The sequence below is a fragment of the Rhodonellum sp. genome (assembly GCF_030656585.1).
In the GTDB taxonomy this organism is placed as follows: Bacteria; Bacteroidota; Bacteroidia; order Cytophagales; family Cyclobacteriaceae; genus Rhodonellum; species Rhodonellum psychrophilum.
Genome location: NZ_JAUSPP010000023.1, coordinates 1 through 57,563, shown reverse-complemented (window position 1 = coordinate 57,563; position 57,563 = coordinate 1). Strand labels below are relative to the sequence as shown.

At 41.0% G+C, this 57,563-nt stretch carries 51 protein-coding genes and 1 rRNA gene; 24 read left to right on the top strand and 28 right to left on the bottom strand.

Going from position 1 to position 57,563, the window contains the following annotated elements:
* A 5S ribosomal RNA gene (gene rrf, locus Q7J63_RS05130) occupies positions 1–92 on the top strand; the annotation flags it as partial.
* A 751-nt stretch (positions 93–843) separates the two neighbouring features.
* On the opposite strand, the gene Q7J63_RS05125 is transcribed toward rrf, so the two are convergent.
* Together Q7J63_RS05125 and Q7J63_RS05120 are read right to left on the bottom strand one after the other, a co-directional pair.
* Positions 844–2,136 carry an amidohydrolase gene (locus tag Q7J63_RS05125; RefSeq protein WP_304884489.1) on the bottom strand — a complete coding sequence of 431 codons (1,293 nt, stop codon included), beginning with the start codon at positions 2,134–2,136 and terminating at the stop codon, positions 844–846.
* 217 nt (positions 2,137–2,353) lie between these two features.
* The gene (locus tag Q7J63_RS05120) at positions 2,354–4,627 is read right to left on the bottom strand and encodes a helix-turn-helix domain-containing protein (RefSeq protein WP_304884487.1); all 2,274 of its coding nucleotides are present in this window, start codon (positions 4,625–4,627) and stop codon (positions 2,354–2,356) included.
* A gap of 129 nt (positions 4,628–4,756) precedes the next feature.
* Between Q7J63_RS05120 and Q7J63_RS05115 the strand changes: the two genes are divergently transcribed.
* The 5 genes from Q7J63_RS05115 (at position 4,757) to Q7J63_RS05095 (ending at position 9,074) form a co-directional block, all read left to right on the top strand.
* Positions 4,757–5,461, top strand: a complete 705-nt coding sequence (locus tag Q7J63_RS05115) for an SDR family oxidoreductase (RefSeq protein WP_019599167.1) — start codon at positions 4,757–4,759, stop codon at positions 5,459–5,461.
* Positions 5,462–5,468: 7 nt separating this feature from the next.
* Positions 5,469–7,448 carry a (E)-4-hydroxy-3-methylbut-2-enyl-diphosphate synthase gene (gene ispG, locus Q7J63_RS05110; protein WP_304884485.1) on the top strand — a complete coding sequence of 660 codons (1,980 nt, stop codon included), beginning with the start codon at positions 5,469–5,471 and terminating at the stop codon, positions 7,446–7,448.
* 35 nt (positions 7,449–7,483) lie between these two features.
* Positions 7,484–7,675 (top strand): DUF6728 family protein, encoded by a 192-nt coding sequence (locus Q7J63_RS05105; RefSeq protein ID WP_019599169.1) that lies wholly within the window; start codon positions 7,484–7,486, stop codon positions 7,673–7,675.
* A 95-nt stretch (positions 7,676–7,770) separates the two neighbouring features.
* Entirely contained in the window at positions 7,771–8,121 is a 351-nt protein-coding gene (locus Q7J63_RS05100; protein WP_019599170.1) for an MmcQ/YjbR family DNA-binding protein, read from the top strand.
* Positions 8,118–9,074 carry an ABC transporter ATP-binding protein gene (locus tag Q7J63_RS05095; RefSeq protein ID WP_304884482.1) on the top strand — a complete coding sequence of 319 codons (957 nt, stop codon included), beginning with the start codon at positions 8,118–8,120 and terminating at the stop codon, positions 9,072–9,074. Before Q7J63_RS05100 ends, Q7J63_RS05095 begins: the two co-directional genes overlap by 4 nt.
* A gap of 156 nt (positions 9,075–9,230) precedes the next feature.
* Here Q7J63_RS05095 and Q7J63_RS05090 read toward each other — a convergent pair whose 3' ends face one another.
* From Q7J63_RS05090 to Q7J63_RS05075, 4 genes are all read right to left on the bottom strand, one after another.
* Positions 9,231–9,764 (bottom strand): peptidylprolyl isomerase, encoded by a 534-nt coding sequence (locus Q7J63_RS05090; protein WP_304884480.1) that lies wholly within the window; start codon positions 9,762–9,764, stop codon positions 9,231–9,233.
* 454 nt (positions 9,765–10,218) lie between these two features.
* A complete protein-coding gene (leuS, locus tag Q7J63_RS05085) occupies positions 10,219–12,993 on the bottom strand; it encodes a leucine--tRNA ligase (protein ID WP_304884478.1) in 2,775 nt (924 codons plus the stop codon).
* Positions 12,994–13,154: 161 nt separating this feature from the next.
* On the bottom strand, positions 13,155–14,090 hold the full coding sequence (locus tag Q7J63_RS05080; protein WP_304884476.1) for a hypothetical protein: 936 nt from the start codon (positions 14,088–14,090) through the stop codon (positions 13,155–13,157).
* A gap of 69 nt (positions 14,091–14,159) precedes the next feature.
* On the bottom strand, positions 14,160–15,062 hold the full coding sequence (locus tag Q7J63_RS05075; RefSeq protein WP_304884474.1) for a mechanosensitive ion channel family protein: 903 nt from the start codon (positions 15,060–15,062) through the stop codon (positions 14,160–14,162).
* 163 nt (positions 15,063–15,225) lie between these two features.
* Between Q7J63_RS05075 and Q7J63_RS05070 the strand changes: the two genes are divergently transcribed.
* The 4 genes from Q7J63_RS05070 to Q7J63_RS05055 all read left to right on the top strand — a co-directional run bounded on the left by Q7J63_RS05070 (position 15,226) and on the right by Q7J63_RS05055 (position 20,001).
* A complete protein-coding gene (locus Q7J63_RS05070; RefSeq protein WP_022582146.1) occupies positions 15,226–16,767 on the top strand; it encodes a bifunctional GNAT family N-acetyltransferase/carbon-nitrogen hydrolase family protein in 1,542 nt (513 codons plus the stop codon).
* A gap of 1 nt (position 16,768) precedes the next feature.
* Positions 16,769–17,329 (top strand): HAD family hydrolase, encoded by a 561-nt coding sequence (locus Q7J63_RS05065; RefSeq protein WP_019599179.1) that lies wholly within the window; start codon positions 16,769–16,771, stop codon positions 17,327–17,329.
* A complete protein-coding gene (gene kdsA, locus Q7J63_RS05060; RefSeq protein ID WP_019599180.1) occupies positions 17,322–18,170 on the top strand; it encodes a 3-deoxy-8-phosphooctulonate synthase in 849 nt (282 codons plus the stop codon). The genes Q7J63_RS05065 and kdsA overlap by 8 nt, the downstream gene beginning before the upstream one ends.
* 259 nt (positions 18,171–18,429) lie before the next feature.
* Positions 18,430–20,001, top strand: coding sequence for a WG repeat-containing protein (locus Q7J63_RS05055; protein WP_304884470.1), 1,572 nt, complete (start codon positions 18,430–18,432; stop codon positions 19,999–20,001).
* Positions 20,002–20,018: 17 nt separating this feature from the next.
* On the opposite strand, the gene floA is transcribed toward Q7J63_RS05055, so the two are convergent.
* The 3 genes from floA to proS all read right to left on the bottom strand — a co-directional run bounded on the left by floA (position 20,019) and on the right by proS (position 23,174).
* Positions 20,019–21,035: a flotillin-like protein FloA gene (gene floA / locus Q7J63_RS05050; RefSeq protein ID WP_019599182.1), complete on the bottom strand. Its 1,017-nt coding sequence runs from the start codon at positions 21,033–21,035 to the stop codon at positions 20,019–20,021.
* 3 nt (positions 21,036–21,038) lie between these two features.
* Positions 21,039–21,500, bottom strand: coding sequence for an NfeD family protein (locus Q7J63_RS05045; RefSeq protein WP_019599183.1), 462 nt, complete (start codon positions 21,498–21,500; stop codon positions 21,039–21,041).
* A 192-nt stretch (positions 21,501–21,692) separates the two neighbouring features.
* Positions 21,693–23,174 (bottom strand): proline--tRNA ligase, encoded by a 1,482-nt coding sequence (gene proS, locus Q7J63_RS05040; protein ID WP_304884467.1) that lies wholly within the window; start codon positions 23,172–23,174, stop codon positions 21,693–21,695.
* A 132-nt stretch (positions 23,175–23,306) separates the two neighbouring features.
* Here proS and Q7J63_RS05035 point away from each other — a divergent pair, with 132 nt between their 5' ends.
* Together Q7J63_RS05035 and Q7J63_RS05030 are read left to right on the top strand one after the other, a co-directional pair.
* A complete protein-coding gene (locus tag Q7J63_RS05035; protein ID WP_304884465.1) occupies positions 23,307–24,686 on the top strand; it encodes a hypothetical protein in 1,380 nt (459 codons plus the stop codon).
* Between the two features lie 119 nt (positions 24,687–24,805).
* Positions 24,806–26,326, top strand: coding sequence for an OmpP1/FadL family transporter (locus tag Q7J63_RS05030; protein WP_304884463.1), 1,521 nt, complete (start codon positions 24,806–24,808; stop codon positions 26,324–26,326).
* On the opposite strand, the gene Q7J63_RS05025 is transcribed toward Q7J63_RS05030, so the two are convergent.
* The 3 genes from Q7J63_RS05025 to Q7J63_RS05015 are packed head-to-tail and all read right to left on the bottom strand — an operon-like array spanning position 26,316 to position 28,481.
* Positions 26,316–26,846 (bottom strand): shikimate kinase, encoded by a 531-nt coding sequence (locus Q7J63_RS05025; protein WP_304884461.1) that lies wholly within the window; start codon positions 26,844–26,846, stop codon positions 26,316–26,318. The two genes, Q7J63_RS05030 and Q7J63_RS05025, sit on opposite strands and share 11 nt — an antisense overlap.
* Positions 26,843–27,943, bottom strand: a complete 1,101-nt coding sequence (locus Q7J63_RS05020; RefSeq protein ID WP_304884459.1) for a BT_3928 family protein — start codon at positions 27,941–27,943, stop codon at positions 26,843–26,845. Before Q7J63_RS05020 ends, Q7J63_RS05025 begins: the two co-directional genes overlap by 4 nt.
* Entirely contained in the window at positions 27,936–28,481 is a 546-nt protein-coding gene (locus tag Q7J63_RS05015; RefSeq protein ID WP_304884457.1) for a DUF1599 domain-containing protein, read from the bottom strand. The genes Q7J63_RS05020 and Q7J63_RS05015 overlap by 8 nt, the downstream gene beginning before the upstream one ends.
* 14 nt (positions 28,482–28,495) lie before the next feature.
* Here Q7J63_RS05015 and folP point away from each other — a divergent pair, with 14 nt between their 5' ends.
* Together folP and cdaA are read left to right on the top strand one after the other, a co-directional pair.
* Positions 28,496–29,380, top strand: coding sequence for a dihydropteroate synthase (gene folP / locus Q7J63_RS05010; protein WP_304884455.1), 885 nt, complete (start codon positions 28,496–28,498; stop codon positions 29,378–29,380).
* Positions 29,377–30,243, top strand: coding sequence for a diadenylate cyclase CdaA (gene cdaA, locus Q7J63_RS05005; protein WP_304884453.1), 867 nt, complete (start codon positions 29,377–29,379; stop codon positions 30,241–30,243). Before folP ends, cdaA begins: the two co-directional genes overlap by 4 nt.
* Positions 30,244–30,248: 5 nt before the next feature.
* Here cdaA and kbl read toward each other — a convergent pair whose 3' ends face one another.
* Positions 30,249–31,445, bottom strand: a complete 1,197-nt coding sequence (gene kbl, locus Q7J63_RS05000; RefSeq protein WP_304884451.1) for a glycine C-acetyltransferase — start codon at positions 31,443–31,445, stop codon at positions 30,249–30,251.
* Between the two features lie 149 nt (positions 31,446–31,594).
* Between kbl and Q7J63_RS04995 the strand changes: the two genes are divergently transcribed.
* On the top strand, positions 31,595–32,551 hold the full coding sequence (locus Q7J63_RS04995) for an NAD-dependent epimerase/dehydratase family protein (RefSeq protein ID WP_304884449.1): 957 nt from the start codon (positions 31,595–31,597) through the stop codon (positions 32,549–32,551).
* Positions 32,552–32,621: 70 nt separating this feature from the next.
* Here Q7J63_RS04995 and Q7J63_RS04990 read toward each other — a convergent pair whose 3' ends face one another.
* The 12 genes from Q7J63_RS04990 to Q7J63_RS04935 all read right to left on the bottom strand — a co-directional run bounded on the left by Q7J63_RS04990 (position 32,622) and on the right by Q7J63_RS04935 (position 43,281).
* On the bottom strand, positions 32,622–32,975 hold the full coding sequence (locus tag Q7J63_RS04990) for a Spx/MgsR family RNA polymerase-binding regulatory protein (RefSeq protein WP_304884448.1): 354 nt from the start codon (positions 32,973–32,975) through the stop codon (positions 32,622–32,624).
* A 30-nt stretch (positions 32,976–33,005) separates the two neighbouring features.
* Positions 33,006–34,298, bottom strand: coding sequence for a glutamate-1-semialdehyde 2,1-aminomutase (gene hemL, locus Q7J63_RS04985; RefSeq protein ID WP_304884446.1), 1,293 nt, complete (start codon positions 34,296–34,298; stop codon positions 33,006–33,008).
* Positions 34,299–34,310: 12 nt separating this feature from the next.
* Complete coding sequence (locus tag Q7J63_RS04980) at positions 34,311–35,972, bottom strand: ABC transporter substrate-binding protein (protein ID WP_304884444.1); 1,662 nt, start codon at positions 35,970–35,972, stop codon at positions 34,311–34,313.
* A 174-nt stretch (positions 35,973–36,146) separates the two neighbouring features.
* A complete protein-coding gene (gene guaA / locus Q7J63_RS04975) occupies positions 36,147–37,676 on the bottom strand; it encodes a glutamine-hydrolyzing GMP synthase (RefSeq protein WP_019599197.1) in 1,530 nt (509 codons plus the stop codon).
* A 102-nt stretch (positions 37,677–37,778) separates the two neighbouring features.
* Entirely contained in the window at positions 37,779–38,795 is a 1,017-nt protein-coding gene (locus Q7J63_RS04970) for a phosphotriesterase (RefSeq protein ID WP_304884441.1), read from the bottom strand.
* 111 nt (positions 38,796–38,906) lie between these two features.
* Complete coding sequence (locus Q7J63_RS04965; RefSeq protein WP_304884440.1) at positions 38,907–39,914, bottom strand: ligase-associated DNA damage response exonuclease; 1,008 nt, start codon at positions 39,912–39,914, stop codon at positions 38,907–38,909.
* Between the two features lie 97 nt (positions 39,915–40,011).
* Positions 40,012–40,641, bottom strand: coding sequence for a flavin reductase family protein (locus Q7J63_RS04960; RefSeq protein ID WP_304884438.1), 630 nt, complete (start codon positions 40,639–40,641; stop codon positions 40,012–40,014).
* On the bottom strand, positions 40,638–41,081 hold the full coding sequence (locus tag Q7J63_RS04955; RefSeq protein ID WP_019599202.1) for a hypothetical protein: 444 nt from the start codon (positions 41,079–41,081) through the stop codon (positions 40,638–40,640). The genes Q7J63_RS04960 and Q7J63_RS04955 overlap by 4 nt, the downstream gene beginning before the upstream one ends.
* 20 nt (positions 41,082–41,101) lie before the next feature.
* Positions 41,102–41,365 carry a hypothetical protein gene (locus tag Q7J63_RS04950; RefSeq protein WP_019599203.1) on the bottom strand — a complete coding sequence of 88 codons (264 nt, stop codon included), beginning with the start codon at positions 41,363–41,365 and terminating at the stop codon, positions 41,102–41,104.
* A gap of 69 nt (positions 41,366–41,434) precedes the next feature.
* Entirely contained in the window at positions 41,435–42,115 is a 681-nt protein-coding gene (locus tag Q7J63_RS04945) for an SDR family NAD(P)-dependent oxidoreductase (protein ID WP_019599204.1), read from the bottom strand.
* Between the two features lie 100 nt (positions 42,116–42,215).
* Entirely contained in the window at positions 42,216–42,911 is a 696-nt protein-coding gene (gene folE / locus Q7J63_RS04940; protein ID WP_019599205.1) for a GTP cyclohydrolase I FolE, read from the bottom strand.
* Positions 42,871–43,281: a 6-carboxytetrahydropterin synthase gene (locus tag Q7J63_RS04935; protein WP_304884434.1), complete on the bottom strand. Its 411-nt coding sequence runs from the start codon at positions 43,279–43,281 to the stop codon at positions 42,871–42,873. The genes folE and Q7J63_RS04935 overlap by 41 nt, the downstream gene beginning before the upstream one ends.
* A gap of 363 nt (positions 43,282–43,644) precedes the next feature.
* Between Q7J63_RS04935 and Q7J63_RS04930 the strand changes: the two genes are divergently transcribed.
* The gene (locus tag Q7J63_RS04930) at positions 43,645–44,361 is read left to right on the top strand and encodes a murein L,D-transpeptidase catalytic domain family protein (RefSeq protein WP_304884432.1); all 717 of its coding nucleotides are present in this window, start codon (positions 43,645–43,647) and stop codon (positions 44,359–44,361) included.
* Here Q7J63_RS04930 and Q7J63_RS04925 read toward each other — a convergent pair whose 3' ends face one another.
* Positions 44,362–46,044: a murein L,D-transpeptidase gene (locus Q7J63_RS04925; protein WP_304884430.1), complete on the bottom strand. Its 1,683-nt coding sequence runs from the start codon at positions 46,042–46,044 to the stop codon at positions 44,362–44,364.
* A gap of 178 nt (positions 46,045–46,222) precedes the next feature.
* On the bottom strand, positions 46,223–47,503 hold the full coding sequence (hemA, locus tag Q7J63_RS04920) for a glutamyl-tRNA reductase (protein ID WP_019599210.1): 1,281 nt from the start codon (positions 47,501–47,503) through the stop codon (positions 46,223–46,225).
* A 228-nt stretch (positions 47,504–47,731) separates the two neighbouring features.
* Here hemA and Q7J63_RS04915 point away from each other — a divergent pair, with 228 nt between their 5' ends.
* Positions 47,732–48,433, top strand: coding sequence for a ComEA family DNA-binding protein (locus Q7J63_RS04915; protein WP_304884428.1), 702 nt, complete (start codon positions 47,732–47,734; stop codon positions 48,431–48,433).
* Positions 48,434–48,679: 246 nt separating this feature from the next.
* On the opposite strand, the gene Q7J63_RS04910 is transcribed toward Q7J63_RS04915, so the two are convergent.
* Positions 48,680–50,320, bottom strand: a complete 1,641-nt coding sequence (locus tag Q7J63_RS04910; RefSeq protein WP_304884426.1) for an amidohydrolase — start codon at positions 50,318–50,320, stop codon at positions 48,680–48,682.
* A gap of 49 nt (positions 50,321–50,369) precedes the next feature.
* Between Q7J63_RS04910 and Q7J63_RS04905 the strand changes: the two genes are divergently transcribed.
* The 7 genes from Q7J63_RS04905 (at position 50,370) to Q7J63_RS04875 (ending at position 57,394) form a co-directional block, all read left to right on the top strand.
* The gene (locus Q7J63_RS04905) at positions 50,370–50,840 is read left to right on the top strand and encodes a type I restriction enzyme HsdR N-terminal domain-containing protein (protein WP_304884424.1); all 471 of its coding nucleotides are present in this window, start codon (positions 50,370–50,372) and stop codon (positions 50,838–50,840) included.
* A gap of 86 nt (positions 50,841–50,926) precedes the next feature.
* Entirely contained in the window at positions 50,927–51,643 is a 717-nt protein-coding gene (locus Q7J63_RS04900; RefSeq protein WP_026333779.1) for a Crp/Fnr family transcriptional regulator, read from the top strand.
* The gene (locus Q7J63_RS04895) at positions 51,640–52,137 is read left to right on the top strand and encodes a rhodanese-like domain-containing protein (RefSeq protein ID WP_304884421.1); all 498 of its coding nucleotides are present in this window, start codon (positions 51,640–51,642) and stop codon (positions 52,135–52,137) included. The genes Q7J63_RS04900 and Q7J63_RS04895 overlap by 4 nt, the downstream gene beginning before the upstream one ends.
* A gap of 134 nt (positions 52,138–52,271) precedes the next feature.
* Positions 52,272–53,027 (top strand): DUF547 domain-containing protein, encoded by a 756-nt coding sequence (locus tag Q7J63_RS04890; RefSeq protein ID WP_304884419.1) that lies wholly within the window; start codon positions 52,272–52,274, stop codon positions 53,025–53,027.
* Positions 53,020–54,387: an NAD(P)/FAD-dependent oxidoreductase gene (locus Q7J63_RS04885; protein ID WP_304884417.1), complete on the top strand. Its 1,368-nt coding sequence runs from the start codon at positions 53,020–53,022 to the stop codon at positions 54,385–54,387. Before Q7J63_RS04890 ends, Q7J63_RS04885 begins: the two co-directional genes overlap by 8 nt.
* A complete protein-coding gene (locus Q7J63_RS04880; protein ID WP_019599218.1) occupies positions 54,384–55,928 on the top strand; it encodes a 4Fe-4S binding protein in 1,545 nt (514 codons plus the stop codon). Before Q7J63_RS04885 ends, Q7J63_RS04880 begins: the two co-directional genes overlap by 4 nt.
* Complete coding sequence (locus tag Q7J63_RS04875) at positions 55,928–57,394, top strand: cellulose synthase family protein (RefSeq protein WP_304884414.1); 1,467 nt, start codon at positions 55,928–55,930, stop codon at positions 57,392–57,394. The genes Q7J63_RS04880 and Q7J63_RS04875 overlap by 1 nt, the downstream gene beginning before the upstream one ends.
* The last annotated feature ends 169 nt before the right edge of the window (positions 57,395–57,563 follow it).

Here is a 57,563-nt window from a genome sequence, read left to right as displayed (position 1 = left end):
GTCCCACCTCTTCCCATCCCGAACAGAGAAGTTAAGCCCTGCAGCGCCGATGGTACTGGGGTTACTCCCGGGAGAGTAGGCCGCCGCCTTATTGTCATTCAGCTCCCACCCTAAACAGGTGGGAGCTTTTTGCGTTTTGAGGCTTTGGGTTTTTAGATTTTGGAGAGAGAATAGGTTTACAAACAAAGAAGTTTTTGATGGAATGGAACTGGATTAGATTTCTATATCCAAAGTTTCTAGGGTATTGATATTACGGACGTTTCATAGAACCTCCGTTGAATTTACCATCATTAATATCTTTACCATTCAGGTCTATTTATCCCGTGTTAACCAGTACCATTTCTATCCCTGTCTTAATTCAATTGATAGTCAGTTATTTACTTTTTTTAACTTTACCATATTGGCAATACAATTTACTCTTTCATTGATCTGATTTTCTTGAAGTTTCAACCCCTATTGGAAACCGTCATGCATATTTCTGGTTCAATGATCTCTAAGCCAAACCAAATCATCAAAATTGTTGATCTCGCAATTTGATATTTATTTTAAACAGTTTTTGATCATACATTCAAGCTTTGTCTAAGATTGACTTAAGGTTCTCACTCTTTATTCTGATCAATAATTTTTAAGGGATAAATCTTTCTTCGCTCCCACTTTACTTCTTCAATATTATCCAATCAATTAAATGTTTTACGCCTTTTTCGCTATAGCATTCATAATGAAAATAGCGGCTATCGATAGTTGCTGTTTTTTAATAAGTCTGAATATTGGTTTTTGGGTTTTTCCTGAATGATGTTTTTGGGATTTAGATTGATGGATGAGAGTTCATTCCAGTATATCCTCTTATTTTTTCAAATCCAGATAATCTACTGCCAAATAACTCATGACCTTAACACCAAGCAAAAAACCACTCTCATCGATCATGAAATCAGGAGTATGATGGGAGGGGGCCGTCACGGGGTTGCCACCTTTTGGCATGCCACCTAGAAAAATAAATAGTCCTGGTGCCTCTTTTTGAAAAAAACTGAAATCTTCGGCTCCTGTAATCGGTTCATGGTAGATTACATTCTCCTTACCGGCAGCATCATATAAGCTTGAAACCATTTTTAATGTCAGATCAGCATCATTTACCGTTGCAGGATAAAGTTCATCAATGCTTACCTTGGCACTAGCACCTGCACTTTGTGCGATTCCCACAGAAATTTCTTTAATCCTTTTATGGATCAATTCCTGTTGCTCGTCGGAATAGGTTCGGATCGTTCCGATCATATCCACTTTTTCAGGAATGATATTGTGACGGATCCCACCATGGATCGCTCCTATGGTCACTATCGCTGGGTGTTGGGTGATGTTGACATTTCTGCTCAAAATCGTCTGAAGACCCATTACAATCTGTGAAGCGGTCACAATTGGATCAACGGATGACCAAGGCGACGCTCCATGTGCCTGTCTTCCGTTCACCTCAATATTTAAATTGTCTACAGCGGCCATCGCTGGACCTGACCTGTATTTTATTGAACCCACTTCAGTTTGCGAATTGATGTGTAGGCCAAATATTGCATCCACGTCCTTCATTACACCTTCTTCCACCATTTGTTTGGCACCCCAACTGGTTACTCCCGGCTCTGTAATTCCTTCTTCTGCTGGCTGAAAAATAAATTTGACAGTTCCGGAAATTTCAGACTTCATGTCGGACAAGACTTCTGCCACGCCCATCAAAATGGCCACATGGGTGTCATGGCCACATGCGTGCATTACTCCTGTTTTCTGTCCGTTATATTCGGCAACTACCTGGGATCTGAAAGGAAGGTCATTCCTTTCAGGAACGGGTAAGGCATCCATGTCCGCTCTCAAAGCAACTGTTGGACCTGCTTTCCCACCTCTTAAAATCCCGACTACACCTGTCACGGCAATCCCTTCCTCTACTTCCATTCCCAAAGACCTTAAGTGGTCTGCTACGATTTTGGCTGTCCTGACTTCTTGGTTTCCCAATTCAGGATACTGGTGAAAATCCCTTCTCCAATCAATCACTTTGGCTTCAATGGAGCTTGCCTTTTTATCTATTTCTGGTTTCAATTTGGATTGACCAAATGAGAAACCAGTGGAAAGCAATAATAATATCAGTGTTTTTTTCATGGAAATAAGGTAAGATGGAAATGAGTGCCTTCTAAATTACACAAATAGCAGGATTAAAAAAATCCTGAATTAAAAGAAAAAGCTGTTACTAAATCACGAGTGTTGGCCTAAACCAGTTTTATTCCCATTAAATGGGCCTTTCAAAAATAGGCAGGTTGATTCTGGTAATATTCTTTTTTGTTTGGTCAATAAATCAAAATAGCCTTCATTTGACCGATCATTTGGCCGATTTCTCCATAAATACTGTCACCATTCTTAAAGTTCCGTAATCGTATTTCCCTGGATTTTCCTGACGGATTGCCCCAATATCTCCGGCATTTGATTTTAAGAGGTCCGATACTTCTTTGATGGTTTCCGGACTTAAATGAGCATGAATAGAAACCTTTCCCGCCGCTATTCCCTTCACCAAATGTCCTTTGATGGTCGATTCGGCTAATCCTCTGGCTTCTGCGATTTCCATGCTTGATTTACCATGTTGGCTCATATTGTAGGTGATTTCATAGGTTTCTCCTTTTTCCAATTTGATTTTTGGTGAGCCTTTTTCTTTTTTCTTTCGCCCAGTTTTGTTCTTTGAAAATTTAGGATTTGCTTTGGCTGCTTGTTTTGCCTGTTGGGCAAGGCTGATACGGAAATGAACCAATTCCCTGCTGATGGAATCCATCCTACCGATCTCCTCACCTTTCATGATGGCAGACACCAAAAAAGTAACTTTTTGAACGGCATTTATTTTCTTGAAGAGAATGACCTCAATCTCCGAAAGCCCCTCCAGATAATTCTTGGTTTTTGAAAATTGTTCCACCTCTCCAGCATGTGTTAAGAGCTTACTCAAACATTCCATTAGAATATTGGAATAGTATCCACTTCCTTTATTCAGGCGATCCATCAATTGGTTTTCTTCATTTTTCTGAAGAAGAAAAAATAGTTGGTTTTGAAATTTTTGAGAATTAGTTTCTTCCTTGATCAGGTCTTCCTGCAACAGTTTCATTGCATTTTTCATCTCTTGGTCTTCAAACTCCATACTGCTTTCAAACATTTTTGAAAAAGCGCTGATGGCTTGAATAATCTCCTGAAAATCAAATGTGCCTTGAAGGAGTTTTTCAACGTATTTCTTTTGGTGGATAACCAATAATCTATCAAGAGACTCTTGTTTATCGGTGTTTTTAGTGAAATTGACGACTTCTTGATCACTATAGATGGCGTTGGATTGAATACGGGTTTTTAATGTCAAACCTTCCAGTCCCCTTAGGCGACTGAGTGCGACATAAACTTGGCCCGACGCAAAAGCTTCTCCCACATCGATGATAGCCTTGTCAAAAGTCAGACCCTGACTTTTGTGCACGGTCACTGACCAAGCCAGTTTAACCGGATATTGCTCAAAAGTTCCAATTACCTGCTCTTCCAATTCTTTGGTAGCATCGTTGACCGCGTATTTTTTATTTTCCCAAACCTCTCTTTTGAGGGTGTATTCCAAATTGTTGTCAGCCATGAGTACTGTTATTTTCTCACCATTTATGGTTTTTACAAAAGCCATTTTGCCATTAAAAAAATCAGATAAACCACTTGTGTCGTTTTTAATAAACATTATTTGGGACCCTTCCTTCAATTCCAATGATTTTGGCAAAGGAAATAAGCTTTCCGGAAAATCCTTTTCAACAATTGCTTCAAAAAAATGGGATTTTGTTTTTAAGGATTCCAATTCTTTGCGATTGTGTTCCTCCGCTTTGTAATTGTGGGTGGTAATGACAATTGTATCCTTTAATGTTTTGATTTCTTCGGGAGTTTTGTAAAATTTATTGAGGAAGGAAATGTCTTCTTGTGTGGTTTTGTTGTTTCGGAGGTTATTGAGAATATGGATGAATTTCTCATCCTTTTGTCTAAAAATCTGATCCAATTCGACATATACCATTCCGGATACTTTAAGCGCAAGTGCTTCATAAAAGTGCATGCTTTTGTAAAATTTACCCAAAAGCTGCCATTCATGCTCCTTTACAATCGGCGGAAGCTGAAAAAGGTCTCCAATCATCAAAACTTGTGCCCCTCCAAAAGGCTCGTTGAAATTTCTCTTAACACTCTTCATCCGGTAGTCAATTGCATCTAAAACATCGGCTCTAAGCATACTCACCTCATCTATGATTAATAAATCAACAGATTTGAGGACGTTTTTTCTTGCGGAATTTAGGTTGTGCCTTTTCCCCAAGGTGTATTGGGTGTAGAAATTGGCATTGGTGCCAAAATTACCTTCGGGTTCTCGGGTAGGTAAAAAGCTTCCCAAGGGCAAAAGAAACTGAGAATGAATTGTCACGCCTTTGGCATGAAGGGCAGCGATACCCGTTGGCGCCAAGACAACATGGGTTTTATGTGTCAATTCGATCAGATTTCTCAGGAAGGTTGTTTTTCCAGTACCGGCCTTCCCCGTCAAAAATACAGGGCTGTTTGTACTGTTGATAAAATGTGCCGCAATTTCCAGCCTATCCGTTTTTAGAATTTCCATATGCTTAAAAATAAAACAAATTCCCAAAGCTCATGGTGGAATAAGCGTTTAAGTTCGTAAAGTTTTCAAAAAAACGTAACTTTGTCATTGATGGATAGTTGTCATACTAATTATTAAAACACGAACGAAATGTCCAAGAGCATATTGGTAACAGGTGGAACAAAAGGGATTGGAAGGGCAATCATAGAACGATTTGCCAAAGAAGGTTTTGATATCTATACCTGTTCAAGAAATGAATCCGAATTGTTGACGCTCAAGCAGGATATTGAAAGCCGTTTTCCGGATCAAAAGGTTTGGGTCAAAAAAGCTGATCTTTCCAAAAAAGAAGAAGTATTGGGTTTTGCAACTGCAGTAAAGGCTCAAGGTATTCCGGATGTCCTGATCAACAATACTGGCGTCTTTTTGCCTGGGGCAATCCACAGCGAGCAAGAAGGTAATTTTGAACTCATGATGGAAACCAATCTATATTCGGCCTATTACTTGACTCGGGCATTTACAGATGAATGGATCAAAAGGAAAAGTGGTCATATTTACTCTATTGGGTCCATAGCAGGACTTACCGCCTATGCCAATGGAGGGAGTTATGCCATTTCCAAATGGGCCATGCTGGGTTTTACCAAATGCTTGAGACAAGAATTGATGCCTTATAATATCAAGGTAACATCGATCCTTCCGGGAGCTACTTACACCGCAAGCTGGGAGGGGGTTGATTTGCCGATTGAAAGGTTCATAAAAGCAGAAGACGTTGCAGAAACTGTTTGGGCATCTTATAACCTTTCCCCGTTCTCAGTTGTTGAAGAAATAGTAATCAGACCCCAATTAGGGGATTTATAAGATCAGGATGGAAACCAAAGCGCTTTTTGACCCAATGAATTACTGCAATAGCCTTACGACTTACTCCAGGAGGAAGACTATCCCCGTGAAAGTTGGTGATGTATTCATCGGAGGAAATCACCCCATCGTAGTACAATCCATGACAACGGTGGATACCATGGATACTTTGGGGTCTGTGGAACAATGCATCCGAATGATCGAAAGTGGTTGTCAATTGATCAGGTTGACTGCACCTAGTATAAAAGAAGCAGAAAATCTCCAAAACATCAAGGATGAATTGAGGAAAAGAGGGTACAATACGCCTTTGGTGGCGGATATCCATTTCACCCCAAATGCCGCCGAAGTAGCCGCTAGGATTGTTGAAAAAGTGCGGATCAATCCTGGTAATTATGCAGACAAAAAGAAATTCGAAGTCATCGAATATACAGATGAAAGTTATCAAGAAGAACTGGATAGGATAAGGGAACGATTCCTTCCGTTGGTGAATATTTGCAAACAAAATGGCACTGCCATGAGAATAGGAACCAACCATGGTTCTCTTTCAGACAGGATCATGAGCAGATATGGGGATACGCCTCTGGGTATGGTTGAATCAGCCTTGGAGTTTTTAAGGATCTGCGAAGATGAAAATTATTTCGATATCGTCATTTCCATGAAATCCTCCAATACCCAGGTCATGGTACAGGCCTATAGATTGTTGGTCCAAAAGCTGGATGAAGGTGGCTTTAAACCCTATCCACTGCATTTGGGCGTGACGGAAGCGGGTGATGGAGAAGATGGCAGGATTAAATCTGCAGTTGGAATCGGTACTTTGCTGGAAGATGGCTTGGGTGATACCGTAAGGGTGTCCTTGACCGAGGATCCGGAATTAGAGGCTCCGGTAGGAAGGGAATTGGTGGATAGATACGAACATAGGGCTGGTCATCACCAGATAAAAGAAATTCAACATTACCCAATTTCTCCTTTTGAATACAACAAACGACAGACCTTGGAAATCTATAATTTCGGAGGAACAAATGTGCCAAGGGTAATTACCGATATTTCTTCCATTTCCCAGATTTCTGAAAGGGAAATGAAAAATCTTGGACACCATTATCTACCTGAATTGGACAAGTGGAAAATGAACGACCAAGGTTGTGATTATGTTTTTTCGGGAAGCAATCCCATCCCATTTATGTTGCCAAATGGAATGAAGGAAATCCAACATTTTCCCATTTGGTTGAAATCAGAAGATAAAATCAATAAGTTTCCAGCATTGAGTGCAAAGGAATTTAAGGAAGAAAAACATTTCCATACTGGATTGAATTTCCTTGTCTTGAATGACCAAGAAGTAGAAGGAATCATTCCCTATCTTGAGGAAAGAAAGGATGTAGTGATCATCCTGAAGAGTGAAAATGCACACAATATGCCTGCTCTGCGGAGGGCCTTTGTGGAATTGATCGAAGGAAATAATCAAATACCAGTGGTGGTACAGGTGAATTATCCTTTTGCAGATCCAGATAAGATCATGCTGTATGCGGCAACGGATGTAGGAGGTTTATTGGTGGATGGACTCGGGGAAGGGATCATGATTGCTTTGAATCATGATGAACAATATGAGAGGGTGAATATCCTGCAACAGGTAAAACTCCACAATTCAGTCAGTTTTGGGGTCTTGCAAGCTGCCAGAACAAGGATGTCAAAAACTGAATATATCAGCTGTCCTTCCTGTGGGAGAACTTTGTTTGACCTTCAGGAAACAACGGCTATGATCAGAAAACGTACAGACCATCTGAAAGGAATTAAAATCGGGATTATGGGTTGTATTGTCAATGGACCTGGGGAAATGGCAGATGCTGACTTTGGTTATGTAGGTTCCGGGAAGGGGAAAATAACCCTTTACAAAGGAAAGGAAGTGATCAAAAAGTCGGTTCCTTCTGAACGTGCCGTAGATGAATTGATCGAAATCATCCGGAAGGATGGAAGATGGATAGAACCAGAAGTATAAGTAAAATCAAATAATAGGGCTAAGACAAAGGGAAAATGGCAAATAGCAAAATCAAGGAGTTTTTCCAATTGGGAGAATTGGGTAATTATTTCTTCAGGGTTTTTCAAAAACCCGATCCAAACAAAAAAAACAACATCAATCTTCGCATGATGCATGGAATCAATAAGATATCCATTGTCATGTTCTTGGCGGCGATTATCATCTGGATAATCAAAAGACTCGCCTAATAAGAGCATTCGAAATTATTGTTCACCAATCCTTCTTACATCCAATTGAACAACTTGAAATGCTTCACGCATTTTGATAGATATGGGTTGAAAAAATGACCATCACTTTTTTTAGAGAATATTGTTTGTCCAAAAAAGGGGTGACGGAAGACACACCCTTTGATAAAAACACACTTTGTTTTAAGGTGGGAGGGAAGATATTCGCCATTATCGATATAGAACTTTTTGAAAGTGTGAATCTCAAGTGCGACCCGGAATGGGCAATTGAACTTAGGGAAAGGTACGATGGAATCGTTTCCGGTTTCCACATGAACAAGAAACACTGGAATACGGTGTTTTTTGGAAGGGATGTCGCAGATAAAATGATTTTGGAATTGGTGGATCATTCCTATGCGCTTATCTTTGACAACCTGCCCAAAAATACGCGGGAATCTTTACGCCCATGAGTTTTTTAATTGCCCGAAATATTTCAAAACAGTACGAAAACGAGCATTTAGCGCTAGATAATGTTTCCATTTCTTTGGAAAAAGGGAAGGTCATTTCCTTGATAGGAGAGAGTGGGTCTGGAAAAAGTACCTTGCTAAGGATATTGGCAGGTTTGGAAAACCAAGATTCGGGAGAAGTTTATTTGGGTGAAAAAGTGATCCAAAAACCGTCCGAAAGACTGGTCCCCGATTATGACGAGGTGAAATTGATCCATCAGGATTTCAGCTTGTATCCAAATTCTACCGTAAAGGAGAATATTGCTAGACCCTTGTTGAAATACGAAAAAGACTATGCTGAGCAAAGAATCGAGGAAATACTTGGTTTACTCAACTTGGATGCCCACAAGGACAAATTCCCAAGGCAGCTCTCTGGCGGTCAACAGCAAAAAGTCGCCATCGGAAGGGCATTGGGTCCAGAGCCGGAGCTTCTTCTACTGGACGAGCCGTTTAGTAATTTGGACATCATCCAAAAGCGTGAATTGATTTATGAACTTCGGGAGATTTTCGAAGTCCTCCAGATGACAGTTGTCTTTGTTACGCATGATTTGGATGATGCCTTACAGCTCAGTGATACATTGATTGTGATGGGCAAAGGAAAGATCCTACAGGAAGGGAATGCCGCGGAACTCAACACCCGTCCCAATAATTTGTATGTGGCAAAGTTGTTCAGTCCACTCAACCCTATTCCCGGAATGGAAAACACCTTTGTTCGCCCTTCAGATTTGACGCTTTTGAAATCCAATGGGATCAAATGCAGAGTGTTGGTGAGTCAATACTTGGCGCAGTTTAATTTATTGACTGTCAGACTTGAAACATCCGGTGAAATATGGAAGGTCCAAGACAACCAGCGAAGATTTGAAGTGGGCAAAATCCTTTGGCTAAGATATGATGAAGACAAATTGTTGCGTTTTTGAATTCCGTTCCTGCCCAAATCCAAAAAAAATTAGATTATAATTTTTCCCTGGATTTTTTTGGAGTCGGAATAGTGTATTTGGGATAGTCCAAGAATAAAAAAACCCTTCTCCTTGGCGTTTGGACCAAAAAAAAGGGCTCTTCAAAATCAAGACCGTTTAGTCATTGTCATGGTCAACGCCATGCTCACCATGGATATGACCGTGTTCGATTTCTTCGGGACTTGCTTCCCGAACTTCAAATATCTCTCCCTCAAAATGCAGATCAAATCCCACAAGTGGATGGTTGAAATCCAGTAAAACCTCTTCGCCAAGGTCTTTTAAGACTTTTGCTTGCATCGGATATCCATTTTCATCCATCAAGGGAAGGAAATTACCTTCTTCCAGCATCTCAGGCTCAAATCCATTTTCATTTGAAAATTGGTTTTTGGGCATTGACATGATCAAGTCCTCTTGCGCTTCACCATATGCTTCGGTGACAAGTAGGACAAAACTGAAAGTCTCCCCAACTTTTTTTCCGGCAATTTCTGCTTCGAATTTTTCCGGCAAGCCACTATTGCCAAACAAAAAATAAAAAGGATCTTCTTGGTCCCTGACTTCCACGCTAAATGGAACAGATTCTATTGCCTCCTCGTCCTTACTGACCTTTAATTCAAAAGTTATTCCGACTACTGTGTTTGTTGCTATTTCCATTTTTTATCGATTTGTCCCAAAGTTAGGGATTTTGATTTTATTTGTGCCAAAGAGACCTGGGATTCAAGCTATTTTATGGCTCCATTTATCATGATTGCCATGATGGAGAGCATTGTTAAAACAAAACATAAATATATCCAAACCCATCTTTTTTGAACCGTAAAAAAAACAGATAACAGAAACAGCGTAAAAAAGAGCAATCCAGAAATCAGGGTGACACTAAGATAGAGGGCCTCAGATTCGTGAAAGTAGGGGTATTCCGATTCAATGGAGGGTTTTAAAAGCAACTCCTTCTTTAGCAATGCAAAATTGACCCATTCCTTTAAGTAGGAAAAAGCAAAAATGCCAGAGGTTAAAATGGCTGCAAAGGAAATAAAAAATTTATTCATGACATATCCAAAAGGCTATCTTGATAGAGAAGAATTTCATATCAAGATAGCCCTGAATTTTAGGGTTAAAGGACAATATTGATGATTTTTCCAACCACAACAATCACCTTTTTTGGAGATTTCCCTTCCATCCACTTAAGGACTGTTTCGTTTTCCAAGGCAATTTTTTCAATTTGCTCTTTGGAGAGGTTCAGAGGGAGTGGAAGTTTAGCTCTCATTTTCCCATTGATAGACACTGGATATTCGTGGTTGTTTTCAACCAAGAATTCTTTTTGAAAAACAGGGAAGGAGGCATGTGTAATTGAGTTTTCTTGACCTAACAATGACCAAAGTTCTTCCGCGATATGAGGAGCATAGGGTGAAAGCAAGATTACCAAAGGTGTCAAAATCTCTCTTTTGTTGCATTTAAGGGCAGAAAGCTCATTCACACAGATCATAAATGAAGACACAGAAGTGTTGAACGAATAATTATCCAAATCCTCTTGGGTCTTTTTAATGGTTTTGTGAAGTGTTTTCAATTCTTCTTGAGTCGCTGGTTCTTCGGAAACCCCAAAATCGCCTTGCTTGTCTTGAAAAAGTCTCCATAATTTTTTCAGGAATTTGGAAACGCCATCAATGCCATTGGTGTTCCAGGGCTTAAATTGCTCCAAAGGACCCAAGAACATTTCGTAAAGCCTCAAAGTATCTGCCCCATATCTCTCGATGATGTCATCGGGGTTTACAACGTTGTACTTGGATTTGGACATTTTTTCCACTTCCGCTCCGCAGAAGTATTTTCCGTCTTCCAAGATAAATGTTGCGCCTGCAAGATCGGGTCTCCAAGTTTTGAATTTTTCAATATCCAATTGATCATTGTGGACGATATTTACATCTACATGGATGGCAGAAGTTTCATACTGATCGATCAATCCCAAACTTACATAGGTGTTGGATCCTTTTATTCTGTAGACAAAGTTGGATCTTCCCTGAATCATCCCCTGGTTGATCATTTTTTGGAAGGGCTCTTCGATGCCTACTGCTCCAATGTCAAACAGGAATTTGGTCCAAAATCTGGAATAGAGCAAATGGCCTGTAGCATGTTCCGCTCCTCCGATATAGAGATCAACAGCCCCCCAATATTTTGAAATCTCGGGATCCACGAATTTATTTTCATTCTTGGCATCCATGTATCTGAAGAAATACCAGCTTGATCCTGCCCAGCCGGGCATGGTGCTTTTTTCCAATGGGAATTCGCCCTCAGCTGTTTTGTAGGTCCAATGTGCAGCTCTGGCCAAAGGTGGTTCCCCATCTTCCGTTGGTAAATATTTATCCACCTCTGGCAATACCAAAGGCAAGTCTTTTTCTTCTATCAAATAAGGCAATCCCTCTTTGAAATAAACAGGAAGGGGTTCTCCCCAATAGCGCTGACGCGTGAAAATGGCATCGCGCATCCTGTATTGGATTTTTCCCTTGCCGATTTTCTTTTCCTCGAGAAATTCGATGGCCTTGACCATGGCATCCTTCATCCACAATCCGGAAAGAATGCCTGAATTGATGATGAGCCCACCTTTTCCTGGAAAAGAACCGTTTTCCATGCTTCCGTCTATCACCTGTCTGATTTCCAGACCAAAATGTTTGGCGAAATTGAAATCCCTTTCGTCATGTGCAGGCACGGCCATGACAGCGCCTGTCCCATAGCCAGCCAGTACATAATCGGCTATCCAAATCTGGATTTCCTCCCCATTGAACGGATTGATGGCATAAGAACCGGTAAATGCACCGGATATTGTTTTCACGTCGCTCATTCGATCCCTTTCGGATCTGTTTTTTGCGCCTTCTATGTAGGCCGAGGCATTTTCTTTTTCCGCGGGGGTCAATAGTTCGTTTACCAATTCATGCTCTGGAGCCAAAGCCAAATAAGTAACACCAAAAATAGTATCGACTCTTGTCGTAAAAACTTTTATTTCTTTGTCATGTCCCTTGATCTGGAATACCATTTCTGCACCAATGGATTTCCCAATCCAATTGCGCTGCATTTCTTTTATGGGATCTGTCCAGTCAAGCGTATCCAGCCCAACCAAAAGACGTTCTGCATATGCCGTGATTCTCATGCTCCACTGCATCATCTTCTTTCGTTCCACTGGGTGGCCTCCTCTTTCGGAAAAACCATCTTTCACCTCATCATTGGAAAGCACGGTGCCCAGTGCAGCACACCAATTGACGGTCGTCTCTGCCAAAAATGTCAATCGATATTGCAAGAGGATTTCCTGTTGAATCCTTTCAGGAAAAGTTTTCCACTCGTCTGCAGAAAATAGAGTTGGGTTTTCATCACAAACGGCATGAACCTTTGAATTTCCACTTTCTTCGAATTTTTCAATCAGAGCGTGTATGCTTTTTGCTTTGTCCTCGGATTTGTCATAATAGCTGTTGAAAAGCTGCATGAAGATCCATTGGGTCCACCGGTAATAGGAGGGGTCGGAAGTCCTTACCTCTTTGCTCCAATCAAATGAAAAACCTATATTCTTAAGTTGCTCAGTGTATCTTTTGATATTTTCTTCAGTGGTGATGGCAGGATGCTGCCCAGTCTGTATGGCATATTGCTCGGCAGGAAGACCAAAAGAATCATACCCCATTGGATGAAGGACATTGTAGCCTTGTAGTCTTTTGAACCTACTGACAATGTCAGAAGCAATGTAACCCAGTGGGTGACCTACATGGAGTCCTGCCCCTGAAGGATAGGGGAACATGTCAAGGGAATAGAACTTGGGCTTTTTGGGATCAACCTTAGCATTGAAAATCTGGTTTTGTTCCCAGTATGCCTGCCACTTTTTTTCTATTTCCTGAAAATTATACTCAGACATTTTTGGTAAATGGTTTAGTTTTTTAACGATTGTTTGCAAAAATAGAAAAAAAGATGGGAAATGGTTGAGGATTTGAGAGAATAGAGGGAAATGAAATATCATTCTGGCGCATATAATAAACCTAATACCAGCAATATTCCTTTCCTAAAAACACTCCGATTTTACCACCACCTGAAGCGTTTTTCATAGATTCGATCCCTGAAGATCCAGTTGTCCCAAATGTCAGGAGAAAGGTAGATTTCTAGGCCGATATTGAATCCCAGATAGCCATCAAACTTTTCAGTCAAACCGGAACCTCGTCTCACACGGCCGTTGTTCCGAAGAATTTTATCAATATCAGGTTCCCCGTTTTCTTTGACAAAATCGGGGTTTCTAATGGCCAAACGGAGTCTGTCCGGGTTAGTTCCATTTCCATTTACCCCATAATCATTGACCAGGTCCAAATAGAATTCCTTGACATTATACGCGCTGATATCATCCATGTAATCCGTCAATGTCCATCGATAATTCATTTCGACAATCATATCCATATACACGTTGATTTTGTATTTCATTCCCAAGCCTGTAGGAAAAACCATGATGAATTTTTCATATGGATTGTTCTCTAACTGATAGGGCCTGAGTGATACCCACTCCCCACGGAGCTGTGTTTTAGGGTCATTCGAAGAAACGCCTATACCGGCAAATGCATAAAGATTGAAAAGGTGTCGGGTGATGTTGTAAAGTTTTACTGGTTTGAGATGGTATTCGCCGATTAAGGAAGCTTCCCAATTTTGGGCCCTGAAATGGAGATTTCTGGGTGGGCGGTTACTCCTTGGATCAGCAGGGGGATCTTGTCCCGAAATCTTATAGTAAGAAAATTCTGCCCTTGCCTTGATTCTCGTTCCCATTGTATACCTGGCGGCAATGTTTGCGTTGAAATCCGGTTGTATACCTTCGTTGTATTTCCAGAGAGAATACAATTCACCAAAATACTGCGTAGGACCCAAAGAAGCTGAAACAGACCATGGCGCTTCAAATTTATACCGGTTGAAACTTTGAGAGAAAGCCACATGAGTAAATGCCCACAGAAAAGTAAGTAGAATTATTTTTCTCATTTATTCATGGTTGGAAATCCACAGTCCTGAGACTTTGTTTGGAAATAATTAAGCTTCACGAAAATAATATTAATTTTTTAATTTATCCATGCCTGAAACAATATGAATGTCTCTTTGTGGAAATGGAATCTCTACGCCTTCCTCACTGAAACGCCTGAAAATCTCATAATACAATTGGCTTTTCAGGACTTTTGGTTTGCTGGTGAACTCGGATGTCCAGACCCTTAGGAAAAAATTGAGGCTGTTGTCACCAAATTCATCAAAGAGAACATCGGGTTTCGGGGATTTCAAAATACCATCATGTCTATTCGCAACCTCAATGAGGATTTCCTTGATCTTGGCTGGGTTTTCCTTATAAGAAACGCCCACTGGAAAATTAAATCGGATCTTGGAGTCATTGTGGGACCAGTTGATGACCTGACTGTCGATAAACTGGCTGTTTGGGATGATGACACTGATGTTGTCATTGGTGACAATGGTAGTGGACCTGGCCGAAATGAGAATTACATCACCCGAAATATCTCCCACTTCGATTCTGTCGCCAACCTTAATGGGCTGTTCAAAGAGAATGATCAGACCGCTAATGAAATTATTGGTGATATTCTGAAGTCCAAAGCCGATACCAACACCTACGGCACCCGCAAGAATCCCAAAGGCACTCAGGTCAATACCGTTGGTCTGAAGGATTGAAAAAAGCCCTGCTATAATAAGGATGTACTTCACAATGGTGGCTACGGACTGCCTTGTTCCTGGCCCAATATTGTATTTGACCAATATTTTGGTGACCAATATTTTTTTCACCCATTCAGAGACTACGAAAAGAAAAACGATTGAAAAGACAAGGGTGAGCAGCAAACCAAGCGTCAGATTGGATTCTCCCATCGAGAAAAGCCTAAGATTCATAAAATCATTAAAAAATTCCAAAATATTGGAAAACCCCTCTTTTTTCACTTCGCTTGACTTTTCTTCCATGATATATTGATTTTCAACAGTTAAATTTCCTCTGAAATATAACTTGAATATGATATAAATAAAATTGGGATGAATATTGTTTACAATCGAAAGATAGTATGGCTTGGGATTAGAGAAACTGAATTTTTAAAATAAATGATTGAATTTTAATTAATTTTGCGGCATGAGTAAACATAAGGAAGAATTAGAACATCGATTAAAGTTAAGGAATATAAAACTATCTGATTACGATGATATTAGGGAAATCATGGTTTCCATTTATAAGAACGAAGGTGGGGCATGGACGAGGGAAGAACTTAAAAATCAATTGAAGGCCTTTCCTGAAGGTCAGATTTGTATAGAGGACAATGGGAAAGTAGTCGCGGCAGCTCTCAGTCTGGTTGTGGATTATGCCAAATTTGGAGACAATCACACTTATGATCAAATCACTGGTTTCGGAAAATTTGACACCCATGACAATGATGGAGACACACTATATGGTACTGATGTTTTTGTAAGCGGGGAATACCGCGGAATGAGATTGGGCCGAAGATTATATGATGCGAGAAAAGAGCTTTGCGAAAATCTGAACTTAAGGTCGATCATTGCAGGTGGCAGGATCCCCGGGTATTCCAAATATGCGGATCAAATGTCTCCAAGAAAATACATAGACATGATCAAAAGCAAAGAGATTTTTGATCCCGTTCTTTCCTTTCAGTTGGCCAACGAATTTCACGTCCGAAAGGTCATTACCAAATATCTGCCCGAAGACAAGGATTCCAGAGCTTTTGCCACACTTCTGGAATGGATCAATATTTATTACGAAAAAGAGGAAAAGCTGATCGGAAATAAAAAGTCCATCGTTCGCTTGGGTTTGGTGCAATGGAAAATGCGTAGATTCAACAATGTGGATGACCTGATGCAGCAGGTTGAATTTTTTGTGGACACCATTTCTGGATACAAATCAGATTTTTGCCTTTTGCCGGAATTCTTCAATGCACCGCTATTGGCAGAATTCAATGACATGGACGCCTCAGAATCCATCCGCCACGTGGCGGAATATACAGATGAGATCGTCACCAGAATGAGGGATCTGGCTCTTTCTTACAATGTGAACATCATCGCCGGAAGTATGCCGGAATATGATGGCAAGAAACTCCGGAACGTAAGTTACCTCTGCCGAAGGGATGGGACAACTGACAAGCAATACAAGCTGCATATCACTCCCGACGAACAGTCCTATTGGGGACTTCAGGGTGGAAACGGCATTAAGGTTTTTGATACGGATGCCGGAAGGATCGGTATTTTGATCTGTTACGATGTGGAATTCCCTGAATTGGGTAGGATACTTGCCGAGCAGGAAATGGATATACTGTTTGTTCCTTTTTGGACAGATACCAAGAATGCATTCCTTCGGGTCAGCACATGTGCCAAGGCAAGAGCAGTAGAAAATGAGTGTTATGTGGCCATTACCGGTTCTGTAGGGAATCTCCCAAGGGTGGAAAACATGGATATTCAATATTCTCAGGCAGCTATTTATTCGCCTTCTGACTTTTCCTTCCCTCATGATGCCGTCGTTGCTCAAGCCTCAGTCAATGCGGAGACTACGATTGTTGCCGATGTTGATTTGGATTTGTTGACCAAGCAACGAAAAGCGGGGAGTGTTAGGAATTTGGACCAGCGAAGGTTGGATCTTTATTCCATCCAATGGAAGAAAAAGAAATAAGATGCAGAATTATTTATCGGGTCTTACCGAAAGTATTAAGAAAAAAGCCTGCAAAATCAAGCTGATCATCACCGACGTGGATGGCGTTTTGACAGATGGTGGAATCATCTACGATGACAATGGGCTGGAATACAAGCGGTTCAATGTCAAAGATGGGCTGATCGTTCATCACCTCAGGAAAAACGGGATCAAAATCGGGGCAATCACCGGAAGGAATTCCAAAGTAGTCGCAGATCGCTGTGACGAATTGAATTTTGATTTCCACTACCATGGAGTCAAAGACAAGGGTCAAAAACTGGAAGAGGTTTTGAAAGATCTTGGCTTTTCCCATGATGAAGTGGCTTATTTGGGTGATGATTTGATTGACCTTCCAATTTTGACTTTGGTTGGACTGGCCGTTTGTCCGGCCGATGCCCTTCCCTATATTCAGGAAAGAGTGCATTTTGTGTCTTCCCGGAATGGTGGGGAGGGAGTCTTCCGGGAGCTTGGAGATCTTATCCTAGAATCCAAAGGTTTATTGTCTGGAATTATTGAAAATTTAGTAGCTAAAAAACATGAATAGATTTACCCAGCCCATGAAAATCACGGAAAATGTGATTTTGGGGAAAGAAAAACCAGTTTTGTTTGCGGGACCTTGTGCCGTGGAAAGTTTTGACATCTGCATAGAAATAGGAAGTACGGTAAAAGCATTGGCCGAAAAATTCGGGTTTTCCTATGTGTTCAAGGCATCCTTTGATAAGGCAAACAGAACCTCTTCTGGATCATTTCGGAGCATTGGTATGGACAAGTCTTTGGAGGTGCTTCAAAGAGTCGGAAGGCAATTGAACGTTCCATTGGTTACCGATATCCACGAAAGCTACCAAGCCGCGGAAGTGGCTGAAGTGGTGGACGTTCTGCAGATACCTGCATTTTTATGTCGCCAAACAGACCTTCTTTTGGCCGCGGGAAATACAGGTAAGGCAGTAAAGATCAAAAGGGGGCAATTTATGGCTCCTGAAGATATGGAGTATGCCGTGTCAAAAGTCAGGTCCACCGGAAATGAAAATGTTTGTTTGACGGAAAGAGGATTTTCTTTGGGATACCATAATCTTGTCGTGGACATGAGAGCCTTGCCGATCATGAGACAGTTTGCTCCAGTTGTTTTTGATATTACCCATAGCGTCCAACAGCCGGGCGGACAAGGCGGGACAAGTGGAGGCCAGCGGGAATTTGCGCCGTTTTTGGCAAGGGCTGCTGCGGCTACCGGAATCGATGGGTTTTTTATCGAGACCCATCCGGAACCTGCCAAAGCCTTGAGTGATGGACCAAATCTCATTCCTCTGCACAGAATGGAAGCTTTTCTGGAAATGCTGAAAGAATCTTGGGAAATGGGAAGAAAATACCAAGACTTCAACGTCGAATAAAGGCCTTCTGAATAGGATATTCCAACTACTTTCATTTTTTAATATCTGAGAAACTTATTCTTTCAAAAATTTGCGGTGCAGAGTAGAATTGTTGCCCAGACAACATTTCTATTCTGCACCCATAAAGTTTCCTGAGGGATTAATTGTCAAGCTTAATCATGTACAGTGCCGAAGCAAATTGACCATTTGCTTCTTTCCATTAAATCCTTTTTGAATTGAAAGCGGAATACACTTTATTTACTTCCAAAAGACACCCAATATGAATATTTACCCATTTCTGAAGACCGGTTTGTTGGCCACCGGTTTTACAATTTTAACATCACTTTCTTTCGCGCAATCTTGGGAGGTCTACGATCAAAATTTCCAATTGACTTCAAGGATAGAGTTTGATCACATCAGCATATTGGGGGAATCCGTGAGGATAAGTTCCATGGGAAATGAACTCAACCTATTGGGAAAGGATTACCGCTCTTTTTTAAACCTCAAGGGTGAATCGGTTTACCAATACCTAGAACCTTGGATCATTGTCAAGGGACCAAAAGGTTTGGGGGCATTTCATGAGTATGGTGAAGAGGTTTTTCCTTTGGAATATGATGACATTCAGATTTTTTACACCAAGCTTTTGGCCCAAAAAGGAAATGCATTTTGGGTATATGATCGCGTCAAAAAGAGCACAGTTTCCATAGGGACATTTGATCAAGCTCTTTTGGCCAAAAATGGCCAAGTGATCGCTCAAAATGAAAAAGGTTTTTTTCTCCCTTTGTCAAAAAATCCGGGCAAGGTTTTCAAAAAGCTTCTTGAGGTCAATGAAAACTTTCTGATTTCTGATGAGGATACAGGTTTTGGTTTGATCAATCGGGAAGGGGAGTATATTCTTGAACCGATCATTGATGAATTGACACATCTGGAGGAGAATTACTTCTACGCATTTGATGGCAAACAATATATGTTGATCAAAGCAAGGGAAGAGAGGGCTGATATTAAATATACCTCCTTTCATAAAATCACCTTGGGGCAAAACAACATGATGCTGGAATATATCCATGGCAAACTGCGCAGGGTCATGGACAATGAAGGCATACTTTTGGATCAAACCGGAATGGAAAAAGTGACTCAGGTGGGATATAAAAAATACAATGTTTACCTGAGGGACAAAAGTGTAGGTCTATTGGGAGAAGGCGGTTGGCTTGTGAATCCTGTTTTGAACTTAGAAACTATTTTACCGGGAAAGGAAAACCTTTATGGTGCAAAAAAAGAAGGGAAATACGGATTTATCAATAAATCCGGACAAATACTGATCGAAAACAGGTTCGATGAGATATCAGTTTTTTCGGAGGGATTGGCCGCAGTGAAGCGCAATGGATTGTGGGGTTTTGTGAATAAAGCAGATCAAATAATCGTTACTCCGCAATTTGAGGAAGTACTTGACTTTCACAATGGGCTATCTGTTGTCAAGCAAAACGGGAAATCAAATTTGATCGATAAAAATGGGGGTGTGCTTTTGGGAAACTGGTATTCTCGCATTTCAATTGCTCCTGATAATTATTTCATAACGGAGGAAAACGGTCTTTTTGGATTGATAGACGCCTCCGGCTTGGAGATAGTGGGGCCCAAATTTAACGAACTGAGAAGGGAGACCCAAGATAAAATAGTGGTGAAGATGGGAGATAAATTTGGTGTGATGGACGAATCCGGAAATTATTCCTTACCGATTTATTACAAAAACATAATATTTGATCAAGGCACCAATAAAATTCTGGTGGAAGATCAATATCAATTTATGCCTGCAGCGGCAGTCGAAAAAGAGATTAAAAAGAAAAGAGGGGTTTGAAACCCCTCTTTTTTTGTTTATTTTTTGTCACCGGATTTGTTTTTGGTGCTGTCTCCCGCACTTCCGGAATCCGTTCCGGCGATAGAGGATCGCATATCCGTGTCGGATTTAATGTTTTCCATCCTGTAGTAATCCATAATGCCCAGTTTTCCTGATCTGAATGCCTCAGCAATGGCTTTTGGAACCTCAGCTTCAGCCTCGATTACCTTTGCACGCATTTCTACAGCTTTCGCTTTCATTTCTTGTTCCAAGGCAACGGCCATTGCCCTTCTTTCTTCCGCTCTAGCTTCTGCCACTTTCAAGTCGGCAGACGCTTGGTCGATTTGAAGCTTGGCGCCAATATTTGTTCCCACATCGATGTCAGCGATATCGATCGAGAGGATTTCAAATGCAGTTCCTGCATCCAAGCCCCTTTCTAACACCAATTTCGAAATCCTGTCAGGATTTTCCAATACACTTTTGTGGTTTTGTGAAGAACCTATTGAAGTCACGATTCCTTCGCCAACACGCGCCAAAATCGTTTCTTCTCCCGCTCCACCGACCAACTGTGCGATGTTTGCTCTTACGGTTACCCTCGCTTTTGCAATCAGCTGAATCCCATCCGCAGCCACAGCAGCCACATTTGGGGTGTTGATCACCTTTGGGTTTACGGAAATCTGAACTGCCTCGAAGACATCTCGACCCGCTAGGTCTATTGCTGTGGCTTGTTTAAAGCTCAGTGCAATATTTGCCTTATCAGCGGATATTAGGGCCCTAATTACATTTGGGACGTTTCCGCCTGCCAAGAAATGGGTTTCCAAATCATTCGTAGTCAGGTCTAATCCCGCTTTGGTTGCGGTGATCATGGCGTTGACAATGATTCCCGGGGGAACCTTCCTGATTCTCATTCCGATCAATTCTCCGATTCCTACTTTCACGTTGGAGAAGACTGCCGTGATCCAAAGATTTACGGGAATAAAATAAAGGAAGACAAATAACAAAATCAGCCCGGCAAAAGCTGCAAATAAAATAAAAGCCGAATTGGTCATTTCCATAGTTTATGATTTTACGATGATTTTATTGTTTTCCAATTTGTGTATGATGACTGTTTTTCCGACGGGGATCAAGCCTGCTTCTGATTTAACTTCATAGATTTTATCCAAAAACTCAGCTTTCCCAATAGGTTTGATGTCAGAAACCGCCTTGCCTTCAAGTCCAAGGGTCAATCCCAATAGGCGATCATCAAATGTTCTATTGGAGATGGTCTCTTTCAAGGCAAATTTCTTCCAAACCCCTGATTTGAACCCATAAAAAAGGGCTGTAAAATTCACCAGTATAGTGATTCCTAAAATCATCCACGCAAGTTGACTGTCAAGCTTTATGAATGCGTAATAAATGCCTGCTGCGGTCACCAGAACTCCCAAAAGCCCAACCAAAGTTGTCCCTGGGACAAACAAAATCTCCAATAATACAAGGATCAATCCGATTGTCAAAAGGCTCCCTAAAATCAACAAAGTCATAATTGTCTATTTTTGTTCAAATTAGGTAGATTAATTGGTTTCAAAAAACCATAATCCCAATCTTCGTAGGAATAACTGTTTAAAACTAAAAAAATCTGAAATCATCAAAAAATAAATCGATGGATTCCAAAACCATAAAACCTGAATTTAGGATTTGGGGTTCTGAAATCCATCGATTATATACATATATTATCAATACGCTCTTGCGAAAAGTACCCGACCACTTGATGGTTGGCCAGTAAGGATACACTTTCCTTCCTCTTCTTTCCTGTCCAAGGGAATGCATCTGATCGTGGCCTTGGAAAGTTCCTTGATTTTTTCCTCGGTTGCAGTAGTACCATCCCAATGCGCGGAAACAAAGCCTCCCTTGTTATCCAAGATAGATTGGAATTCTTCCCAAGTATCTGCTTCGGTGGTCATTTCATTTTTGAATGAAAATGCTTTTTGATAAATATTTTCCTGGATTTCATCCAATAAGCCAATGATGTAATCTTCAAGAATGACCCCGTCCAAATGGATTGTCTCTTTGGTCAAGGTGTCTCTTCTTGCGATTTCAAGGGAATTGTTTTCAAGATCTCTTGGACCCAAAGCGATTCGAATGGGCACTCCCTTCAGTTCATATTCAGCAAATTTCCATCCCGGTTTGAAAGTGTCGCGGTTGTCGAATTTTACCGAAATCCCTTTGGCTTTTAATTTGGCCATGATTTCTTTTGCCTTTATGGAAAGGGTTTCCAGTTCTTCATCCCCTCTGTATATGGGGATAATCACCACTTGAATAGGCGCCAGTTTGGGAGGAAGCACCAGTCCATTGTCATCAGAGTGTGCCATAATCAAGGCACCCATCAAGCGTGTGCTTACACCCCAAGAAGTTCCCCAAACATACTCAAGTCCACCTTCCTTCGTTGCGAATTTCACATCAAAAGCCTTGGCAAAATTCTGCCCCAAGAAGTGGGAGGTACCTGCTTGAAGTGCTTTTCCATCCTGCATCATGGCTTCGATGCAGTAGGTGTCCACCGCTCCTGCAAAACGTTCGTTTTCAGTTTTGACTCCTTTGACCACAGGCAATGCCATAAATTCTTGTGCAAACTGGGCATAGACGTTCATCATTTGAACGGTTTCATCAATGGCTTCCTGTTTTGTGGCGTGGGCGGTGTGGCCTTCCTGCCATAAAAACTCCGAGGTTCTTAAAAACAAGCGTGTCCTCATTTCCCATCGGACCACATTGGCCCATTGATTTACCAATAGGGGCAAGTCACGATAGGATTGGATCCAGTTTTTATAAGTACTCCATATCACTGTTTCCGAAGTGGGCCTGACGATCAATTCTTCCTCCAATTTTGCGTCTGGATCCACGATCACAGACTTTCCGTCTTCAGAATTTTTCAACCTGTAGTGGGTCACCACGGCGCATTCCTTTGCAAAACCTTCTATGTGGCTGGCTTCTTTGGAAAGATAAGATTTTGGAATAAACAAGGGGAAATAGGCATTTGAATGTCCGGTTTCCTTGAACATGATATCCAGCTGGGCTTGGATTTTTTCCCAAATGGAGTAACCATAGGGCTTGATCACCATACAACCTCTAACCGCCGAGTTTTCAGCGAGGTCGGCCCTTTTTACCAATTCATTATACCACAATGAATAATCTTCGCTTCTTTTGGGCAATCCTTTACTCATCTCTTATTTGTTGGTTTCAAAAATCTCTTTATCTTCGCTTGGAAGAATAGTGGGCAAATATAAATTAAAAAATTATAACCCTCTCCTATAACGAACGTATATAGTTATAGTGTTAAATAAAATACCAAGCAAATGAAAAAATTAAACACATTCGCAGTCTTAGGAGCAGGGTTAATCGTGATGTTAAGCTCATGTTCTACCAGTTACAATGCCATGAAAGGTGAGACTGACGATTTATATTTTATGGCATCGGATGCAAATCTTGCCACTGAGTTTGCGGTTAATAACAACAATCCCCAAAATTTTCAATCCCTTAAGAATGTCAATGCGGCAGAATTTGAGAAAGAGAATTTTTCTGCGAGAAATGTGAATCCAGAATATATCGCCAAATATCAAGCGGAACAAAACGCAGGATCGGAAAATGAGACGGTTTATTTTGATGAATCTGACGTACAGGCAAATCAAGGCAATATCAATGTATACAACAATTACAGCAGCAATGCTGGGAATTTCAACTCAGGTTTCGGTAACCCGTGGATGATGAATTCCATGTTTATGGGAGGTTTTTCGCCTTTTGGAATGGGCATGGGAATGGGCATGATGTCACCTTTCGGAATGGGATTCTACGATCCTTTTTGGGGTCCTTCCATGGGTATGGGCATGATGTCTCCCTTTGGCTTTAGGCCAGGTTTCAATCTTTCCATCGGGATGGGATTCGGTTTTGGAAATCCTTGGATGAGGAGGGGATTTGGAATGGGATTTTATGATCCTTTCTTCGGAGGTTTTGGCCACGGAATGGCATTTGGAGGCATGTATCCAGGCTATGGTTTTGGAGGCTTCGGTAGACCAATTTATGTCCTGCCTGGGTCTGAATTCAACAACCGTCAGATTGTAAGAGGGGCCAGACCTACACGTGGTGCAGGATTGGCGACTACTACCAGCAGAGCGAATGCTGCTGCAGTACCAAGTACCTCAAGAGCAGCCGCGAGAAGGGATGCTACATCCAGTCGGTCTTTGACCTCTACCCCTAACGCAAGGCAGTCAAGCCGTGATTTCGGGAATAGTCAAAACGATTATTATGGAAATTCCAGAAGTAGAGTTGCTGGAACAACTTCAGCAGCACCTTCCACAAGAAACGTTGGATCTGCGGCAATGAGCCGTACAGGAAGCAGAGTTGGAACTACCAATACTGCCCCAAATACCAGAAACATGGCTCCGAATACCAGAAACACAAGGTCAACTTATGGAACTACACCATCCAGAGGTTCATCTCCAAGTTATAACAGGAATGCTAATCCTTCTTATAATAGAAGTACCAGCCCAACAAACAGAACGGTTGCACCTTCAAGGAGCGGAAATTCAACCCCAACTAGAAATTCTTCTCCATCTTATAGCGCACCAAGCAGAAGCACTGGTGGTAGTGTAGGAGGAGGAAGCGTTGGAGGAGGAAGAAGTAGCAGCGGTGGTGGTGGCGCCAGTTCTGGAGGATCAAGAGGAGGAAGGGGGAATTAATTCCCCTTTTTTTTTATCTTTTTTTTAACTTTCTCGTTAAATCAAATCTATACTTTATTCAAATGATTTGTTTAAAGTTGGTTTAACACCTTATCTTAAAATATCCAAAAATCAGTTTTATGATTTCAGTCAAAAAGATATTCATCACGCTTGTTGTGGGAGGATTGGCAATGTCAGATGCATTTTCCCAGAGTGGATACTTTGAAGATGCATTGCGGTTCAGTCAATTTAGATCGACTGGTTCTGCCCGTATTACAGGGATCGGAGGAGCCCAAATGTCACTGGGTGGAGACATCTCCAACGTCCATGGTAACCCTGCCGGTTTGGGCTTTTTCAGGCAGTCAGAATTCAGTATTTCTCCCTCCTTTACCAATTGGCTTTCCGAATCCAATTATCTTGGCCAAATCCAAGAAGATCGAACCGGCAATTTTTCCGTTCCAAACCTAGGATTGGTTATAAGCAAACCAAAAGGACCGCTTCAACCAGGGAAATTCAGGGGTGGGTCTTTTGGGATCAGTTTCAATAGGGTAGCCAACTTCAACAATCAGTTTGGTTTCTTTTCAGACATTGAAGGAAATTCCTCGATCATTGATTTTTTCTTGCAGGACGCTTCGGGTATTCCAGAAAATCAAATTGAAAGTTTTGGGTTGACGGGCTTGGCATACCAATCTTACCTGATCAATCCCATTGCTTTTGATGAAGCTGGCAATCCGATCAATAATCCATCCCAGTACGATTCCTTTGTATTGGGGCAGCCTTTTCAGGATGAAATCGTCACAACAGAAGGGAGTGCCAACCAAACCAGTTTTTCTTATGGAGCAAATTTTGACAACAAACTCTTTGTCGGCGGTGGCATAGGTCTCACCTCCATTAATTATACATCGACCAAAACTTACAATGAAGAATTCTTCGAACAACCCTTGATTAATTCTTCCCTACAAGAGAATTTGAGGATCAATGGTTTTGGTGCCAATGTGAATTTGGGAGTAATTTATAAGCCGGTGGATCAATTAAATCTTGGGCTGAATTTCCAATCCCCCACCTGGTACAGGTTGAATGAGGAATATGATGCAAGGATTGTTAATTTCTTTGACAATTTCTTTTACGAGGATGAGGGAGAAACATTGGGTCGTGAAGAGGCCTCTACCCAAATTATTTTGGGTACATATAATCTAAATACACCATTGAGACTTAGCGGAGGAGCTACCTACTTCATTGGTAAAAATGGATTTATCTCAGCCGATGTGGATTTTCTGGATTACAGTAGCAGCCGGATCAATTCCAAGGATTTCAATCCCAACGCAGACAATGCTGAAATAAGAGCTATTTATGGAACAGCCATCAACTACCGAATAGGTGGGGAATACAGGTTTGACATCTGGAGAGTAAGGGCTGGATATGCCTTCTACGGAGATCCTTTCGTAAACAGCAATGTAGACAGGAGCACCCAGCAATTCAATGGAGGACTAGGCGTGCGACTAAAGAAAGTGTATGTCGATTTCGCCTTATCAGGAACTTACTTTGATCAAGTTTACAATTCCTATCCGGTTATTGAATCCAATGGAATAAACTCCGGGCCAATTACGCAGGTGAAAAACAAGATGACATCCGGGATGGTGACCGTGGGTTTTAACTTCTAAAAAACACCATTAATTCTGATATCAAAAGCTCAGTGGAGATGTCCTCTCCACTGAGCTTTATTTTTGCCTGATCATAAAACAAAACCCGCTGGGCATAAAGATTTTTAAGCTTGAGTATCATTTCTGCTTCGTCAAGTCCAGCAAACATTGGCCTTTTTCCTGTAACATCGGTCTTGAGTCGTGAATGGAGTTCACTCAATGCCACGTCAAGGTAAACCGAAATTGCGTGTTTGTTGATCAAGTCCATGTTGTCGTTGAAGCAAGGTGTGCCCCCGCCCGTTGACAGTACAAACCCAGCTTCCCTGCTCAAAACCTGTTTCAGATAGATGGTCTCGAGTTCCCTGAAACCACCTTCTCCTACGGATTGAAAGATGTGAGGGATTTTTTGGTGGGTTTCTTTTTCGATCAAATGGTCGAGATCGATGAATTCGAAATGGAGTTGAAGGGCCAATTTCTTTCCAAAAGTCGATTTTCCCGAGCCCGGCAATCCAACCAAAACTATTTTAACTGGATCTTTCATCGTCCATAAAGCAATTTAACCACCTCAGGGTCAGGGGTATTTCTGTAATGGTACTTTTTCAGAACCACTCCGTTTTGAAGCAGCATCACTCCAGGATTTGACCGCATGATCGTTTTGATAACGGTGGCATCCCCCTGATACCCCTTTACGTCCCAATTTCTCGAATCAATCAAGGTGTGGATTTCTGTTTCGGAAGATGCCGCAACCAAAACAGCTTCGATGCCACTTCCCTTCAGACCTTTTATCATTTCGTCGATTTCGGTCAAATTGGAGGTTTCAAGCTTTGAAATATTGGTGACCATAATCAAGGCTTTGTCTCCAGTTAAAATGCCTTCCGTAAAATCGCCCTCTGTATTCCATATGGCAAAATCCGATATTTTGGGAAGGGCTTCTTCATTATTGAGATTCATTTCCAAAAATTCGTAGGATTCATCCGTTGGATATTGGTCAAATACAAATTCTTTGCCCTCCTTTTTCATCACATAACTATATTCCAAAGGCGCAGAGGGTTGCATGGCCAGCGGGATATTCACGCCCTCCTTGTATGCCCGAAAGTCGATAAATGGAAGGTTTCGGATGGCCGTGATCGCCAAAATAACAGATACTATCACACTTATCCTGACTGTCCAGGTTGCCCAAGGTTGATAATTATTAACCAAATCTTTTCTGAAAAAGAACAAGATTCCAATCAAAATCAACAAAAAGATGTCCTTGAAGAAAGATTCCCATGGAGTGAGTTTGATGGCGTCCCCAAAACATCCGCAGTCTGTAACCTTATTAAAATAAGCAGAATAGAATGTCAGGAAAGTGAAAAACAAAATCATCAAGCCAAGGGCCCAAACCGTTACTTTTAAACGGACGCCCAAAATCAGCATAATCCCCAAGACAACTTCCAAAACCACCAAAACTACGGCAATGGATAATGAAAATTCTTTGAACAGATAAAAAAAGGAGGCAATGTCATTGGAAAAAACATCAAAATATTCTTCCAACTTAATGGCGGTGCCCACTGGGTCATTGATTTTGATCAGTCCTGAGAAAATAAACAATCCACCGACGATCATCCTAATAATGAGCAACATTCCTTGTTTAAACATGGTTTTCTAATTTTATTAAGCAGAAAACGGCATAATTGATCATGTCTTGATAATTCGCCTCAATTCCTTCTGAAACGATTGTCTTTCCCTGGTTGTCTTCAATTTGTTTGACGCGAAAGAGCTTCATAAGGATTATGTCCGTCATCGATGCAACACGCATGTCCCTCCAGGCCTCTCCATAATCATGGTTTTTGTTTTCCAACAAGCCACGAGTTGCATCGACCCAATGATCGTAAATGGATTCAATTTCCTCATAAGAAAGTTCTAGGCGGGGATCATCTTTCAGGCTAATCTGCATCAAGGCAATTAGGCTATAATTGATGATGCCCACGAATTCATCTGCAATTGGGTCACTTATTTTTTGTGTATCCTTTTCCTGAATGGAGCGGATGCGCTGGGCTTTTATAAATATTTGATCGGTAATGGAAGGAAGTCTTAAAATTCTCCAAGAAGTACCATAATCTATTGTTTTCTTCTTAAAAAGTTCTTTACAAAGGTGGATAACTTGGTTATATTCGCTGATGGTTTGCGTTTTCAAAGCAATGATGTTTAATGAACAATATTTTGAATTCTTCTTCTGAAATCGAAGATAAATTATTTACCCCAAAAATAACACTTAGAAGTAAAGGAAAGCTATTATTATTGGAGGAACCCTGGGTCATGGGTATTTTAAATGTAACTCCCGATTCCTTTTTTGTTGGTAGTAGGGTGCAAAAGACGCTTGATGAAGTTGTTTTTCGCGTAGAAAAAATGCTTTTAGAGGGAGCCAAAATCATTGATGTCGGAGGTTACAGCAGCCGACCCGGTGCAGCCATGGTTTCTGTGGAAGAGGAAATGGACCGTATTCTTCCTGTTATTGAAAAAATCAAGATTCATTTCCCTGATTGTTTGGTTTCCATTGACACATTTAGGGCAAATGTTGCCAAGGAAGCGGTACATATAGGTGCGGATATTGTCAACGATATTTCTTCAGGGGACCTTGATACGGAAATGTTAGAAGCCGTGGGTAAGCTTTCGGTTCCTTATATTGCCATGCATATGAGAGGCAATCCCCAAAATATGCAGGAGAAAACGGGCTATGAAAATATTATTTTGGAGATTGCACAAAATTTCTCCAGAAAATTGAACCAATGCAAAAAAGCTGGCATTAATGATGTTATACTTGACCCAGGATTCGGTTTTTCCAAAACATTGGAGCAAAATTACTATATTCTAAAAAAATTGTCTTATTTTAAGATAAATCAGGTACCCATCTTGGTTGGATTGTCAAGGAAGTCGATGATCTATAAACCGTTGGATTGCACACCGGAAGAAGCCTTAAATGGAACGACAGCTCTCAACATGGTTGCCTTAATACAAGGCGCGAATATTCTAAGGGTACACGACGTGAAAGAAGCAGTAGAAACAGTCAAATTATATAAACAACTTAACCCTTGATTTTACTTTTCAAAATTGGTTTTTTAGAAATATCCATTGTCAATATCATTGATATTACATTGGTGAGCATGCTATTGTACCAAATTTACAAGCTTCTAAGGGGTAGTGTTGCCATTAAGATTTTTTTGGGATTTCTTTCCATATATCTCGTTTACCTTTTGGTGAGTGCCTTGAGGATGGAGTTGCTTTCCATTATTTTGGGCCAATTTATGGGAGTCGGTGTCATTGCTGCTATCATTATTTTTGCTCCAGAAATCAGAAAATTCTTGATGATCATTGGTAAATCTTCCATTCTCTCAAATGAAAATATTCTTCAAGAATTGTTGTTTTGGAGAAAAAGGGAGACAGAAGCATTTAATATCAATCCAATCATTGAAGCATCCAAAGCCCTTGCGGGAACCAACATGGGTGCCTTGATGGTGATTTCCAATAATTCTGAGCTGAAATTCTATGCGGAAAGCGGAGATCTTTTGGATGCATTGGTTTCCAAACGGCTATTGATTTCAATATTCAACAAGTACAGCCCATTGCATGATGGAGCAGTGATCATTTACAATGGAAAAGTGAAAGCGGCGAGGTGTATTCTACCTGTAACGGAAAGGGATGTGCCGGCACAATTTGGATTGAGGCATCGTGCTGCTATCGGCATGTCAGAGGCCACTGATACGCTGGTGCTGATTGTTTCAGAGGAGACGGGACAGACTTCTTTGGCCAAAAACGGAAAAATTCTTCACAATCTTTCTTTTCAAGAAGTGAGGGAGTTGATCAATGGATACTTGAGTGGCAATGATATCGATGATAAATTTGAATCGATTTCTGTATATGAAAGGGGAAAGTTCTCACCTTCCCCTTCAAAGGCATAAAATTTTTATTTCAATACACCAAGTTCTTTTCCAACTTCAATGAAGGATTGGATGGCGGTATCCAAATGCGCTCTTTCGTGCCCGGCAGAAATTTGGACTCTTATTCGGGCTTGTCCCTTGGGTACGACTGGGAAATAAAAGCCGATCACATAGACTCCTTTTTCCAATAGTTTCTCAGCCATTTTTTGTGACAAAACAGCATCATAAAGCATAATCGGTACGATTGGATGTTCACCTGGTTTGACATCAAAACCAGCCTCAGTGATTTTAGACCTGAAGTACTTTGTGTTTTCTTCCAACTTATCCCTTAATTGGGTAGTCTCCGATAACAGATCTAGGACGGCAATGGATGCTCCGGTAATCGAAGGTGCAAGTGTATTGGAAAATAAATAGGGTCTGGATCTTTGTCTAAGCAATTCCACGATTTCTTTTCTTCCGGAAGTAAATCCTCCGGAAGCGCCACCCAAGGCTTTCCCCAAAGTACCAGTGATGATATCGATCTTTCCTACTACCCCCTTCAATTCATGGACGCCCCTTCCTGTTTTGCCCATAAATCCAGTGGAATGGCATTCATCAGACATGACCAAGGCCCCATATTTTTCTGCCAAAGCGACAATTTTATCCAGTTGGGCAATGGTGCCATCCATGGAAAAGACACCATCTGTGACGATGATCTTCTGTTGGGCGCCTTTGGCTTCGGCATCCTGAAGTTGGGCTTCCAGGTCTGTCATGTCATTGTGCAGGTATCTAAACCGCATGGCCTTGCATAGTCGAACGCCATCGATGATGGAGGCATGATTGAGTGCATCAGAAATAATGGCGTCTTCTGGGCCAAAAATCGGCTCGAAAACCCCACCATTTGCATCAAATGCAGCAGCATACAAAATGGTGTCTTCGGTGCCCAAAAATTCCGATATTTTCCTTTCGAGTTCCTTATGGATGTCTTGGGTCCCACAAATAAATCTAACTGAGGACATTCCAAATCCATGCGTGTCGATCGCAGTTTTTGCGGCTTCGATTACCTTTGGGTGAGAAGATAAACCCAGGTAATTGTTTGCACAAAAGTTCAATACTTTTTGTCCCCCAGAGATGGTGATCTCTGCAGCTTGGGGAGAAGTGATGACTCTTTCCTTTTTAAAGAGGCCTGCAGATTCTATTTCTTTTAACTCTTTTTGTAATTTGGGCTTTAAGGTGTCGTACATATTAGTTTTTTTCGAATTTTAAAGAAAACACTTCTTTGAATTAAATGAAAATCATTCAATGAAATCATTATTTTTGTAACAATCAATTCCCAAATATAATCAAAAAACCTCAGCAGGTTTGAGGTAACTAAGAGGTCAAAAGTCAAACAATGGAAAGAATTCTTATAATCGGAGCAGCTGGACAACTTGGGTCAGAATTGTCACAGGCGCTTGCTTCACAATATGGTGGTGACAATGTCATTGCCGCCGACATTAATCCCTTGGCAATCGAAAAGTTGGATTTTTGTAGGACTGCCGTGCTGGATGTGATGGATAGAGATGCCTTGAGAAAATTGGTTAAAACCCAAAATGTCAAACAAATCTACCATCTGGCAGCGGTGTTGTCTGCCACCGGAGAGCAAAAGCCACTATTTGCTTGGCACCTTAATATGGAGAGCTTACTTTTTGTTTTGGAGTTGGCGAGGGAGGAAAAACTCGATAAGATTTATTGGCCTTCTTCTATTGCGGTTTTTGGGCCGAATACGCCCAAAATCAATACCCCTCAATATTGTGTGAAAGAACCCAATACCGTTTACGGGATATCGAAACAAGCGGGAGAAAGATGGTGTGAATACTATTTTCAAAAATACAATGTAGATGTAAGAAGTCTCAGGTACCCGGGATTGATTGGTTACAAATCACTACCAGGCGGAGGAACGACTGATTATGCAGTCGATATCTATCATAAAGCGATTGCCGGAGAGCCTTTTGTGTCTTTCTTGAGTGAGAACACCCTTTTGCCGATGATGTTCATGCCGGATGCCATTAAGGCAACACTCGATTTGATGAATGCTCCTTTAGAAAAAATAAAGGTAAGGTCTAGTTACAATTTGGCGGCCATGAGTTTTTCTCCTCAAGAAATCTTCCAAAGTATCAAAAAACACTTCCCCGATTTTTCGATCAGTTACGCACCTGATTTCAGACAGTCAATCGCAGACAGCTGGCCAGATAGTATTGATGATTCTGTTGCAAGGCAAGACTGGGGTTGGAAGCATGACTATGATCTGGACAAAATGACAAAAGTGATTCTGTCCAATTTACCCACTTACATGGAGTATTTGAAATAAAAAGCAAGTAGGTTTTAAATGTTTCAAAGGGCATGGATCGGTTTATGCAAAGCCGATCCATGCCCTTTTTTTATTTGTTTTTGAGTCTGATTTCCTCCGGATCAAATCCCAATACCAATTGTCCACTTGGAAATTCCACAATGGGTCTTTTGATCATACTGCTTTTTTCCATCAGGATTTTAATGGCAGATTCTCTGTTTTCCAAAAGGGATTTTTCCGAATCGGTTAATTTCCTGAAAGTTGTTCCTCTTTTGTTGATCAAAGATTCTATCCCGACTATTGATTCGAATTTCAACAATAAATCCTCAGATGGGGCTTTCTTTTTATAGTCTACGAAATCATATTCAATACCTTCTGCCTCCAGAAAGGAGAAGGTTTTTTTCATGGTATCGCAGTTTTTAATTCCGTAAACAATAAGGCTCATGTTTTTTTGTTTTAAACTTAAGTGCTGTCTTTATTGGTGGATTTCAATCAAGGATTCCTCGTTCGCTGAAATAATCTTGGCAATCAAATCATCGGATAGGGCTGTGGAAAGGAAGAGGCTTTCAAATTGAGAAGGAGCAAGATAGATTCCCCTTTTCAGCATGGCTTGAAAATATTTCCCAAACAGCACCGTATCGGACTTTTTTGCGGATTCAAAATCCGTAACCGCATGGTTGGAGAAAAATAGGCTATACATACTACCCACGTGATTGATGGTGTAATCCAATCCCAATTTATCCAATGTTGCTTGGAAACCGGTTGTGATCTTGCTTCCAATGGCATTCAGGCGGGTATAAACCTCTGGATTTTCATCCAAGTGATGAAGCATCACAAGGCCGGCAGTCATGGCGATCGGGTTGCCAGAAAGTGTGCCCGCTTGATAGACAGGTCCTGAAGGAGAGACAAAGTCCATGATTTCTTTCTTTCCCCCATATGCGCCTACGGGAAGTCCGCCTCCGATGATTTTTCCTAGTGTAGTCAAATCCGGGATCACGCCATACATTTCTTGGGCGCCACCTTTTGCCAAACGAAAACCTGTCATGACTTCATCAAAGATCAATAGGATTCCTTCTTTATCGCAGATTTTCCTTAGCCCTTCGAGGTAACCAGGGGCAGGTGTAACCAATCCCATATTGCCGGGAACAGGCTCTAATATCAAGGCAGCAATTTCTCCTTTGTGGATTGCAACCAAATTTTCGATGGCCTCCAGATTGTTGTATGGAGCCAATAATGTGTCTTTGGCTGTGCCTTTGGTTACACCAGGAGAATCAGGGGATCCCAATGTGATGGCTCCAGAACCGGCCGAAATCAAGAATGAATCGCCATGTCCGTGGTAATGTCCTTCCAATTTGATGAATTTATCTTTGCCTGTATATCCTCTGGCAAGCCTGATCGCTGACATGGTGGCTTCGGTACCTGAATTTACCATCCTTACTTTTTCAACAGAAGGAACCATCTTGGCAATTAATTCTGCCATTTCCACCTCGTGAGCAGTTGGCGCACCGAAGGATGTTCCTTTTTCCATGGCTTTGATGACAGCTTCTCGGATCAGGGGAGGGTTGTGACCCAAAATCATTGGTCCCCAGCTATTGATCAGCTCAATGTAGGAGTTTTCATCCTCGTCGTAAATGAAGGCGCCATCGGCCCTTTTGATAAACAGGGGGTCTCCTCCGACAGCACGAAAGGCACGGACAGGGGAATTTACTCCCCCTGGGATAAATTGCTTCGCCTTTTCAAATAAGGCCTTGCTTTTGGTGATTTGCATGTAAACTGAATTTTATTTTTCGATCAAAACACCGTCTTCCAATTTGAAGATGGGTATGTATCGGTTATTCTTACTGTTTTGAAAATTAGTTCCGTAGGATATTTTCCCCTTCCTGAAACCTTTTTTGTCTAAATTCTTTCTGAGGTCAAAACCTTCATTGACGTTGATGGATTCATGAAGCCAATAGGCCAAGTCATATCCTAAATGGGCATTGAAAGAAGGGAATGTGTTGAATTGCTTATAAAATCCATTTTTGAAATTCTCTACCTCAGGACTTTCCAACCTGACAGCATTGTTGCCAATAAACCGTAGGTTTTGGTTTTCCAGCATTTCATAATTGGCGAAATTGAAGTAAAGCCAACTGTCCATTACGAAGATCGGCAAATCCACATTGATGGATTCGAGTAATCCGAAAATGGGGGACGCAATGTTTGGGTCATCCGAAAAAACAAACACCATGTCTGCTTTCGGATTTGAATTTCTCGAAACGTTCAAGTTTGAGAAAAAAGTACGGATGTCTTTTTCATTCACCGATTTATTTGCAACGATTTGGTACCCCAATTTAACCGCCAATTCTGCAGTTTGTTTCGACAAAAGCTCATCTCGAGTGGCTCCGGAATATGCGATAGCAATTCTTTTTCCTTCAAGATTTTTTCTTGAAAAATCCATCAATCCTTGGCTGATGGAAGAGACCGAAGGCCTAAACAAATAAGCAAAGTCATAGGCTTCAAATTTTTCATCTACGTTGGACAAAGGGTTGATAAAGGGAATGTCATTGTTTTCTGCAAAAGCAGCCACTATTTCAGTTTCCTCAGGGTATACCGGGCCCACGATGATATCTGCTATTTCCAGAAATGGATCTGCCAATATTTGTTTTAATTTTTCGGGATTTCTTGCAGAATCGAAAGAGCGTAAGTTTACTTTCTTGCCATTTTTATTCAATTCATCGACACCTAATTTTAATCCTTGGTAAAGCTCAAAGATAAAGTTGTGTGCATTTAGATTGTTTACTCCGGAACCCCCGGAATAATTGAAAGGAAGGATGACTGCCACATCCAAAAATTGAGGGTTTTTATTTTTTTCTTTCTTCGCAATTCCATCCTCTATTTTCGCGGATTTGACCTGGTTGTAGATTGCCTTTTCATCAGTGGACATGATGGTTTGGCTTTCCAGTTTTTCTTTCAAGGCTTGCATAAAACCTTGGTTGGCGTTGAATTTGGAAAGATTTGAAGTTAAAAAACTCACGGATTCATTTTTAAGAAAAATATAGCTGGCTTTTTCTGCCTCTTTAAAGAGGTTAGCATCTTTAATTTCTGAAATTGCGACTAATGCTGATAAATTATCTTTTTTCTGGAAATTTGCCAAAGCATATAAATATTTTGCATCATCCAGTTTTCTCCATGATTTGACTTCCAATAGCGGCTTTAGTGATGTGGAGGCCAATTCAAATTGATTGTTGAGGTATCCGGCATGTGCAAAATGGTAAGTGGCGTATTTGGAAAGCTCTCCAAATTTGGTGTCATCCATGTAAGGCACCAAAAGACCCATGGCCTCTTTGTAATTCCCATAACCGATCAGGGTTTTGGCTCTTTTATAATTGGCTAAATTGTCCTGAGCGTAAGTATTCGTTACAAATACAGGAATCAAAATTAATAGCAACAAAAGGCTTCTCATAGAATATTTTTCAAATTACAAAGACAAAAATTATTCCTAACGTAAATAGTTTTCAAATTTAATGGATTTTGGGTCAAATAAAAGGGAACTGTTTAAGACTCTTAAATGAAAAAGGCTACAGGAAGTATGTTTTTGTTTTCCTGTAGCCTTTTATCTTACCTTTTTTGGTTGGTTTTATTCCCACTCAATGGTAGCAGGTGGTTTTGAGGAAATGTCATAAACAACACGGTTTACACCCTTTACTCGATTGATGATTTCATTGGACATCTTGCCGAGAAACTCATATGGCAAATGGATCCAGTCTGCAGTCATTCCATCCACCGAACCTACAGCTCGCAGGGCGACGACTTTTTCATAAGTCCTCTCGTCACCCATAACTCCCACGGAATGAATCGGGAGTAAAATTGCTCCTGCTTGCCAAACTTCATCGTAAAGTCCATGATCTTTTAAGCCCTGAATGAAAATATGATCCACTTCCTGAAGTGTTTTTACCTTTTCGGCGGTGATATCACCCAAAATCCGAATGGCCAATCCAGGCCCGGGAAATGGGTGTCTGCCGATGATTGTTTCTGGGATTTCCAAAGCCCTGCCAACTTCTCTCACTTCATCCTTGAACAGGGTGTTGAGCGGCTCAACCACCGAGAGTTTCATGAAATCAGGCAATCCACCGACGTTATGGTGGGATTTGATCGTGGCCGATGGACCATTGATGGATACCGATTCGATCACGTCTGGATAGATGGTTCCCTGTCCCAACCATTTTACGCCTGGTATTTTATGGGCCTCTTCGTCAAAAATCTCGATAAAAACCCGGCCGATTGCTTTTCTTTTGGATTCTGGTTCCGTCAATCCCTCCAAAGCGTCGTAAAACTGTTGCTTGACATCCACTCCGATTACATTGAGTCCCATGTGTTTGTAGGAATCCAATACTTCCTCGAATTCATTTTTTCGAAGCAGTCCGTTGTCCACAAATACACAGGTGAGGTTTTCTCCAATCGCCCTGTGAATCAGTGTAGCGGCCACAGAAGAATCTACTCCTCCGGAAAGGCCCATGACTACTTTGTCGGTACCGATTTTTGCTTTGAGGTCGGCAATCGTTGCGTCTATAAAAACGTCGGAAGTCCAGTCTTGGGCGCAGCCACATATTTGGACCACAAAATTTCTCAAGAGGTTTTTTCCTTCTGATGTATGCGTGACTTCAGGGTGGAATTGAATTCCGTATGTATCTTCCCCTTCGATTTTAAATGCAGCGACCCTAACGGAAGAGGTGCTCGCAATCACTTCAAAGCCTTTTGGTAACTCTTTTATGGTGTCCCCATGGGACATCCAAACTTGGGATCCATGGGTCATTTCTTTCATTAAATCATAATGGGTGTCAATATGGCTTAAATTGGCTCGGCCATATTCCCTGATTTCAGAGGGGAGGACCTCTCCACCATACTTAAGGGCTAAAAGTTGAGAGCCATAACAAACGCCAAGAATTGGTAATTTGCCTCTTAAACTGTCGAGATCCAAATCAGGTGCGCCTTCATCTCGGACAGAGCATGGACTACCGGAAAGAATGATTCCTTTGATTTCAGAAGTGATTTCTGGAATCTTATTAAAAGGGTGGATTTCGCAATATACATTCAGTTCTCTCACTCTTCGGGCGATGAGTTGGGTGTACTGAGAACCAAAGTCAAGGATCAATATTTGTTCTGCCATGCGCAAAGGTAAACAGGCTATCCAAATTGCGAAAATTATATCCTGAAATTTTCAGAAGATAGTTCCAGATTGGACTGATGATCGAGGCATTGACGTCTTTTTTCAAGCTTTTATTTTTTTCACCCCTAGGGCAAAAACTTTACGCGGATTTTCAATCAACAGAAGATCCAACTCTTTTTGTGTAAATCCCTTTTCTTTCAAGGCTGGAATTAAAACCTTGAATATGGACGTGAATTCCTTAAAATCGCCTCCATCAGGCTCTCCTGGACTGTACCACCCTGCATCATGAGAAATAAGGATTTGATTCAACAAATCATTTTCCTTGGCGAAAACCAGTCTTTCCAGATGACCATCCAAATCCCAGACGACTCCATCCAAACTGATCCAGACTTTTGATTTTCCTGCTTCCAAATATTTTCCGAAGTCTTGCTCTGCTTGTGCATGTACCCAAACAAATGCTGAAAGGTCAACGCCTTCGGCCTTTAAAATAGCGATTTGTGCGGAGGCAGTTTGCCAAGATCCCGTATGGGAGACGATTGCCATTCCAGTTCTAAGGTGGGTAAGCGCAGCCGCCTTGACCAGTTTTTGGTCCATTTCTGACAATTCCGATGTGTCATTTACCGATATTTTTATAAATGCGGGCTTGATCCCGGTTTGTTCAATACCGTTTTCAAATTCCATAATCCATCTTTTGGACAGCTCCTTCGCCGTTTCGGAATAGGCATGTTGTGGTAAGTATTTTCCGCCTACGGCTCCATAGTAGCCGGTATTCGTGAGGATATTCAAACCGGAAAGCTCGCTAAGTTTTTTCAGCAATTCAGGATCTCGTCCCAAATAGGCGGGTGTACATTCCATGATGGTTTCCACTCCGAGGGATTTTAATTCCAGGAGATAGGGGAGGACTTTTTTTGTGACAGTATCTCTATCCCAACGGTTGTATCCGGTTTTGTCAGCACCAATAAAATCAACAAGAATGTGTTCGTGAATCAATGAAATACCCAAAGAATCTGCAGAAACCAAGCCTTTGGCGGTGTGGATAGGGGCACTTTTGGGAAGGTTTGGGCCGCAGGAAAAAACATGGATGGCCAGAATGAAAATGTAGAGGATGGTGTGTTTCATAAGGCCATTATTGAATCAGGCTAAATATTGATACCTGTAATTTAACCACATTGTTTCAGAAAAATAAAAAATCACACAATTTTGGGAGAATAAACGAAGGTGGGTTTCCACTTAGCCATCAGCCAAATCCGCTGCTTCTCCTTCAAATAACGTTTCAAGAGCAACTGCTTGGATTTTTTCCACTTCTTCTAGGTATCTGCCAAATGCCGCAGTACTTCCATGGGTTAGATAAACCTTTTCTGCTTCAGTGGATTTGATGGCTGTGATCAATCCTTCCCAATCGGCATGATCCGAAAGAACAAATCCAATATCGGCGGCGCTGCGCTTTTTGGCACCACGGATATTCATCCAGCCAGAGCAAACAGCTGTGCGGAAGGGTGCGAATTTTTTCATCCAAGCACTCCCCATCGCAGAGGGTGGGGCTATGATAAGAGCTCCTTTGAATCTCGATTTAGGAGTTTCGGCAGTCACTTTGGGGATGTCTCGTATAGGAACTCCATTGGATATTAATGCTTGGTTGGTGTTCCAGATGGCTCCATGGGCAAAAATGTCACCGATAGAAGCCTCCAAGTTATTGATGATTCGCTGGGATTTTCCAAGGGAATAGCTGAAGATCACAGAATTTCGACCCTGTTCTGCATTTTGCTTCCACCAAGCATTGATGGAAGCAAAAACAATTGCCTGTGGTTCCCATTTATAAATTGGCATCCCAAAGGTGCATTCAGAAACAAATTCATGGCATTTCACCGGTTCGAATGGTTTGGATAAGCCATCATCCTCTATCTTATAATCCCCGCTGATGACTACTATTTTACCTTTGTAACTCAGCTTAACTTGAGATGATCCGGGGATGTGGCCTGCTGGATGAAGAGATACTTTTACTCCATTGATATCCAAAATTTCGCCATATTCCATGGTTTCCAACGATATATCCGAACCCAATCTAAGCCGCATCACTTTTTCCGAATGGTGGTGGGCGAGGTAGTGTTTCATTCCCCAGCGGGAGTGGTCAGCATGGGCATGTGTGATGATAGCCTTATCAACCGGTTTCCATGGATCAATAAAAAGCTCCGCCTGTGGGCAATAAAGGCCATGATCGGTGAGTTCGATTAAAGACATAATGTGGGTTTGATTCTGAATTTAAAAAAAAAAGAGAATTGAAGACAAAAGATTTCGTTTTTTATCAAACTTATCTCCTATCCCAGGCTGTGAAGCTTTAGATTTCAGTCAAGCCTTTTCCCGGCTTTGGATAGCTAAGCCGAGAAAGTTTTTTTCCCAAATGGTATTCATCCAATCCGGAAACGGTGACAGTTCCCAAAAAATCCAAATCAAGAAAACCATCTGCCTTAATTCCTTCTTCCTTCACAAAGACATGTTCGATTGCTCCAATGATCAGGACGGTTCCATTGATTTTCAATGTCTGGTGCTCTGAGTAAGAGCAAGCTATTTTCATGGGGCTCATCTCCACAAATGGCGCATGAAATCCTGATAAATATTCCTCCTTTAACCCAGTGGCCTCAAATTCAGACCCTTCATAATTGGCAGCGGTTTGATGGGCTTCCTTATAAAAATCTTTTGTGACATGGTTCAATGTGAAAAAACCAGTTTCTAGGATGTTTTCCAAAGTATGCCTGACGACCGTATGCGGTCTAAATAGAATCCCAACCAGGGGAGGCGTGGCTCCGATGTGGAAGATTTGTGAAAAAGGGGAGAGGTTTGACACTCCCGCGTTATTTTTTGTGCCAATGAGATTCAGGCTTTTGTAGCCTGAAAGGCAATTGACGAAGTTTCTTCTGAAGGAAGGATCCGCTTCTAATATGGACTGCTTATCGAAATGTTTGATCATTTGACAATCGCTTCTTCTATAGAATCGCAATATTGGATATCTAGCTGATCAATAATGTTATCAGGATTGTTTTTCATGATCTGCTCCTTGGCAATCATCACCATTTTCTCAAACCATTTCTCGGTAGGTAGGATTTTTCGGTGTTTGACGATGCCATATTTCAACATTTCATTTTTCCAATGAAGGAAATACCATTCCATACTGGGTTGGTGAAAGGCTCTTAAGGATCTTTTGTCAAAAATAAACTTATCGAAATCACCTTTTTTGACGACCTCACTGATCTGCAAAAAAGTATTTTTAAAATCCTCTATGGGTACATAATCCGTCAATAACTCACAGATGATTATTTTTTTGGAATGATTGACGAATACTTTTGAATACCTTTCTTCGAAAAGTAAATCAAATTCATTCAGTTCTATTGAATTGGTTGCCGTATTCATAACAAAGGTGGGTATATCATTTAGAGAAATGAGTTTCTAGTTTTAGAGTGGGTGGTGGCCACTTCATTACGGAAATGATCTAAATTTTCCTCCAACCGGATTGCATATTCCAAAGTTGTTTTCATAAGATCCTGCTGGGAACTTATTTGTTCCTTGAGCCTAGACAATTCTTTGTTCATCTCCATGAATTTTTCTTCATACTCTTTTTTCAGCTTTTCTTTTTCAAGCTTCGCTTTTTTTAATTCTTCCTTGAAAATCAAATATGATTCCGGTGGAGTCTTCATAACCATTGTACATTAAACGCAGGGACAATACCCATATCTTTTACACTTATTACAACCAATTGTTTAAAATTATTTGATCGAAGACATTCCGCCATCCACATGGAGATTTTGGCCCGTCATCCAAGAAGCTTCGTCCGAAAGCAAGTAGACCGTTGCCGAAGCAATATCTGCAGGCTGGCCGTACCTTCCAAGTGGGTGCCTTTTGTTGGAAGCTTCTTTTTTATCCTCATTTCCCAGCAGTGTTGCGGCCAGAGGAGTATCTGTTAAAGACGGAGACACAACATTCACGCGTATCCCATTGGGCGCCCATTCGGCAGCAAGTGACTTGGCCAAACCTTCTACAGCACCTTTGGCGCTTGAAATCGAAGAATGAAATCCCAATCCTACCTTTACGGCCACCGTACTGAATAATACCACTGAGCCTGAGGATGATTTTTTTAATCCAGGCATACAAGCCTTTAGGGTTTTCACCGCTCCCAGTACATTTATTTCATAATCGTTTCTAAAATCACTCAAAGAAAATCTATGAAAAGGTTTAAGATTTATGGTGCCTGGACAATACACAAATCCATCGATTACAGTTGGCAAACCTGATATCGTCTCAAAGTCTTCGGTGACATCGAGTTTTGATTCCCCCGATGCGGTTTTTGAAAAAAGAAAAACATTAGCTCCTTTCGCTTCGAGCATTTCAGAAACCTTAAGTCCAATCCCTGAATTCCCTCCAATAATGACAACGTTCTTATCTTTCATAAAATCTTTATTTAATTAATCCATTAAAATCAAAAATGTTTGAATAGGCACAAAAAAAATCGGGATTTTATCCCGATTTCATTTTGTAATCATTTGATATTTATAAGGAAACGTATTTCAAGAATTCGTTTCTTGTTTGTTCATCCTTTTCAAATTTCCCACCGTAGAAAGATGTCACTGTTGAACTATTTACATCATTGATTCCCCTGGAGGATACACACATGTGATCTGCATCGAGAATGACTGCAACATCGTTGGTGCCCAATATTTCTTTCAATTCATTGCCTATTTGCATGGTCAATCGCTCTTGAACTTGCGGTCTTTTTGCAAAATATTGCACTATTCTGTTTATTTTGGATAGACCTATTACCGTTCCATTCGAAATGTAAGCCACATGGGCTTTTCCATAGATGGGAACGAAATGGTGCTCACAATTTGAGAAAAAGGTGATGTCTTTTTCCACAAGCATTTCGTTGTACTTGTATTTGTTTTCAAAAAGTTTGGCTGCAGGTTTATTCTTTGGGTTCAGACCACTGAATATTTCCTTCACATACATTTTTGCAACCCTGTGTGGAGTTCCTTTCAAACTGTCATCAGAAAGATCAAGACCCATGATGTGCATGATTTCTTTGAAATGCTTTCCAATAAGCTCAATTTTGAGATCGTCATCCATTTCGAATGCATCTGCGCGCAATGGGGTTTCGTAAGAGGTTCCGACGTGATCTTCACCCATTTCTTCTATTTCTTGGGCGTAATTAATTCCCATCGTATTCAACAAAGTTTCTTTCTGTTTCATATAGTCTGATTGTTAAATCGTACTTATCTTCGAGTTGTTTTCTTAAAATATTCCAAATAACCACAGCAATGTTTTCTGCAGTTGGGTTGAGGTTTTGAAATTCATCTGTGTCCAAGTTTAGGTTTTTATGGTCAAATCTATTCAATACGTGCTCTTTGATGATATCGCTTAAAATTTTCAGGTCTATCAAATAACCAGTTTCTGGATCAACAGAACCCCTTATTTGTACGATTAATTCGTAATTGTGACCATGGAAATTCTTGTTGTTGCACTTTCCGAAAATGTTTTCATTCATTTCATCAGACCAGGACGGATTGTTCAGTCTGTGTGCGGCATTAAAGTGCTCTTTTCTAAATACAGTTACTTTCATTATGAGTCAAACAGGAAAGGTTGATTTTTTGTTTAATATTTATTTTTTTTTATTAAACAAAAAATATAATCCATTGAAAATCAATATTTTTAAATTTGAAAGGTTTGGGGAAATTCATTGGGGTTTTTTCAATTTTCATAAATTTTTGAACTCATTCTCCCCGTTTTATGACCGCAATCTAACAATCTAAAGCAGAGAAACAGTTCACGCTTACCCTATTAAATATATTTTGAGTCAAATAATCACCTTAATATTTCAACAAACTAATTCATAATCAAATATTTAAAGGCTTAAGGATTTGCATTATTGAAAAAAGGGACCGTTTTTTGTTCTTTGGGTTAAACTTAAAGAAAATCCTTTCAAATGGTGAAAATTCTGACTTTGTTGACATGCTTTTTTTTGGGGCCAATTTTAAATTTCCATTCTCCTTTATCTTCTTCAATTTTGGAAGAAGAAGTGATGATGGTCAATGCAGAAAACAAATTCATGGATAGGGTTGTCAACAACCAAAACAATCCAGAGAGTGAAATGCCAACCCACGAGGTCCTTCAATATGGAATAAAAGGATATTCTCAATTGTCGAATACTGGTGAAATCCAGCAAGGAAAACCCCTAACGATCATCGATTATTCTTTGCCTTCCAACAAAAAAAGGATATGGGTAATCGATATGGAGTCAGGTACGATTCTTTACCACGATTTGGTTTCACACGGTAGAAATTCCGGAGAATTGTTTGCAAGAAAATTCTCCAATGTAAATTCTTCTTACATGAGTAGTTTGGGGTTTTATTTTACTGGAGAAACATATCATGGAAAACATGGATATTCCCTTCGTTTGGACGGTATTGAAAAAGAATTCAACGGAAATGCAAGGGAAAGGGCAATAGTCATCCACGGCGCAGATTATGCAAAGGAGGAATTTGTCCATCAAACAGGACGCTTGGGTCGTAGCCTCGGATGTCCAGCGCTTCCCGAAAAGGCGGTTTCTCAAGTCATCAATTTGATCAAAGAAAAATCCCTGATATTTATTTATGGCAATGATGCGGAATATCTCAATAAGTCGGAATTTTTAAATGCCTGATTAATTTTTTCTTTTTTCCATCAGGGACTTGTGTATTTCTGAATCCCTTGAATAGATATCTCTTCTAAAATACATGTTTCCATTCGTGTCCGCCCAATAGGTGATGTACACGATCAAAACGGGAATTTGTCTGTCCAACATCACTGTTTTTTCTTTGGCGAGATGCATCGCTTTTTTGATTTCCTCATCGCTCCATTTGTTGTCAAAAGACAACAATAATTTTGCAAACTCGAAGGGTTTTTGCAACCGGATGCATCCATGACTCAAAGCCCGATCTTCCCTTTCAAAAAGGTTTCGCGAAGGGGTGTCGTGGATATAAACGCTGTACTTGTTGGGAAACATGAATTTGACCAGTCCGAGTGCATTCTGCTCTCCCGGTCTTTGTCTGATGATATAGGGGAATGTTCTTGGGTTTACTTTTGACCAGTCGATCGTTGAGGAGGGGACTATTTGGCCAGTATTTGTCAATATTTCCATGTTGTTCCTGGCCAAATATCGATTATCTCTTTTTACTGCGGGGATGATTTCATTTCTGGTTATGGACCGAGGAACTGTCCATGTTGGGCTAAAAACGATATAAGACATCATTGCGCTGAATTGTGGAGTGGAATGGTAGCTTTTCCCCACAATGACTCTTGAACTCAACAATGTGTCCCGATTTTGGATGTAGTCCAATTGGAAATTTGCAGTATTGACCAAAATCAATTCTTGGTCTTTGAGATTGCCTGGGATCCATCTCAATCTTTCCAAGTTTACAGATGCTGTTGCAATCAGATCTTTCGGAGTTTGGTTCAATGCATGAATCGTTCCTTGGCCGATAATACCATCTGGCTCCATGCCATGCCTCTTTTGGAATTTTCTTACCCCAAGTACCGTAGTGGAATCATAAAGGTTTTCCTTAGAGGATAAATTTTCATCGAGAAATCCCCAAAAAACCAGCCGTTTTCTTATTTCTGGGATATTGTTATTGGATTCTCCTGGTTTGGTGGATTTATCGACCTTAAGACCTTTCCAGGAAGCGATTGGATCGGTTTCGAATTTGGTTTGGAATTCGAAAAGTGTTCGAAGTCCGTCTCGCATATTTTTGTAGATGGAAAAAGAAGGGTAAAGTTCTTCAATATTCTTTCTGATTGCTCCTTCCGACAATGCTACTTGTAGTCTTTCATCAATGTTCAATTCTGGTGCAGACCTTTGGATGTTCCATTCCGCATTTAGATTTTCTGGATTGACTTTTCCCAAATACAGATGGGAGGAAAGCATAATGTAAGCATCAGTGAGCAATATGTCAATTGAAGCAACATCCGACTTCTCAATACGAGCTTGTCGGGTATCCAAGGTTTCAAATTTTTCGAAAATTGTATTTATCAAATCCAAATGATAATCTGCGGCGTTCAGTCCATCGAATTTGGCTTGTTGGATTTCATAGCGCATTTCATAAGCCATTTCAGAAAGTTTTTCATTCTTCGACCAGGCAGGTTCAAAATTCCTGTTTTGGTAGAATTTTATGATTACGACTGAACTGAATAGATTGTTTCCAAAGATCGAAACTGAGGTTTCGGGTTCTGTTGGCTCCAAAATGTTTCTGATCAATGTGGGGGTTTCAATCGCCTGATCCGCTTGCTGTGCTTGGAGAAAATGGCAAAAGGACAGGCAAATGAGAAAAAAAAGGGTTTTTGAATTCATGGTATTGTCCTGATTAATTTTGAATTTACAAACAAATCACGTTAGAAAAAAGACGTGAAGGAGATCGTTTTTGTTTGTTTGGGTTTAAAAAATCAAAACCAGTATTAAAAAATATGGACCTGTTTTTTTGGTGACGAAAAGGAAGTTTGAATCAAAAATTCAAGGTTGGAAAAAAAAATCAAATTCCGGGACTGCTTTTTTCATTGATCTTTTCCAAATCAAACAAATCCGAAATAAGATCGATCATTTGGTCAGCCTCATCTCTTTTGCATGCTGCACGGAGTTGAACCACCGGTACTTTCAGGATTTTCTGCATCATGCTTTTGGTGACCTTATCGATGATGGCATATTGCTTTTCATCGGCGTTTTTAAGGAACCTTTCCATCTCCTCCAGCCTGATTTGCTCAAGGGCATTTTTTAATTTGTTGATGGTCGGAGATACAGACATTTCCTTTTTCCAGTTGTAAAAATCGGAAATGCTTTCTTCGATAATTTGCTCTACCAAAGGTATTGCAGCCAATCTTTTTTTAAGTGTCTCGGAGGCTTTGCTTCTGATATTGTCCACATTGTAAAGAATGGCTCCAGGAACATCTTCTACAGAAGTGTCTATGCTTCTTGGAACCGAAAGGTCCACAAATAATTTATAGCTTTGGATATCAAATGATTTCACCAAGGATTTGGTAATGAAAGGCTCGGATTTCATGATGGAAGACACGATGACATCGGCGTCCTTCATGGCTTCAAAACAGTTTTCGAAAGGAATCACATCAAATCCCATCTCGTCAGCAATTGTCTTTGCCTTTCCAAAAGTCCTGTTGGTGATGGTTATTTTGGCATCTGGAAGATGAACCATGTTTTTCGCCACATCTTCGCCGATTTCTCCCACTCCAATGAGTAAAATTCTAGGTTGATAGGTGTTTGAAGTAAGTTCTCCTATCAATTCCACAGCAGCATAGGAAACAGAGGCAGCACCATCCCGAAAAGCGGTTTCTTGAACAACCCTTTTGTTGGTGAAAAATACGGTATGCATCAAGCGGTGGAGGAATGGACCAGCCATATCCAAGTCAGCAGACGCTTGGTAGGCTCTTTTTACCTGATTGGAAATCTGCATATCCCCAACGACTTGGGCTTCAAGCCCCATGGAAACATTGAAAAGATGTCGAATGGCTTTTACTTCATCATTCAAAATCCTGAAATATTCCAAATAATTTACGATATCCGTAATTCCTTTTTCCAGCCCTATCAACTTGATGATTTCAGTACTGAGATCAAGTTCGTGGGAGTAATATATTTCTGTTCGATTGCAGGTAGAAAGAATAAGCGTGTTTGAAACACTGAAAAATTCCTTTAATTTAATCAATAAGGAATGGATGGAAGCTTCGTCTATTGCGATTATCTCCCGAATCTCTACTGGGGCATTTTTGTGTGATAAACTTATTGATCGAAATTTATTCTGCATTACCATTGATTTTCTTTTACAAATTTAATTCAGAATGTGTCGCAAAGGAAGATTTAGAGTAAACTCTGGGTAATTTAAAATCTATCTAAATAAGGATGCGCGACAGTTGATTTTATTTGTGATACAATAATCGACAAACTTGGATAATAATTCCAATTTGATTAAATTATCATCGATAGATACGATCTATAATAGGCTTCTGGATCGAAAATAATCTGTTTGTTTTTTATGTTGTCAAAAATTAACTTTTTCCTTAAGAACTATCTGGGATTTACCCGCCGGGAATCGCGGGGATTTGTTTTTGTCTTGCCCGTTTTATTCGTTTTATATGGCGTTCCAGTCGTGTATGATAGCATTATTGAAAAGCAAAATGCTCAGTATTATAAGGAGTATCTTCTTGCCTTGGATAGCCTGGATTTGGAAGGAGCTGGATGGTTGCAATTCCATTCCATGAAAGATTCTATATTGAAGTCAGGCACGCAGGATTCTGTCAAGAAAGTTTTTACGTATAAAAGCCCCAAAAGTCCAGTGCTCAATAAATTGAGTTTCTCCGATGCGGATTCCGTGGTGTTACAGATCGTGCCTGGAATCGGGCAAACCATGGCGGGAAGAATTGTAAAATTCAGAGAGAATTTGGGTGGTCTTCACCAAAAAGAACAACTTTTGGAAGTCTATGGAATGATGCCGGAGGTGATGGACCGGGTTTATGAATATTTTGAATTTTCTCCAGGGATATCAAAGAAAATTAAGATCAATGAACTCGATGTCACTGAACTGGCGAAACATCCCTATATCAATTATGGAACAGCCAAAGTAATCATCGCTTTTCGGGAGCAACACGGTAGATATTCATCGGCTGAGGATTTGCTCAAAATCAAAATTTTCAACGAAGAATGGCTGCAAAGGCTGAGACCCTATTTGGAATTCTAAACCCCTGTGATTCAAAACCAATTCAATTCCAGCTATTGATGAATTAATGATCATTCTTTGTTTACTGTCCTTGACTTCATCCTTTCGATGATATACCCGATTTTCCAAATAGTCTGATTTTTTTTACGGTTTCAAGTCCTATTAATAAACCCAATGCATATTTCGGGTTACACTGCGGAGGCGCCTAGGAAATGAAGCGCATCTGCTGCGTATGTTTTACTGTGGTAAATAGGAAACGTGATGTTCTCAAAAAACCTTTTTGCCTCCTATAAAAGTAGCGGACACTTTCACGTTCCTGAGTTCATTTTCCTTTGCGGTCATGATGTCTTTTTCCAAAACCACAAAATCCGCCAACTTCCCTGCCTCGATGCTTCCTTTTAGTTTTTCCTCAAAATTGGCATAAGCCGCCCAGATGGTCATTCCCTTGAGGGCATGTTCCCTGGTGATCTTGTTTTCCGGCTGAAAACCTTGATCGGGCCAGTTTTTCGCATCCTTTCTGACGACGGCCGAATGAAAGCCATTTAAAGGGTTGATGTGCTCTACCGGAAAATCGCTCCCCAATGCCAACATCCCGTTTTGGTCCAAAAGATCCTTGTATGCATAGGCGGTTTTAATCCTAAAAGGCCCAAGCCGTTGACCTGCCCAATACATGTCGGAAGTAGCGTGGGTGGGTTGGACTGAAGGAATGATACTAAAGGATGCGAATTTGGGCATGTCATCGATGCTGACCACTTGTGCGTGCTCGATTCTCCACCTCAAGTCATTTTTGCCTTTTAGATGCTTTGCATATATATTCAAAAGGGTCCTGTTTGCGGAATCACCGATGCAATGGGTATTCATTTGGAAGCCATTTTGATACATTTTTTGCGCCAGCTCATCAAAAGCCTCCTGTGTGTTCAGCAAGAATCCATAGTCTGTCTTCGCATCATGGTAGGGTTGGAGCAACGCGGCACCTCTTGACCCCAAGGCGCCATCCCCATAAATTTTAAAGCTTTTGATGGTCATCTGTTCGTCTTGATAGGGGCCGGTTTTGAAATAATGCTCCATATTCTCCTTCGAAGGATTGACCATCGCATAAATTCTCATCTTTAGGGTGTTGTCTTTGTGCATTTCAGACATCAGGTCTATGATTTTTTTGTCCAATCCGGCATCTGCGACGGTGGTCAGTCCCACACTGAAACAATTTTCCTGTGCGGCGATCAAGGCCGATCTCGACTCTTCGATTCCTGCATCTGGGATTTTGTCGGACACCATCTTGATGGCATTGTCGATCAATACACCGGTTGGTTTGCCCTCTTTCAATATTACTTTTCCGCCGAGTATTTGTGTTTTTGCGCTGATACCGCCCATTTCCAGGGCTTTTTGGTTGGCCAATGCAGCATGTCCATCGATTCGGGTCAGGAGTACAGGCGTATTGGGAAACAAGGAATCGAGTTTGGTTTTGGTGGGGAATTCTTTTTCGGGCCAGAGGTTTTGGTCCCAGCCTCTTCCCAAAATCCAGGCAACTTCAGGGTTTGCGCCACGGTGTGTCACCACCCTATCCACTAATTCCTCTTCCGACTCTGCTCCCAGTAAATCAGCAACATGAAGCCCCAGCCCATATCGGTAAAAGTGCGCATGAGCATCTATAAAGCCGGGATAGATGGTTTTTCTTCCCATATCAAGCGTCTCTGATGCTTCATATTTTGAAAGGATATTGGAGTCCGTGCCTGCAGCGACAAACTTCCCATCTTTCACAGCCATTGCCTGCACAATGTCGAATCCGGATGAAACGGTATAAATGGTGGCGTTGTGGATGATGAGATCCACTTTTTCTTTGTCAGGGGAGCAGGAAGAAATTACCACGATCAAGAGCATCAAGGCAATTGCATGCATTATTTTAGTCATTTGGAGTAATTTGGTTTACTTTCTTGATTAAAGCCAGCATATTTGTGGCATGGTTAGCGGCAAGTATGGGTTTTTGAATGAAAAGCTTCAGTTTCCCCCTTTTCATTTTAACTTGAGGGAAGAAGGGGATGGGAAATTAAGCATTTTCGATGCATTGAGAAAGAAATATTTGATAGTGACTCCCGAAGAATGGGTAAGACAACATATAATTTTATACCTTACACAGCATCACCAATATCCCAAGAGCCTATTTGCTTTGGAAAAAGGCATCAAATACAATTCCCTGAATAAAAGATTTGATATATTGGTTTTGGACAGGGAAGGAGCCCCGTTTTTGTTGATAGAATGCAAAGCGCCTGAAGTGGCGTTGACCCAAAAGACAGTAGAACAAGTATGTGTCTACAACAAATCTGTAGGTGCTCGCCATATCGGCATTTCAAATGGAAAAGTGCATCTCTTTTTCACATATGATTTATTGTCAGACCGATATATTCAAACCGAATCACTCCCCAAACTTTAGACTGAACATGATTTTAAAATGATTTTTGTCATGTTTTATTATTATATTTAGATATTGTTTCCCTCAATACTAAAAAGGAAGAAATTATGATTGTACGAGAAAAAAGTACGCCTTGCGAAATGTGTTTGAGCAGAAAGTTTTCAATGTTTTCAAATCTGTCCGAACCGCATTTATGTAATTTATCAGACAATAAAAATTTCATTTCCCACAAAAAGGGTCAGATTTTATTTTATGAAGGCACCAAACCACTAGGGGTTTTTTGTATCAATGACGGTGTTGTGAAAGTTTTTAAAACCGCCTCCAACGGCAAAGAACAAATTATTCGTTTGGCTAATAAAGGAGAGTTTTTGGGATATTCCTCCCTTTTGGGCGAGGAAGTGTATTCAAGTACGGGTACCATTGTGGAAGATGCGAAAATCTGTTTTGTCCCCAAAGAAACTTTTTTGAAGGTGCTTGTTGAGGACAATTCCTTTCATAGAAGACTTACCAAGGCGCTTTGCCAAGATTTGGGGATTATGGAACACAAACTGACAGATGCCACCCAAAAATCGATTCGGGAACGTTTGGCTTTCACCCTTCTGAAGTTGAGTGAAACCTATGGAGTTGACGGTGGTGCAGGCGAGAAAATTGATGTGGTGCTTACGAGGGAGGAAATTGCGGGATTGGTCGGTACAGCCACAGAGACGATCATCAGGTTGCTTTCCGAATTCAAAAAGGATGAATTGATCAATTTTGAAGGGAAGAAAATTATTGTATTGAACAAAAAAGGACTTGCGCGGCTTTCTGATTTTTATGGGGGATGATCAGTTTGAAGACTTTATACTGTGTCATTCTTGTCACTTGTTTTGTCATCATTCAGGGCCATGCCCAGAGTTTTGGGTATAGAACCCTGCTCAAGGGATTTTACGATTCAGATTTTCCTGTCATTTACCCAAATCAAAAAGAACTGATTTCAAAGGCGGTCTTGCTCGATACCAGGGAAAAATCAGAATTTGAAGTCAGTCATCTTGATAATGCCCGATGGGTGGGCTATGATGGCTTCCAAATCAGCTCCGTTTCGGACATCCCCAAAAACCATCCTATAGTAGTGTATTGCACTGTTGGCGCGAGGAGTCAGGAGATCGGGAAAAAACTCAAGAGTGAAGGGTTTACCCAAGTGTACAATTTATATGGTGGAATTATCCATTGGGTCAATGAATCGAATCCAGTATTCAAGGAGGAAAAAGAAACGGAACAGGTTCATACCTACAGTCGCATGTGGGGTGTTTGGCTTAAAAAAGGGGAAGGAGTGTTTTGATTTTTTCATGCTTTTGTGAATGTCCTTGTCCCGACAAATACTACTTGATTTAATGGTTAAATTTGGGTTTATTCATCCAAAGTAGGGGGCTTTACGTTACTCTCTATCTACTTTATGAAAAAAAATCCATGATTATGAGAAATTCAATTTTGATCGTCTTGCTGTTTTTTTCAGTTGCTTGTCACGGATCTACTTCGGGCCAATCTGGAACGCAAGCGCCTTCACATCAATTGTTTGATGAATTGCTGAAAAAGCATGTAAGCAAAGACGGTATCGTGAATTATAAGGGTTTTATTCAGGAAAAACCCAAACTGGAAAAATACCTTAAATTAATCAGCGAAAATGCACCTGATCGGAAAACGTGGAGCAAGGATGAACAATTGGCCTATTGGATCAATGCCTACAATGCCTTTACGGTCAAGCTGATCGTGGACAATTATCCTGTAAAAAGTATTCAAGATCTCCATCCCACTTTAAAAATCCCCTTGATCAATACCGTCTGGCATATCAAATTTTTCCAAATTGGAGGAAAGGACTCCAACCTGGATGAAATCGAGCATAAAATCCTGCGAAAGGAATTCGAGGAGCCCAGAATTCACTTTGCGATCAATTGCGCTTCCTTCTCCTGTCCACCTTTATTGAATGAAGCTTTTGTGGCTTCCAAAATCGACCAACAGTTGGATAAGGTTGCAAAGGATTTTATCAATGATCCCAAAAGGAATAAAATCACTGCGGATAAACTGGAAATTTCCCAGATTTTCTCTTGGTTTAAGGGTGATTTCACCAAAAAAAGCAGTTTGATTGATTTTCTGAATCGATACGCTTCCGTCAAGATCAATTCCAACGCCAAGATCTCCCATATGAAGTATGACTGGACCCTCAATGAATAATCCCAATTCTTCAAACAAAAAAATCGTCATTTTGGGCAACGGAATAGCAGGCGTGACCTGTGCCAGACATGTCCGAAAAAAAGACGATAAAGCCGATATAACCATTGTATCCGGTGAAACGGCACATTTTTTTTCCAGAACAGCACTCATGTATATTTATATGGGGCACATGAAATACGAACATACCAAACCCTATGAGGATTGGTTTTGGGAGAAAAACAGGATCGACCTGAAGCATGCTTGGGTAGGGAATGTCGATTTCGAATACAAACAGCTTTTGTTCCAGGATGGAGCAACTCTGGCATATGACATCCTGGTTTTGGCAACAGGCTCAAAGCCGAATAAATTTGGTTGGCAGGGTCAGGAATTTAAAGGTGTTCAAGGGTTGTATTCCTACCAAGACTTGGAATTGATGGAGCAAAATACCCAAAACATCAAAAGAGCAGTAGTCGTGGGAGGTGGTTTGATTGGGATAGAAATGGCGGAAATGCTCGCCAGTAGAGAGATTCCTGTTACTTTTTTGGTTAGGGAAAAGAACTTTTGGGACAATATCCTGCCTTTGGAAGAAGCCCAATTGATCAATAGACATATTCTTGAACACCATATTGATTTGAGATTGGAGACCGAATTGGAAGAAATTATCGGGGAGGATTCAGGAAAGGTCAAAGCCATTAAAACCAAAACCGGAGAAATTATCGATTGCCAGTTCGTGGGTTTGACAGTGGGGGTGAGTCCCAACATCGGATTCTTGAAAAATTCGGGTTTGGAAACCAATAGGGGCATTGTCGTGGATAGGTTTTTCCGCACCAACCTTCAGGATGTGTATGCCATTGGTGATTGTGCCGAATTTAAGGAAGCACCTGCTTCGGACAGGAAAAATATCGAACAAGTATGGTATACAGGTCGGATGCACGGGGAAACTTTGGCCTATAACCTTACTACTTCCAATGCAGTGCCTTATCAGCCTGGAATCTGGTTCAATTCCGCCAAATTCCTGGATATTGAATATCAAACCTATGGGCAAGTCCCAGCAATTTGGTCTGATGAAACGGAGAGTTTTTACTGGGAAGACAAATCCGGTAAAATCTGCATCAGACTTCTCTATTCAAAAAAAGACAAAAAAATAATGGGTGTCAATGCTTTTGGTTGGCGCCTCCGCCATGCATTTTTTGACAAAGCCATCTCTGAAGGTTGGTCGCTTGAAAAAGTGCTGAGCCATTTAAATCAAGCCAGCTTCAATCCTGAATTTTCCAAACCATTTCACAAAGAAGTTTTGGCCAAATACAACAGGGAATCAGGAAAAGCACTAGAGACATATAAAGCCTCTTTCTTTAAAAAATTAATCGGATCAAGATCATGAAAAATATTCAAAAAGTAGGCGCGGCCATATTTGTCTTGGGCTTTTTGATCTTTAGTATTCTCCCATTTATTGGGACTTATCAGTTGGGGAAAACAATAGTAGAGGCGAATGTTAAGGATATTCACCGGGAGACAATGGTGGACATCATGTCCCCCATGTATGGAAAAGTGTATGATTCCAACTTCGCCTTCATCAAGGACTTCAAGCAATATTTCAATACGTATAACGATCAGCTTAAATCCAATCAGGAATGGGACAAGGTGATTTGGGACAATTATGCTTTTGATTTGACCAAAGCCTCCAGTTTGGGGCCTGTAGCCAACAATCCCTATTTTTATTTGGGGATTTCTGTTTTGGTGGCGGTGATTGGTGCACTTCTCTATATCCTTCCGCTCTATCGAAGCGAGCCTGAAGGGATCAAAAACAATGGGATATTCTTTTCCTCCATGAAAGCAAAGGGTTTTTTGGGTATTTTGACCGGGACCTATTTGATACTTTTTTATATTGTTCTCTATTGGTTTCCTGAGTACATGACCAATTTGGTGATTGCGGTCGATCCCATCAGCATGGCACTTTCAGGGAATCCTGCCAGTCAATGGTTTCTATACGGTTTGATCTATACCCTCGCCATTTTCGTCATGGGCATCCGGATGTTCAGGAAATACCGAGGGAATAAATACCAGACACTCAGGACTGCTTCAGTGATGTTTTTCCAATTGTCTTTTGCCTTTATTTTGCCAGAGATCTTGGTTTTGTTCAATCAGCCATGGCACGATTTCAAAAATATTTGGCCTCTGGATTATTCGTTTTTCTATGATTATCGCATGGAAGGGATGCTGAGTTCTGGTGCATTGGGGATGTTTATGCTGATTTGGGGGATTATCCTGATCGTTTTGGGTGTGCCATTGCTGACCTATTTTTATGGAAAAAGATGGTATTGCTCTTGGGTTTGTGGTTGCGGTGGACTGGCAGAAACTTTGGGAGATCCTTACCGGCAGCTTTCGGACAAAACCGTGAAATCCTGGAAAATCGAAAGATACCTGATCCATGGTGTTTTGGTTTTTGCAGTGCTGATGACAGCATTGACCATTGGAAATTATTTTTCAGGATTCAGTTTTCTGGGAGATGCCACCAATCAACTACACTCAATATATGGCTTTGCAATTGGCTCCGCTTTTGCAGGGGTGATCGGTACCGGATTTTACCCCTTGATGGGCAACCGCGTTTGGTGTAGATTTGGGTGCCCATTGGCAGCTTATTTGGGAATGGTTCAACGTTTCAAATCCAGATTCCGAATCACCACCAACGGAGGGCAATGCATTTCCTGCGGCAATTGCTCCACGTACTGTGAAATGGGGATAGATGTCCGCTGGTATGCCCAAAGAGGACAGAATATCGTACGTTCTTCCTGTGTGGGATGCGGGGTGTGCTCTGCTGTTTGTCCAAGAGGAGTATTGAAACTTGAAAATGGGGACGAGGAAGGACGGATCAATGACATGCCGATCATTATCGGCAACAAATCCATTACAATTAAATCTTGATGATTCTGATTTATTTCTTCTTGGCTGTGTATGTGTTGGCGATGCTGTTTATTTTACTTTACAGTTTTGCCCAAGCCCATTTGCTGTATCATTTTTTTCGATTCAAAAAAAAACTAAAGCCCCTCTCGTCTCCCGATTGGGATTCCTTACCGATGGTGACTGTACAGTTGCCTATCTTCAACGAACAATATGTTGTCGAGCGCTTGATTGATTCCCTAGCTGCTTTCAGGTACCCAAAAGAGAAACTTGAAATCCAGATATTGGATGACAGTACGGATGAAACCGCTGACATTATCAAAAAACACCTTCAAAATTTCCCGGAATTGAATTTCAAATACATCCATCGGGTCAATCGACAGGGGTTCAAAGCAGGGGCTTTGAAGGAAGGGTTGAAGAAAGCCGAAGGTGAATTCATCGCCATTTTTGATGCAGACTTTGTGCCTGATTCGGATTTTCTATTGAAAACCCTTGGTTTTTTTTCCGATTCCAAGGTCGGGATGGTCCAGACAAGATGGACGCATTTGAATGAGGATTATTCCGTATTGACAAGGTTGCAGGCCTTTGCCTTGGATGCCCACTTCATGGTAGAGCAAATGGGGAGAAACAGTCAGGACGCCTTCATCAATTTCAATGGTACGGGAGGAATCTGGCGGAAATCCTGTATCCTTGATGCAGGCAACTGGCAAGATGATACTCTGACCGAGGATTTAGATTTGAGTTATAGGGCACAAAAAAAAGGCTGGAAGTTTGTTTACAGACCTGATATTGAATCTCCAGCAGAATTGCCGCCGGTGATGTCTGCGATTAAATCCCAACAATTCCGATGGACAAAAGGAGGAGCGGAATGTGCTGCCAAACACCTGGGCTCAGTCTTAAGGGATAAATTCCCTTTCAAGGTGAAGCTGCACGCAGCTGCCCACTTGCTCAACAGTGTCATCTTTATCGCAGTCCTCTTCGTCAGTCTGAGCAGTATACCAGTATGGTGGGCATTTCTTCAGGGATGGATTCCTGATGTGTATTTTCAGGGCGCAGCGGTGTTTTTGATTGGATTTGTGATCATTGCAGGGGTTTATTTTTTCGCAAACCTGAGTCTATTGGAATATTCATTGGGGAGTTTTTTGAGATTCCTCTGGGAATTGCCTTTGTTCCTTTCCGTTTCCATGGGTTTGGGTATCCACAATACTGTTGCCGTCTGGGAAGGACTTACAGGAAAAAAATCAGCCTTTATCCGGACACCCAAATACAATCTGGAAAGCAATAAATCAACATTGGGCAAAAATGTCTATAACCAAATGAAAATCCCATTCACTACCTATTTGGAGGGTTTGATGGCGATCGTGTTTACAGTATTGGTGGCGATTTCCATCATTACACAAACCTACGAAATGCTCGTCTTCCATGTCATGCTCGCCATCGGTTATGGACTGGTGAGCTGGGAATCCTTCAAAAGCTACCGAATGAAGTGAAACCTGTCCAATTTCTGACCTTTACAATCTGAATCCCCTTCCCAAATAAACCATTGTTCCCTACCTCCATTCTTAAATTATGCCTGAGCAATCAAAACCCGACTTTGGATTTCGAATTTCAAAACCTTTCCCCATCATCGATGTCATCATTCCTGCTTATAACGAGGAG

Bases quoted from the DNA above. Each gene is read 5' to 3' on its own strand.
- Q7J63_RS05025 (WP_304884461.1), bottom strand. From the start codon at position 26,846: ATGAAAGATCCAGTTAAAATAGTTTTGGTTGGATTGCCGGGCTCGGGA.
- ispG (WP_304884485.1), top strand. From the start codon at position 5,469: ATGGAAACCAAAGCGCTTTTTGACCCAATGAATTACTGCAATAGCCTT.
- Q7J63_RS05100 (WP_019599170.1), top strand. From the start codon at position 7,771: ATGACCATCACTTTTTTTAGAGAATATTGTTTGTCCAAAAAAGGGGTG.
- hemL (WP_304884446.1), bottom strand. From the start codon at position 34,298: ATGCAAATCACCAAAAGCAAGGCCTTATTTGAAAAGGCGAAGCAATTT.
- Q7J63_RS04955 (WP_019599202.1), bottom strand. From the start codon at position 41,081: ATGAATACGGCAACCAATTCAATAGAACTGAATGAATTTGATTTACTT.
- Q7J63_RS04980 (WP_304884444.1), bottom strand. From the start codon at position 35,972: ATGAGAAGCCTTTTGTTGCTATTAATTTTGATTCCTGTATTTGTAACG.
- floA (WP_019599182.1), bottom strand. From the start codon at position 21,035: ATGGAAATGACCAATTCGGCTTTTATTTTATTTGCAGCTTTTGCCGGG.
- guaA (WP_019599197.1), bottom strand. From the start codon at position 37,676: ATGGCAGAACAAATATTGATCCTTGACTTTGGTTCTCAGTACACCCAA.
- Q7J63_RS05120 (WP_304884487.1), bottom strand. From the start codon at position 4,627: ATGGAAATTCTAAAAACGGATAGGCTGGAAATTGCGGCACATTTTATC.
- Q7J63_RS05075 (WP_304884474.1), bottom strand. From the start codon at position 15,062: ATGGAAGAAAAGTCAAGCGAAGTGAAAAAAGAGGGGTTTTCCAATATT.
- Q7J63_RS05115 (WP_019599167.1), top strand. From the start codon at position 4,757: ATGTCCAAGAGCATATTGGTAACAGGTGGAACAAAAGGGATTGGAAGG.
- Q7J63_RS05045 (WP_019599183.1), bottom strand. From the start codon at position 21,500: ATGACTTTGTTGATTTTAGGGAGCCTTTTGACAATCGGATTGATCCTT.
- Q7J63_RS04950 (WP_019599203.1), bottom strand. From the start codon at position 41,365: ATGAAGACTCCACCGGAATCATATTTGATTTTCAAGGAAGAATTAAAA.
- Q7J63_RS05095 (WP_304884482.1), top strand. From the start codon at position 8,118: ATGAGTTTTTTAATTGCCCGAAATATTTCAAAACAGTACGAAAACGAG.
- Q7J63_RS04995 (WP_304884449.1), top strand. From the start codon at position 31,595: ATGGAAAGAATTCTTATAATCGGAGCAGCTGGACAACTTGGGTCAGAA.
- folP (WP_304884455.1), top strand. From the start codon at position 28,496: ATGAACAATATTTTGAATTCTTCTTCTGAAATCGAAGATAAATTATTT.
- Q7J63_RS05105 (WP_019599169.1), top strand. From the start codon at position 7,484: ATGGCAAATAGCAAAATCAAGGAGTTTTTCCAATTGGGAGAATTGGGT.
- Q7J63_RS04930 (WP_304884432.1), top strand. From the start codon at position 43,645: ATGGTGAAAATTCTGACTTTGTTGACATGCTTTTTTTTGGGGCCAATT.
- Q7J63_RS04925 (WP_304884430.1), bottom strand. From the start codon at position 46,044: ATGAATTCAAAAACCCTTTTTTTTCTCATTTGCCTGTCCTTTTGCCAT.
- folE (WP_019599205.1), bottom strand. From the start codon at position 42,911: ATGAAACAGAAAGAAACTTTGTTGAATACGATGGGAATTAATTACGCC.
- Q7J63_RS04915 (WP_304884428.1), top strand. From the start codon at position 47,732: ATGTTGTCAAAAATTAACTTTTTCCTTAAGAACTATCTGGGATTTACC.
- Q7J63_RS05020 (WP_304884459.1), bottom strand. From the start codon at position 27,943: ATGTTTAAACAAGGAATGTTGCTCATTATTAGGATGATCGTCGGTGGA.
- leuS (WP_304884478.1), bottom strand. From the start codon at position 12,993: ATGTCTGAGTATAATTTTCAGGAAATAGAAAAAAAGTGGCAGGCATAC.
- hemA (WP_019599210.1), bottom strand. From the start codon at position 47,503: ATGCAGAATAAATTTCGATCAATAAGTTTATCACACAAAAATGCCCCA.
- Q7J63_RS05125 (WP_304884489.1), bottom strand. From the start codon at position 2,136: ATGAAAAAAACACTGATATTATTATTGCTTTCCACTGGTTTCTCATTT.
- Q7J63_RS04895 (WP_304884421.1), top strand. From the start codon at position 51,640: ATGATCAGTTTGAAGACTTTATACTGTGTCATTCTTGTCACTTGTTTT.
- kbl (WP_304884451.1), bottom strand. From the start codon at position 31,445: ATGTACGACACCTTAAAGCCCAAATTACAAAAAGAGTTAAAAGAAATA.
- Q7J63_RS04960 (WP_304884438.1), bottom strand. From the start codon at position 40,641: ATGATCAAACATTTCGATAAGCAGTCCATATTAGAAGCGGATCCTTCC.
- Q7J63_RS04945 (WP_019599204.1), bottom strand. From the start codon at position 42,115: ATGAAAGATAAGAACGTTGTCATTATTGGAGGGAATTCAGGGATTGGA.
- Q7J63_RS04910 (WP_304884426.1), bottom strand. From the start codon at position 50,320: ATGACTAAAATAATGCATGCAATTGCCTTGATGCTCTTGATCGTGGTA.
- Q7J63_RS04905 (WP_304884424.1), top strand. From the start codon at position 50,370: ATGGTTAGCGGCAAGTATGGGTTTTTGAATGAAAAGCTTCAGTTTCCC.
- proS (WP_304884467.1), bottom strand. From the start codon at position 23,174: ATGAGTAAAGGATTGCCCAAAAGAAGCGAAGATTATTCATTGTGGTAT.
- Q7J63_RS05030 (WP_304884463.1), top strand. From the start codon at position 24,806: ATGATTTCAGTCAAAAAGATATTCATCACGCTTGTTGTGGGAGGATTG.
- Q7J63_RS05055 (WP_304884470.1), top strand. From the start codon at position 18,430: ATGAATATTTACCCATTTCTGAAGACCGGTTTGTTGGCCACCGGTTTT.
- Q7J63_RS04900 (WP_026333779.1), top strand. From the start codon at position 50,927: ATGATTGTACGAGAAAAAAGTACGCCTTGCGAAATGTGTTTGAGCAGA.
- Q7J63_RS04990 (WP_304884448.1), bottom strand. From the start codon at position 32,975: ATGAGCCTTATTGTTTACGGAATTAAAAACTGCGATACCATGAAAAAA.
- Q7J63_RS05035 (WP_304884465.1), top strand. From the start codon at position 23,307: ATGAAAAAATTAAACACATTCGCAGTCTTAGGAGCAGGGTTAATCGTG.
- Q7J63_RS04890 (WP_304884419.1), top strand. From the start codon at position 52,272: ATGAGAAATTCAATTTTGATCGTCTTGCTGTTTTTTTCAGTTGCTTGT.
- Q7J63_RS04935 (WP_304884434.1), bottom strand. From the start codon at position 43,281: ATGAAAGTAACTGTATTTAGAAAAGAGCACTTTAATGCCGCACACAGA.
- Q7J63_RS05090 (WP_304884480.1), bottom strand. From the start codon at position 9,764: ATGGAAATAGCAACAAACACAGTAGTCGGAATAACTTTTGAATTAAAG.
- Q7J63_RS04880 (WP_019599218.1), top strand. From the start codon at position 54,384: ATGAAAAATATTCAAAAAGTAGGCGCGGCCATATTTGTCTTGGGCTTT.
- Q7J63_RS05065 (WP_019599179.1), top strand. From the start codon at position 16,769: ATGCAGAATTATTTATCGGGTCTTACCGAAAGTATTAAGAAAAAAGCC.
- kdsA (WP_019599180.1), top strand. From the start codon at position 17,322: ATGAATAGATTTACCCAGCCCATGAAAATCACGGAAAATGTGATTTTG.
- Q7J63_RS04970 (WP_304884441.1), bottom strand. From the start codon at position 38,795: ATGAAACACACCATCCTCTACATTTTCATTCTGGCCATCCATGTTTTT.
- Q7J63_RS05070 (WP_022582146.1), top strand. From the start codon at position 15,226: ATGAGTAAACATAAGGAAGAATTAGAACATCGATTAAAGTTAAGGAAT.
- Q7J63_RS04885 (WP_304884417.1), top strand. From the start codon at position 53,020: ATGAATAATCCCAATTCTTCAAACAAAAAAATCGTCATTTTGGGCAAC.
- Q7J63_RS05080 (WP_304884476.1), bottom strand. From the start codon at position 14,090: ATGAGAAAAATAATTCTACTTACTTTTCTGTGGGCATTTACTCATGTG.
- Q7J63_RS04875 (WP_304884414.1), top strand. From the start codon at position 55,928: ATGATTCTGATTTATTTCTTCTTGGCTGTGTATGTGTTGGCGATGCTG.
- Q7J63_RS04965 (WP_304884440.1), bottom strand. From the start codon at position 39,914: ATGTCTTTAATCGAACTCACCGATCATGGCCTTTATTGCCCACAGGCG.